The sequence below is a fragment of the Rubripirellula amarantea genome (genome assembly GCF_007859865.1).
GTDB lineage: Bacteria > Planctomycetota > Planctomycetia > Pirellulales > Pirellulaceae > Rubripirellula > Rubripirellula amarantea.
In genome coordinates, this window is record NZ_SJPI01000001.1 from 1153429 (window position 1) to 1211099 (window position 57671).

A 57671-nucleotide genomic window follows, 5' to 3' on the forward strand; every position below is an offset into this window, starting at 1 on the left:
CAGCACGAGTTTCATCCATCATGTGCCGACACCTTTGGGCAACGCATTGGCTTCGATCCGGATCACTTCAATTCGCCTTCTAACAAGCTGCCAGTTTCGGCTCCCGTGCCAACGTTCCATGTTGGGGCGTCGCCATCGCTTGCCCCAGCCACGATTCGTTGAAGGTTCGAGTCCACGGCAACACTCAAAAGGAACTTGTCCCCTGCGTTGAAGCTTCGCACTGTTCGACCGTTGGCCGAATCGCACAACCGGACCTCGCCGCTACCGCACGCTACGGCGAACTGGTTTGTCTTACCCACGAATTTGACGCTCGTCAGTTCATGGGGGAATCCTTCAATCTTGCGGGTCGTTTCGCCGCTGCCCGCATCCCAAACTCGAACGGTTTGATCCGCACTGGCCGATACAAGGGACCGTCCATCGTCGTGCCAATCAATCGCCAATACATGTCGAGTGTGTCCTTCCAAAACCCGAAGCGTCTTGCCCGTGGAGACTTCCGACAGGCCAATGGTTTCGTCAGCGGAGGCGGACGCGAGCACCCGCCCGTCCGGCGAGAACGCCAATCCCATCACGGTGTCCGAATGCGAGTGCATCTCTTGCTCTAGAATTTCACCGGTTTCGACATCAACCAGTTTGATTTCGCCGCTGCGACTTGACCGACCACCGCCGATCGCGAGCCGTCGACCATCGGGATGAAATTCCAGCGACGTCACACGATCTGCAATCACTTGAAGATTAACGCCACCTATCACTCGCTGCAGTTCCCACTTAGCGTCAACTCGCGATATCCGTGGTGAGGTGCGTGGTGAAGCGCAAATAACTTGACCACGTAAAAAACAAAGCTTCGATTTTGAGCTCGCCACTTTCAGATCAGCCGATGACGGAAGCACCATGGCATGCGAATCAGGATTCGCAACATCCATGATTCGAACGGCTCCATCGGCGTGCATGACTGCGATCTTGGTAGAATTGGGTACTCCGGCAAGGGAAGCCACAGCGCTAGCCGCAGCGTCGGATCGTGTCTGAAGCTCAGAAACTCGTTGCCTCAAAGCACGAGACCGAAGCGAGACGACTTGAACGCGCTTCTTTAGATTCTCGACTTGATCTTCTAGTCGCTGCTTTGCTGATTCCGCAGACGCGATTGCGGTTTTGAGCTGATCCACGACAGCGTGCTTCTGCTTTCGCAACTCGTTCGCTTTGCTTAGCTCCTGGTCTGCCGTCGGGAGCTCTTTAGACATTTCACTATCAAGTTCTTGGGTCGCCGTATCGAGTTGCTTGCTTAGCTCGGCTGCAGCAGCAGATTCCGACACCACCCGTTTTTCCAACCCAGCTAGCTCATCGGTTGCGTGCTGATGCGATATTTCTTGACGTTCCGCAGCTCGCTGGGCGGACTCAATTTCAAACACATCTTCCCCGCGTGCCGAAAGAGTCTGCAATAGTTTTCCATCGGTGGCATTCCAAACCTGAGTCTTGCCACTTCGTCCCCCCGTAATCCAGCGAGGTGGATCGGCCACCACAGCGATCGATTGAACGACCGATTCGGGGTTCGCAAGTGCAGTCACCTCACCGCTACTGAGTATGACGCGTTGCAGTCCACCGGATTGAGTTGCGACGATCAATGAAAGATCCGCCCGTTCATCGAACGCGATCGCAGTAACGTCTTTTAAATCCCCTATGGATGTCGCCGCGGCCTCGATCGCTACCGAGTTGTCAGCGTCGGAGATCACAATGTTGAATGTGCTGATTTCGCCAGAGTTATGAATGACAGCCAATTTGCCTCGGTTCTCGGATAAAGCGATTTTCCGAATGGATGACATTGTCTCCACGCTATCTGATACTGATCTTCCATTGGCATCACGAAGGTGAAGCCCACCGAGATAATCAACGATAAGAAGAACGGGCGTCTCTCGCGAATCACCGGATAGCCATTCAATCGCAGAAACCTCTTCATCACTCACTCGAAACTTGCATTGGCGTTCAGACTTTGCGAGATCCCATACCTCTATCTCACCATTAACATTGACCAGTGCGTGGTGCGACTGATCCTTCGAAACGGCAACCAAGCCAGCCGCGTGTTGTATTGGGGCAAGTGCCGCATCGCTCACTTGATAACTTGGCTGCCAAACACGAACCGTCCTGAACCCTCCGGTTGCAAGCCGATTGCCATCGGGAGAAAAGGCGACCGCTTGAATTAAATCCACATCTGCAACTGCGCCTTCTAAATCTGGATCACTCAATTGGGCGACTTCGCGTTGAGTCTGGGAGTCAACAAGCAACACGCGGTTTGCCTGTGCCATGGCGACAAAGCCAGTGCGTGCAATGTCGAGGCTCGCAATCGAACGCACAGTTTCCGGTATCGGTTGCCATTGGAATTGCATCTTGACTGCGGGTTGGCTCTCTTCTGCTGCGCCTTGGTTGATCCATCCTTTCAACAGTTGGATTTGACTACTTGTCAGCGCGACCGCCCCGACGGTGTTGTCCTCTGGCGGCATAAGCGAATCGTCTTGTCCGGTGACGCGTTCCAACAACAAGCTTGCCTCGGGGTCACCGGAAACAACGGCCGCACCGCTATCACCGCCTTTGATAATGTCCGCAACGGTTTCCAAGCTCAGCCCCCCATCGGCTTCCTGGTCGCGGTGGCATGCCAAGCAGTTCTGACGCAGGATGGGCATGACGTGGTCCCGAAACGAAATATGCTTCGTTGAATCCGACGTTTCCGAACTGACATCGTTGGCTGTGGCGATCAAGACGAAGACGCCACAAACCGGAAAAACCAAGAGAATACCGAGAAGAATCAGGCGTTGAATGCTCATGATGGTGGGCTCGCGGGCAGGCGGGGGCGGCAGTGCCAGCGTGACATCATAGCCCCAAAATCGCGATCTACGGCTGTTAACAAAACCTAAAGTTGGACTTGGCCGACGCGATACGTTACGCTTGGACACTCTGATGCAGAATCAGATTCCCGCCTTTGCCATCCCGGCAATCCCCTCCCTCCCCACTGCCCTTCCCTTCCCATGGTGTGTTTGGTGCGATCCTGTCGTGACCTTAGACGCGTGACGACATTCACGTTGGTCTGGCTAAGCAGTGCGGTTATCTGCACGGCCAACACCTCGGCCATGTCGCCGTCATCTGAAACTTCGATGCTGGAAACAACCGGCCCGGTCAGCTTTAAAAACGATGTCGTTCCGGTGTTGACCAAGCTTGGATGCAACACAGGCACCTGCCATGCGAAAGCCGGAGGAGGTCAGAACGGCTTCCAGTTATCACTTTTCGGTTTCGAACCTGACGAAGACTACGACCATTTGGTCTGGGAAGCTCGTGGGCGACGCGTCTCCCCTGCGGCTCCCGATCAAAGCTTGCTATTACTTAAAGCAAGCGGACACATGGCGCACGGTGGCGGAGTGCGCATGGCAGTCGATTCAGAACACTACCAAGTGTTGCGATCCTGGATTTCTCAAGGAGCACCTCGCGATCCCCCTGATGCACCCGAGCTCGTTTCGATTGAGGCTCATCCGGCCAGCGGTGTATTGGAACGCAACAGCGAAACGCAACTAACCGCAATCGCTCGATACTCAGACCAAACCCAACGAGACGTCACTTCGCTCGCTATCTACGAAACCAACGACCCGGCCCTCATCGAGTGTTCACCTGCGGGGTTGGTTCACGCCGAAGACATTCCTGGGAAGGCGTCCGTCATGGTTCGCTTCCAAGGAAAAATGGCGGTGTACTCTGCTGCAATACCAAGGGCGCAAGCGACAAGTGAGTTCCCGCCTTCGGATCACTTCATCGATCGTCTTGTCTTTAGAAACCTGGAAACACTTGGCATACCAGCCTCACCCATTTGTGACGACGACACATTCTTGCGTCGCGTTACCTTGGACATCGCAGGCCGCTTGCCGACGCTATCGCAACGACAGGCATTCCATGCGAACTCAAGCGATGATCGTCGAGCCGAGTTCATTGACGAACTACTTGAAAGCCCTGGATACGCCGATACATTCGCGAACAAATGGACATCGCTGCTGAAGAATCGACGCGATGAAGTAAGCGACATCAAATCGAACTTTGCTTTCCATGCATGGATTCGCGATAGCCTGCTCGCCAATCGCCCCTACGATGAAATCGTTCGTGAACTACTCGCTGCTACCGGGACCGTCGACGCAAACCCTGCGGTCGCCTGGTACAAGAGAGTGAAAGAACCCAACCAGCAAATCGAGGACGTAGCCCAGCTATTTCTTGGCGTGCGAGTGCAGTGCGCCCAATGCCATCATCATCCTTTTGAAAGGTGGAGCCAGGATGACTACTACGCATTGTCGGCGTTCTTCACTCAGATAGGACGGAAGCCCTCTGATGTCTATGGGGAAGATTTGATCTTTCACGATCGAGGAATCGCCCAAGCAAAGAACATTAAGTCTGGTCAGTTAATTCGACCATTGGCCTTGGGCGATAGCGTCGGACAAATTCCACCTGATGAAGACCCTCGATTGCGATTAGCAGACTGGATGGCTGACGCCGACAATCCATTTTTTGCCAAAGCCCTCGTCAATCGTTATTGGAAACACTTTGTGGGACGAGGCCTAGTCGAACCGGAAGACGATATTCGCGACACCAATCCACCTACCAACCCCGAACTTCTGGAAGCGTTAGAACAGCATTTTGTTGACAGTGGTTTTGACCTGAAGTCGTTAGTTCGAGCGATCACTACTTCAAAGACTTACCAACTCAGTTCACTGCCTACTTCAGACAACTTGGCAGACCGCCAAAATTACTCTTGGCATTACCCGCAACGATTGCAGGCCGAGGTAATGCTCGATGCAATCAACGATGTGACCGCCACTCGCACGGACTTTGCCAACCTTCCACTTGGCACTCGCGCGATCGCTCTTCCTGATAACAGCTACAACAAATCTTCGGAGTTCTTGCGGACATTCGGTCGTCCAGAAGCAACTAGTGTTTGTGAGTGCGAGCGAGTGCAATCCGCCAGCCTTGCCCAAAGCCTGCACTTTCTAAACGCCAACGAAATTCGTTCAAAGATCGGCGATCCGAACGGTCGCGCAGCTTCATTCGTGAAAGCTCATAACGCTGAACCACCGACACCAGCCGAGGATCAAGTTCGAGAACTTTACCGAATCGCATTTTCACGCGAGGTCAAGAATGAAGAACTAGCTACGGCCGTTACTTACCTTACCAATGCGAAGATCGATGCCGATGGAAAGCCAATCTCTGACGGCAATACGTATCGTGAGAATATGGAAGACTTGATCTGGGCGATCATCAACTCCAAAGAATTCTTATTCAATCATTAGGCGGAGGCTCAATCCCATGCGTCAGTCACGAAGATGTGGAGTAGCTTGTCTTGCTGCTGGTTTAATAGCTGCATACTTATCATCGCAATGCTTCGCTCAATCGGTCGGCTTGCCGGCTCCGCGTCTCTTGACAACGATGCCGATGGGAGGCGAAGCAGGGACCACCGTTGATGTCACCATCAGTGGTGAGTTGCTCGAAGACAGCACCGCTTTGCTGTTTTCGCATAGCGGAATCACAGCGGTCGCAAAAACCGATGCCGAAGGTGCCGTCATCGCGAACCAGTTTACGGTGACCATTTCCGAAGACTGCCCATTAGGCGTACATGATGCTCGTGTCCTAACACCTTATGGAGTGTCGACGGCACGTGCGTTCTCGGTAGGCCATTTGAAAGAGATCGTCCAAACTGAAACTTCGACGACTATCGATTCTGCGGTGGAATTACCAATCAACAGCGTTTGCAACGCCTATGCAAATGAACGCAACATTAACCACTATCGGATTCATGTCGAAAAAGGTCAACGGATCATCGTGGACTGCTCGTCAGCAGGAATTGATTCCAAGCTCACCCCAGTGCTTATCATCGCCGACTCGCAGGGAAATGACTTAGTGGCTCAGCGTCGAGGCGATTACATCGATTTCACCGCACCCACATCTGCGAACTATTTGGTCAAGGTACACGACCTTACGTTTCGAGGAGGTCCCTTCTTCTTTTTTCGGCTTCGAGTCGAGGAACTAGAGGAAGGCGGTTTGCCAGAAGCTACGCCTCGCACCCAAGCGGTAGGTGAATTTTCCTGGCCACCGGACGGTCTTGCAGAACAAGCATCTAGCCAAGAGGCAGAACCCAACGACAGTCTTACCCAACCGCAGCGAATTACGATCCCATGCGACATCTCTGGCAGCTTTTATCCAGCCGCCGACGTAGACCGATTTGAGTTCGTAGCTAAGAAAGGCCAAACATGGTGGGTCGAGGTCGCATCTGAACGACTGGGGCGTCCCACCAATGCGAGTGTGTTGGTCCAACGAGTCGTTGCCACTGAAGAAACTGCGGACTCACAAGTGGCCTTTGTGGACGTTGCTGAGCTAGCGGATATCGACAGCCCTATCAAGCGATCGTCAAATTTCTACACCTACGATGGGCCACCCTATAACGCGGGGTCATCGGATGTACTTGGGAAGTTCGAAGTTCCCGAGGATGGCACTTATCACTTGCAACTAGTGGATCTTTTTGGCGGGACTCGTAGTGACGAGCGAAACAAGTATCGACTCGTCATCCGGCAAGCTCAACCAGATTTTGCAGTCGTCACGTGGGCTATGCATATGGAACTTCGCAACGGCGACCGAAACGCGTTGTCTAAACCCGTTGCCTTGCGTCCGGGCACGACGATCCCGTTTGAAGTGATTGCGATTCGCCGTGACGGATTCGACGGACCAATAGACATTCGTCTCGACGATTTGCCAGACGGCGTTCGCGCGGACGGCCTGCGCATACCTGCAGGTCAATCTCGGGGACACTTGCTAATCACGGCAATGCCGGACGCCCCCGTCGGCAATACGGTGGCAACTTTTACCGGGGAAGCAGAAGTCGATGGCAGGAAGATCACACGCCAAGGACGAATCGCTTCACTTGCGTGGCCAATCAAAGACCATAGCTCCGAAGTTCCAAGCCCACGGTTGATGGCAGACATTCCCGTATCAGTTGGCGAAGCCGAAATTTCTCCTTTGGTGTTGGCACCCAAGTCCGACGACGTATTGGAGGTTAAGGCGGGTGAGAAAATCACCGTTCCGGTCGTTCATTTGCGAGCGGGAGAATTCTCCGGCGCAAGCATGCTTATGAAAACGATGGGGACTGGATTCGAATCCAACCCAACTTTTGACCTCACGATCGCCGACGATGTCACCAATGTTGAACTGGACCTCGCCAAGCTTAAGACGCCTCCCGGTGACTACGCCATTGCGTTCTACGGCGGCGCGGTAGCGAAGTACGCGTCCAAACAGACCCCAGACAAACCGGTCGACACGGTCGATCTTTTTGTTTCTCAACCGATCGCTATTCGAGTACTCGCGGGAGACCCTCAATGAACTCGCATACAAACTACCAAGGTCGTTCGATCCACTGCCCCGGCCCGGACCTCGGCTTAAGCCATCCTGATGCGAACTCGATAGTGGCGCATACATCCGCGCGCTACGCGAGAAGTGGTCGTCGCAGCTTCATGAAAATGGGCCTTGCCGGATGCGCCTCTCTTAGCTTGCCTGGGTTGTTGCGATTGCGAGCCAACGAACCAAACCAAACCAAGCGAAAGCGCGCGGTCATCATGGTTTGGAAACCCGGTGGATGCTCTCATCTTGACACCTATGATCCCAAACCAGATTCAGGATCAGAGTACCGTGGCCCGTTCGGCGTGATTCCGACGAAGGTCCCAGGCCTCAACTTCACCGAACTGCTGCCCAAACAGGCGGCGATCGCGGACAAGTTCACGATCTTGCGGAGCATGCATCAAACTGCTCCGGGACATCCAGCCGGCTCGATGCAATTGCTCTCAGGCGATCCGGACACGCGAGACAAACCCAAACCGAAGCTCCCCGATTGGATGTCAGTAGCCAACTACCTGCATTCACAAGACGGACCTCGCGACAATCCTTTGCCTCGCTATGTGGGAATCAACCCTCCGGTGCAATACAACGGTCCAGCCTATCTCGGCGATGCCTACGCCCCTTTTTCCGTCAACGGTGATCCCAACAATCCCCAGTTCGTTGTTCCCAACATCGGCTTGTCGGACGCTTCGCAGATCGATCGACTACGCCGCCGAGTGGACCTGCGAGCTGAACTTGACACGCTTTCGCGAGCCGTTGATCAAACCGGCGAGATGGGCGCGTTGGATGAATTTGAATCGCAGGCCATGACTCTACTGACCAATCCCAAAACGAAAGACGCATTTGACCTGACTCAAGAATCCGATGAGACGCGAGACCGTTACGGTCGCAACACATGGGGACAACAATTGTTAATGGCTCGTCGCTTGGCCGAAGCCGGAGTGGAAGTCCTGACAAGTAGCCTTCGAGGACCGCTTTGCGGACGCGTTCAAAATTGGGACGACCACGCAGTCAATCACCACATCTTTGACGCAATGCGATTTCGGGCCGCTGCTTATGACCAAGCCGTGTCGGCTTTGATCGAAGATATCTACGAACGAGGCTTGGATAAGGAAATCCTTGTGGTAGTGACCGGTGAATTCGGTCGCACTCCAAAGATCAACTATCAACCAAGCACGGGAGCAGGAAACGCGTCGGCGGCAGCGGGCACTAAACAACCCGGCCGTGAACATTGGCCTCGAGCATTCTCCAATCTATGGGCGGGTGGCGGTATTGAAACAGGACGTTTTATCGGAGCCACCGATAAGCGAGGTGAAGACGTGATTGAGCGCCATTGCGGCCCCGGGGATTTCCTGGCCACGATCTACCATCACTTGGGGATCGATTCGAGCAATGTCTTCATCAAGAATTTCAATGGTCGCCCTACCCCGATCGTTGACCACGGTCGCCCCATCAAAGAATTGATGGGCAGCGTTGGGTCCTAACCAGTGATTTCCCCACGCAACAATGAGTCGAAAAAGCTCGAGTAACGCGTGTTTCACGCAATAAAACTGAACTTTCGTCGCCGGCAAGGTTCTGCGTATCTTTTGGGGGGATCACTCGTCGGCAAAGAATTGCGCGGCACACCCATTGGTCAATAGCATTCCGAAAGTCAACCAAGCGTGAGCCATTGCGTTGAGATAACGCAACGACGCTTAAGAACCCCTTTGGGTGCCGTGTCACGGAGGACACAAAGATGATACATGAGTTTCCTCAACCAGATTCACAATCTCAATGTGAATTGTCAATCGTTGTACCAACGTACTGCGAGGCTGAGAACTTACCCAAGTTGTTTCAACGACTCGACCAAACTCTCAATGAGTCTGGTCTGCGAGCAGAAGTCGTGGTCGTGGACGACAACAGTGACGATGGAACCGAATTCGTCTGCATGCGATACGGAAAATCTCTTCCCATCCGTCTGTACGTTCGCAAGCACGACCGCGGGCTTTCCAGTGCCGTTGTGTTGGGAATGAAAAAATCCAAAGGCGAAACGATATGCGTGATGGACGCAGACCTGTCCCATCCGCCCGAACGGATTCCAGCACTGTATGAAGCTCTGACTCAGCAGAACGAGTGCACCGATTTTGTGATTGGAAGCCGCTACGTTGAAGGCGGCAGCACCACCGATGACTGGGGATTCTTGCGTTGGCTAAATTCTCGGCTGGCCACGCTTGCAGCTCGACCGTTTACCTCGGCTTCGGACCCCATGGCCGGATTCTTCGCAATGCATCGGAGAGACTTCATTCGATCGGAATCGCTGCTGAACCCCATAGGTTACAAAATCGGCTTGGAATTGATGGTGAAGTGCGATCTCAATCATGTGGTCGAGGTCCCCATTCGTTTCTCCAATCGCATTCATGGCGAGAGCAAGTTGACCTTACAAGAACAACTCAACTATGTGAAACATTTGGTTTGCTTGTTCCGGCATAAGTACCCATCACTCGGACGTCTGGCCTTCTTACCGAACCCGACTATTCAGACAGGTTCCGCGAGCAGCGAAGACATCTCGCCGAGTTATGACTCCACGGAAGGCGTGCATTCGCGTGATGCGGTTGCTGCCCCTGATCATCTCCAGTCGCGTCGTCACGCTGCATGAGGCCATGAAAGAAATGGAATCTCAAAGGATGAACGACCATGCCATTGAACCGCAAGCCCCTCCTCGAGTTCGCGTTTGGCTTGAAGCAACGTTTTGGATCTCCTTGATCCTGACACTCTGGATCCACGGAACCCGAATCAATCAACACGGCTTGCGAGGTGAAGAAGCGCGACGGGGATTGGTCGCCGCAGAAATGATTCGCACTGGCGATTGGATCGTTCCTCGACAGCAGGGCACGATCTTCCTTAGCCGTCCTCCGCTTCAAAACTGGATCATTGCCGGAACTAGCTTTATCACCGGAGACATCAATCGTTTGGCGATTCGACTGCCTAGCGTGATCGCATTGCTGATGACCGTTGGCTTGATCTACGCGTATTGCCGGCGTTGGATGGGGACTGGGCCTGCGATGTTGGCGTGCCTAGCGTACGCGACGATGGGACAGGTGCTCGAATTAGGTTACCTCGGCGAAACCGAGTCCATGTACACACTGGTGGTCGCCGGCTCGATCTTGATTTGGCACTGGGGTTGGACCGCGAACTGGTCACCCAAGGTTGTTTGGGCCGCTGGCTACTCGCTCGCCGCTGCCGGGATGTTGGCCAAGGGGTACCAAGCCCCGGTCTATTTCGTTGCTTCAGTCTTCTTGTACGTTGTTGCCATGGGACAATGGCGGAGCTTGTTCACCTGGGCGCACTTCGTTGGCATCCTCAGCTTCCTGGCGATTTGGAACGCTTGGAACGTACCGTACCTTTGGATGACTGGTCTTCAGAACACGATTGCGATGTATCACAACGACGTCGCAATTCGGTTTAACGACCAAACTTGGATGACTTGGGCGGAACACTTGATTCAGTTCCCACTCGAAGTATTCGTTTGCATGCTACCCTGGTCGCTTCTCTTACCGATCTTGTTGATGCCACGATTCTGGAAGGGTGCTGGACGATTCCGCGAACCGTTATCGCTTGCCATTGCAGCTATTGTGATCACGTTCCCCTCGGTTTGGTTCACTCCAGGCGCCCATGGACGATACTACATGCCGCTCTATCCGCTCCTTGCAATCCTGATTGCAATCGCGACAGAAAAAGTACTTCAGGACTCCGTTCTTCAAATCGACTTGCGTCACGAACGATGGAGTTCTCGCTTTTCGAACTGGCTATACACGGCAGCATGGCAGCGCTATCAAGTCGGGTTTGCGGTTGCGATGATTGTTGGTGCGGGGCTGATAGGGTTTGGATCAAAACTCACCGGCATCGACGCCATTGTGCCCGAAACGCTGCATCGACTTTTATTGGTGGCAATGCTGTCGGCGGTCGCCGTCACGCTGCTTCGGACCATGAAGACCGCTCAAGCCTCTCAATTTCGAGTGGCTGTCATTGCGACTGTGATTGGCGTTGGAGTAATCCACGTGGGCATCATTACTCGGCGAACACTTGTGGACACCAATGACACTCGAGCAGTGATCGCTGAAATCAAACAAAGCATCCCTGCCGACCAACCGTTAGTGAGTGTTGGGCTGGTGGACCACCTTTTCGCCCTTCACTACCGAGATGAGATACCGATTGTCGCAGATATAAAGCCTGCTGATGACCTTGATTGCGAAGTCACTTACGTCTGTTTTAATCCGAACCGTAAAATTGAGATTCCACACGGCGTTCGGCTCGAAACGATCAAAACTATCAATTGCAAACGCAGTAAGAAATCGAGTCGGGACCGTCAGGTCACAATTGCCAAGTGCGTTTGGGATGCCGAGTACATCGCAGAACTGCGGTCGCAACGAAACGGCGCAAGGGGCAGATCTTACTAACGCTCGCCGATGGATTTTGCCACGCTAGCGTTTTAGCCAAAAGTAGCTGGGTGATTCGCTGATCGGCAGTACGACCTTTTCACCTTCACGCGTGACCGTCACGGTATCAGGCGTCTCATCCGCCATTGGCATTTGCTCACCACGTTCGATTTGCCAACTGTCTAAATCCACTTCGACTTCGCTCTTTCGATCCACGCCCGTTGGTGACCAGGCCACCCAGACTGCTTGATTTGGATCCGTTTCGTGGGCGAATTCGTAGACGCAAGATTGATCAACCTGCCGCTGGACGACCCGCGAAAACCGGTAGTCGCCTAGTGTCTGAAGCAAATGCGAAACCGCGAAGTACGACGGTTTGGGTTGGTAGTGACGAGTCAATCCCGAAGCGTTGTGGAGCTTGGGAACATCTTCATCGTTAAAGAAATAGATGTAAGCGCGTTGCAAGTCGCGAGTTGCAAACAGAAAGTATGAGCGAACTAGCCATTGAGCTTGCTGCGTATCAGAACTGCCCTCCCACTGGGCAAACTCATCATCTTTGGTCGGCTTCTTGGTTGAACTGTCGTATCCGAACTCCGTCAACCAAACCTCTTTGTCGGGCGCCTTGTTATTTCGCCATTCGATTAAGCGATCAATATCGCGAATGAATCCTGGGAAGCGTTGGTCTTCGGGATACGATCGTTCCCACTTGGGCCAAGAGCTGATCATTGCGTAGGAATGAATGCTTAGCACGTCGTAAAGCTCATCAAGACCAAGAAAGCGATCGGCGGGTTTGTGGTAGTCTCCCCCCTCGTCCGCGTAGACATTACAAGTCGCGATCTTCATTTGGGGATCTGCTTTCCGCACTCCCTTGGCCATGCTGCGAAAGACTTCGATGTACGTGTCATGATCATAGTTCCCGGGCTCGTTTCCGATCTCGACAGTGGACACTAAGTTGCGTTTTGAAGACGGCCCAAAGTTCTTGGCGAACTCACTTCCATATCGTTCAGCGTCGGCCTGCAAGTTCTTCCAACGGTCTGGTGCAATTGACGAGAACATCAAGCATGCATCAATCTCGATGCCATGCTCTTTCCATGAACCGTAGACGGATTCCCAATTCACTCCATTTCGTGCAAATGGAAACTCGACTGGGTAAGCCGTATCGTCTCCGAGATCCCAATCGATCGGATGATAGTCGCGAACTAATCTCGCGACCGGTCGATATAGTTCCGGCTTGAAGTTGACCGTGTGCCCATTGATCCCCATGAAATCGCGAAACAACGGTTTCGCCGGCGGGACTCTCGACTCGGTAGCAGGCGTCGTTTGAGGCCTTGCATCTTGCCCCCAGGTAGACGTTGAAAGTCCGGTCGCAACCAGAAACATGAACAGGACAAACGACAACGATTGGTAGCGTCGAAACATAGGGTCACAAGCTTTCGAAGAGACTAGGCCAATGAAGAATCAACCTGTATTTATAACCACTTTGACCGGTGAGCAGTGAACGTCCTATTCGCTACCCCGAAAGGTTTGAACGATCATGCATTGGAACGATCATGCATTGGCGAAGCGAACGCGAAACGCTTCCAGATCCGTTGACGTGTCGATCCCCGCAGCATTCGATTCTACTCGGGTAACAACAATCCGCTTTCCCGCCTCGATCGCCCGTAGCTGCTCTAATTTCTCAGTTGTTTCTAACGGGCTAGGCGGCTGTGAACAAAACCAATCCAGGAACTCGCGTCGGTAGGCATACAAGCCGACATGATGCCAAAATATCGGTGGCTCAGCGTTCAGCAATTCATCGCTCACGCCATCGCGCGCGAACGGCACCGCCGCACGACTGAACGTGACCGCCCGACCGCCGGTGCCCATTACGATCTTTACTTGGTTGGGATCTGCTAGTGCATCAGCGTTTCGCAATGGAACTCCCACAGTTGCCATGTCGGCTTGCGAATCAGAAAGTAACAACTGGGCCACAGCATCAATTGTCGCCGGATCGATCTCGGGTTCATCGCCTTGAACATTCACAAAGACATCGACATCTGGCATTGCGGCAGCCACTTCAGCAATTCGGTCGGTTCCGCTGGCGCAGCTCTCGCTAGTCATGATCCACTTTCCGCCGAATTGTTCGACTTCGTCGGCAAGCCGTTGGTGATCCACAGCCACGACCACACCTTGAGCAACGCGACTTTGGGTTGCTTGCACGTAAGTATGGTGAAGGACTGATTTGCCACCAACTTTCTGCAGCAACTTCTCAGGCAAACGAGATGATGCAAGACGCGCGGGAATCACAATCAAAGCAGACATTGTTGTTTCTCTCTCCATATTGCTTTCATCATTCCTTACATCCAATGCGAACCTTCTTCTTCGGGGACCTCGTCAGCATCCAGGAATGCCAAATGATCCTTGTCGAAGAAGCGATCCAGCAAAAACCGAATTGGGACCAATAGAGCAATGAAAACCGGGAACAGAATCCGCAACGGTTGATAAGGTGCGACATTCACCAGGCAAAGTACCACTAGGCAAACAAACTGAATCATCGTGAAAAGATTGATCGTTCGCGTCGGCACCCGACGCGTGTAGTGATTGATGGGATACAACTTTGAATCCATCAATAAAAAACCGATGCGTTCGATGAACTGAATGCCACGAAGGGAAACGAATCCCATGAACAGGAAAATACCGTAAAGCGTAGCCATGGGAACGTATTCAAGCAGGGGCAACACTAGCAACGTTCCACCGATCAAAACATGGATCGCAATTCCCGTTACGCGGTTTTCTGCGACGTGAATGATTTCCTCTCGTCGCTGGCTCTTACTAACGACTTCTTGGAACGTTGACAACGCTCGCACGTGGGCCAGAGACCGCACCGTTGCCGCCACCATCCAAGGCCAACCAAATAGGCTTGAAAGTCCTATTAGCCCACCGACAACCGCCAAATCCAAATGATAGGCTTCGCCTTTGACAAGCTTATTCTCGTGGCTGTTGACCAACCTCGCCGTGATATTTTGTGACAAGAACACCAGCACGGTTGCAAGAGCTGCCGGTCCCGCGGCGGCAAACTTGATCCAAACCGGTACGCTCCAAAGATCAACCACCCACGAACTTCGTGATGCAGCATCTGCTGACCCACTTACCTTTAGTGTTTCAAGCGTGTCGATGCCTCCCAGCGACCAAGCCACATAGATCATCGCACAAAGAGCAATCGAAGGCCCAAAGTCTGCTAAGAACTCTCGAATCCACGGAAGCAGGTACTTACTGTTGCGAAATCCCGCCAGAGTCATGGCGATGTAGAACGTGCCGACTGCTAACACCAAAGCTAACAATGCTTTCTCGTGCGAACCGCCCTGCTCCACGTCGCTGGCATGAAATTCAACCAACAAAGCTTCAACTGCTTTGTAGATGAAAATTAACGACATCAATGCGGAAAAAATTTCATCGGTAAACCGCGTGAAGTACTTCATCAGGTTGCTAGCGCCGGTGACCGCCAACAAGACCGTCATCAAGGACGTCCACAATCCCACCCAACCATAGACGCCGAGGAACTGATCGGCGTAGCCCAAGTCCTTGCAAAGTTGAAACAGAATGATGGTGAAAATCAACAACGGTCCTATCCCGCCCAAAATGATCAGCGGGCTACCGGCGAATAAGGCGTAAAGCAGTCCACAAACCGAAGTCGCCAATAACATCTCGGGTGCGCCAATCGCACCGCCTGTTTCAAGCCCCATGAAGCCACCAAACGTGACCGCGGGCGCTAAACAGGCAAAGAACATGAACACGATTGAGGCAACTGACTTTGCTCGAAACCCTGATTTGAAATCATCAATGTAGTGAGGCAAACGACGTCGTATGTCCGCCATCAAGCCGGCGAAAAGTTTCGGCGGTGCCTGCAGCCCTTCGCTGACTTTGCGAGGTTTCGGCGCGGTGGCCAGAACATTTCGGTTGACGTGCCGTTCCATGGCATCGAGCACGTCTTGCTGAGTCTTTGCGTAGGTTGTTTCAAAGTGAAAAACGTTGTCCGACATCAGTCGAGCTATCGTGGACAACGAATCGAGATGCTGAGTCGTTTTCGATCGATCGCCGATCATCACAAACACGTACCGCGTTGCGATGCCATCGGGTGCGCCCAAATTGACGGCTCGCTTCAATCGAATGAAAACCATAGCCGGAGCTTCGATGGCATCATCGTAGAAGTGAGGAACCGCGCAGGCGTGACCGATCACGGTAGGAACCGCACGCTCTCGCTCTAGGATGCCGTCAACGACCGGATTGCGAAGTTTCTCGGTCAGCCGGCCTGTTTGGACGAGGAAGTCAACCGCCTGCGAGATAATTTCACGCATGTCTCCGGCTTCGAGGTTGAGTAAGCAGCTACCTTCGGCGATGGATTGAAAGAGAAATTTCACGACGAGAATTCAAAGCCGAATCGAGGAAGCAAACTCAAACAGTGCGGTCAGTGGGGCCCAGTATGACCCAGACAGAGACGCCTGTGCAGGTTGGCTTCGTCGGATGCTTCCCTCAGTGCTGTCTCGAATGTTGAATCGCTTTGATCAGATCAGCGATAGTCGCCCGCAATAGCTTGGTGTGGCCGAAATCAAACCCCAGTCCTTCTAATTTGTCCGTATTCATGGGGTTTCCAGCTTGTTTGGGATCTCCTTCGATCTCAGATTTCGACCCGGTGATCTCTTTCGCGATCGTCGCCACTTCATAATGACTGATGAAGCGATCACACGTATTGAACGTTTCGCCTTTCACATTTTGATCTGTTGTTGCGCATAACCACGCAGCCTTAGCAACGTCGTGAGCATGAACCATCTTGCCGCCCCCGGTCGGCTTGACCGTTTTGCCATCCACCACATCGCTGACCAATTCAAACCACTTTGATTTCGAAATGGGATCGGTGACCCCGTAGATAGATGTGGGACGCACGGTGCATGCGTCAAGCCTGCCTGACCATCCGTAGGCGTGAATCATGGATTCGACCGATGACTTATAGGCCCCATAGATGGACGCTGGCCAATGCGGATGCGTTTCGTCGAGTACTCGATCAGGTGCCACTCGTTCGTGAACCGCCCCCGATGAAATGAAGACGAATCGGTTCACTTCGTGCTGCGATGCCGCCTCTAACAGACGCATCGAGCCTGTCACATTCACATCGAAATACTCAATCGGGTCGCCTTCGGATCCGATGAACGAATCGCCATCACGAAAGACAGCAGCGTGAATCAAGACATCGGATCGACGAGCTAGTTCGTCACTCGCCTGTTGGTCCCCCAAACGTCCTCGAATCCAGGTGATGTCTGCGTTAGCTGCTTTGCCCTTGAGTTTCACAGTGTCGGGGTCACGTGACCAAGCCACGATGGAGTGCCCCTGGGCCGCAAACGTTTCGATCAGGTGATGTCCAAGAAATCCGGTTGCCCCGGTTATGCCAATATTCACTTCTCGTTTAGCTCCGTCGATGTTACCAATCACATCGTTGGTGTAGTGGACGCTGCAGGAAAGCCGAACTTTATCTTGTCGACAAACCATGTAGCTTTGCTTTTTCCTTGACCGACGCCAAGTCACCTTTCATGCCGCAGCCTAACCGAAGACAAGCGATCAAGGTGGCCACTGCGTCAATCGCAGGTGCGTCGGCGGCAGGCGCTGGCAAAAAAGCGTTGGCTGACTTATCTGCCATTCGATCACTTCCGGTCATTACCGGCCGCGCGGTTTCTTACCAGAGCGAGCACAAAAAGCGGGCAATCGCCGACTACGTTGCCAATATGAAACCGCTCGGTGGTTCGTTGTCACGCCATGGTCGGCATCTGCTTGACCCTCGAACGCATCAGTCCGCAAGTCGAACAGACGGCCGTTTCGATTTTGATATTTTGATCATCGGATCCGGCTACGGTGCCTCGATCTGCGCGGCTCGGTTGTCGATGGCGAAACACCCTACCACACGCCTTGCTGTGATCGAGCGAGGTCGAGAGTGGATTCCGGGAACATTCGGCGATACGTTCCGCAAGACCAGCGCCGAATCTCGCTTTCAAATGCTGGGTCCCAACAAAAACTCCGTCGACAATCCGGTGGGTTTGATCAATGCGATGCAAAACGACGAAGTCAACGTGCTTTCGGGCAACGGCCTCGGCGGGTCTTCGTTGATCAACGCAAGCGTAGCGATCCGTCCCGAAGCTGCTTGCTTTGATCAAACTCATTGGCCAACCGTGCTTCGCGACCCCGCAACGCTTGACTCGTACTATAACCGTGCCGCTTGGGAATTAGGTGCTGAGTACGAAGCCACCGATGCTAGCCCCAAAGCGACCTCGCAACGACTAGCGGCTAAGAACTTGGCTTGCCAAGGGGCTCGCTGTGAACCGGCCACCCTTGCGATCACTCGCGGCGCGAGAGGCGAATCGGTACTGAACCGCCAAGGACTTCGACAACGCGCTTGCATCGATTGCGGCGACTGTTGTGCAGGCTGTAACGTCGGTGCGAAAAACACTCTTGCGATGAACTACTTGCCGATGGCGAAGCGTCACGGCGCCGAGATCTACACGCACACGGAAGTGGAGCGTGTCGAAAAACTTGCCGAAGGTGGGTACCGAGTTCATTTCAAGAACTACCTACCGCAAAAGGGCTTGCTCGGACGCGACCATGGATTCAAGACGGTTTGCGGATCGGTCACCAGTCGTGTTGTGATCGTCGGTGCAGGAAGCATCGGTAGCAACGAGATATTGCTTCGCAGCCGCGGATGCGGAATGGAACTTTCTGAACGAGTAGGTCAACGCTGGACGATGAACGGCGATGCGTTGGGGTTCGTTCGCAAGAGCAAGTACCTGACCAACATTGCTGGATATAGCGCGTACGATCAACAGGGGTGCAGCGGAAACCCTTGCCCCGTCGGCCCCACCATTCAAACCAACTTGACGTTCCCCAATCGCCCTCGGCTAGCCGATCGGGTGTTAATCCAAGATGGTAGTGTCAGCCGTGCTTATGCCAATATCCTTGGTGGGCTGATGCGCGACATGGACTTTGATCAAACGTTAGTCATGCTGGGAATGGGGCATGATGGATCCGATGGGCGAATCGTGCTGCGTGAAGACGGTCTTGGTTCCGTGAAATGGCCGGGGATCAAAGACAGCCCGTATCGAAAATTGATTCGCAGTGAGTTCAAGAAAGTCGCCGAAGCACACGGTGGTCAGTACAAGTACTTGAAGCTCTTTGGCGACAACTTCATCACCGTTCACCCACTCGGTGGTTGCGCGATGTCAGATGATCCCACGCAAGGGGTCGTGGATGATTGTGGACGCGTGTTCGATGCGCAAGTGGTTGAATCATTCCAGCACCGAAATGGAAGAGTCCAATGGGCCGCTCATGTCCACGCCGGGCTGTATGTTGCTGACGGCTCAGTCATTCCGACTTCCATCGGCTGCAATCCGCTGTTAACGATTTCCGCTCTTTCAGAACGCATTGCTGATGGAATTGTTAGCGAACCGAATCTCGCGGATCTCTTTCGCTAGTTCAACAAGCTGTTAGAGATCGACCAAGATAGACTCGACGAGATTTGCCGCCGACATTTCATCTTCGTCACCATCGCTCGATGAACTGTCGTCAAAGAGTCGCCCGGCGGTTGTACCTTTGTTGAGTTCGTGCTTAAGTTCCCGGTTGGCTTTCCGCAATTCCAAGACTTCTTCTCGGATCAAGTTGAATCGGCTCGCCAAGTCAGTCCAAGTGTCACCTTCACGAAACTTCAATGGTCTTTCGCTTTTATTGTCGATCAGACGTTGCATTTCGCGACGCAAGCTAAACACGGGACCAGCAAAGCGATTGGTGACCTTCAGCATGTCGTAGATCACCAGCGGTGCCAGCAGGATCAAACCCGGCGCCCAGTAGATTGCCTCGTCCAAACAAAGGGTCAAAGAGTCTGAGATTGACCGATCGGGATCGGACATGCATGTCGCAAACACCGCGATGACAACGAAGTAGATTGTGCAAGCGGTACTGTAGAGAGCGGCTCGGCGAACCAGCACACCTTGCACTTGTGGATCCACAAACAATTGCTGCCGGACAAATCCTGCTTTGGAGGCGTTTGGTTGAGCAGAGTTGGACATGAATTCGAATCCCCCGTTTGTTCAATTGTCGCGGATCCGCGCGTCGCGACGGTGCCGCTAATTCGAGAAAGCGTTTGCGATGGCGTCCGATGATTTGTCAAAGCTCTCTTTGGTAGCGAGCGATAGTGTCAGGACCGAGCCGATGACCGCCAACAAAATGAGTGCCATCATCACCGCATATTCAACCGATGTCGTGCCATCTTCCTCGGAAAGAAGGGCTTGGATCGGCAGGATGAATGCTTTTTTTAACATGGTGATTTGGCCAACGAGCTACCAAGGATCAGAACGCAGAGAGAAAGGTGGCAACGCCGGCAGGTCACCATGAACTCGCTTATCAAAAGCTAGGGCGCGATTGTCTTCAATGAGCCTTGTTGGCAACCCTGTTCGGTAAAGATTGGGGATCAGAGTGTGAATTTGCGGGTTTTAACCGTTGTAACGGACCTTCCGAGCGAACCTTCGCCTGCTAATCTATGTAGTCACAGGTGGCCCCATTTGCGGCCGCCGTTGTGAATGCACGTCCACCGGCAGATTCCTCCATTCATCCCCCTTATTGGTTGCCCCGTTAGTATGCTCGGACCAATCTTTCTTCGCGAAGCAGCGGTGGTCCCCAAACGCCCCAAAACTTACCTGGGACGTGGCATCTACGTGTTGGCGATGTTCATGCTATTGTGCACTGGCTATCTCGTGCTCGATGGCTCACGAACCCTTTCCACAAGTTCAGATTCTGCCCGATTTGGCGGCTGGATGTTCACGCTGCTTGCCCCGCTTCAATTGCTGGTCCTAACGAGTCTTGCGGCAGTGGGTTCGGCCAGTAGCGTTGCCCAGGAAAAAGACCGCCGAACATTGATCCTGTTGTTGCTCACGCGGTTAACCGGCTTCGAAATTGTCGGCGGAAAATTGGCCGCGACGCTCCTTGCGCCACTGGCAATGCTCGCGTGTGGCTTACCCCTGTTTCTTTGCCTGCCGTTCCTTGGTGGCGTGTCACCTTCCCAAGTCTTCGGTGTTTTTGCAGTGACAGCCGCATCGATCTTGCTTGCCGGGACGGTGGGAACAGTGGTTGGCATGTGGCGAGAAAAGACGTTCCAAGCAATTGCGTTAACTGTTTTGTTTCTGTTGATGTACGTTGGCTTGGGGGAACTGATCGTCGACAATATTGCGGGCATGCCCGAAGTCGTTCAGCTTTCACTTAGTCCACTGCGAGCGCTTGCCGCAGCGGCATCACCGATGGCCGCTTTGTCGCCAGTCACAGCGGCTGGCATCACTTCGTTTGTGATCGTGACGTTGGTGGTTTCGATTGCTTTACTAATACTGGGCGTTTTCAAAGTTCGAGTGTGGAACCCATCTCGCGAAGTTCGCTTCAAGGCTCCCGAGCCAGAATCCTCTGCGGAACTGGAAACCGAACGTGAGGTTGCGAGTTGGAAGGTTCGGGAACCGCGACGGGTTTGGAATAATCCCATCTTGTGGCGAGAGATTAGAACCTGGGCCTACGGTCGCAAAGTGATCTTCATTCGCGTTGCCTTCGCGTGCCTATTTGCGTTGATTGCCGGAGTCATCTTCACCCAGATCCAAAGTGGTGATGCTCTCGAACGAGCAGGTCGAATTGGGCGGGCGATTCCATCGGTGACGATTCCCTTGACGGTATTGGGAGTCATCAGTTTGGTGCTTGTGAACGCATTGGCGGTCAATGCGGTCACCGGCGAACGAGATGGATTGGCGTTGGACCTACTGTTAGTCACTGACTTAAGTCCGGCGGAGTTCGTTTTTGGGAAGCTCTTGGGCGTGCTTTATGTAGCCAAAGAAATGATTGTGTTACCACTGTTACTGGTCGTTTATCTTGCAATTTCCGATGTGGTCACAGTCGAGAATGCGTGTTACCTAATCTTGGGCGGCATGCTGCTGTACTTCTTCGTTGCAATGTTAGGCGTTCATTCGGGGCTAAATCATGTGGCGGGTCGAACAGCGACATTAGCCAGCCTTGGTACAGTGTTCTTCTTGTGCGTCGGGATTGCGATTTGCATGACGATCATGGTCAGCTTTCGCGGAGCCTTCCAATTGCAACTAGCGCCTTTCCTGGTCATGATCCTTGGTGGTGGAGCTGCTTTGTTCGCATCACTGGGTTGGCGAAACCCATCGTCAGCGATTTTTCTCGCTTCGTTTAGTTTGCCGCTCGTAACTTTCTACGCCATCACGCAGTTTCTATTGCAAACCGATCACTTGTATGTCTTTTTTGCGATTACCGTCGGCTATGTCTTCACCACGGCGGCAATGATGATCCCTGCGTTAAGCGAGTTCGACGTCTCACTTGAACGCGACCGCGGTGCCGCCGGAGACAGCGCTTAAACCAGCGTTTGAAGGAATGCTAAGTCTGCTTGCCCAAGCTTGGCCGTTGATGCTGGCTATGGGTCTGCTTATTTTGCTCAGCGCTTTTTTTAGCGGCAGCGAAGCGGCACTATTTTCGCTCAGCACACGTGACCGCAAGTTGCTTTCTCGAGGTGGTCTGGGCGGACGTGTAGCCACGGCCCTGCTGGCTAATCCCGAACGATTGCTCTCGGCGATTCTGTTCTGGAATCTGCTGATCAATATGACCTACTTTGCAATCGCTGCAATCTTAGGCTCACGGCTTGAAATGGATCCCAACGCGGGCCGTTCCGAAGCAATCGCATTCACCGCAGTTAGCCTGCTGACGATCATCTTTTTCAGCGAGATGCTACCGAAGAGTTTTGCTGTATTGGTACCGGTGCGATTGTCAATGTTGATCGCTGTTCCTCTCGACATTGCCGTTCGCATTGTAGGTCCCGCCATTCCCTTGGTTACCCGAGCCAATGCCGCCGTGTCGCGTTTGATCTGGCCGTCGTTTGCGCCGGAGCCCGACATTGACCTCGCCGATATTGAGCGAGCAATTGAACTGGGAACCGACGATGCGGCACTCTTGCAACGCGAACGTATGGCGCTACGAAGTCTCGTGCAGATCGCCGAAACTCGCGTAAGCGAATGGATGCGTCCGCGAAGCAAACTATGGCTCACCGGCGAACCGGTTCAACGCCGTATCGTGCTAGAAGGTGGAATTCAAAACACGTACTTGATGGTCCTGGATTCCAATCGAGAAATGATCATCAAGGCCATCGGACTACGAACGCTGCGTCCAAGCCAAATGGATGACATGGGCGAAGCCGCAGAGCCGGTGATTTATGTGCCATGGTCAGCGATGGTTTCCCAGGTACTCGACCGACTTAACGAAGACGATCGAACCGTCGCCGTTGTCGTAAACGAGTTTGGCGAATTGATGGGGGCGATCACCATCGATGACATCCTCGAACGAGTACTAGCACCTCGCAAACAAGATGAGTTGATCGGCGAAGCTACGATTCAAGAGCTAGGTGACCACCGCTACCGCGTATGGGGTCTCGTCAGCATTCGGCAACTCGCCAAGCATCTCGGTGTTGATGTCGACGGAGAAGGCGTCACAACCGTCGCGGGATATATCGGTCGTCAAAACGAACGGTTCGCGAGACCGGGCGATTCGGCGCTGATGCTGCCCTACACACTTACCGTCACGGAACAATCCGAAGAGAGCGTGTGGATTGAAGTGCGACGCCATGATGACATCCCGGAAGTGGAGACGACATCGTGATCACCGCGCTGATTTTATTTGTGATCGGGATGATGCTCAGTGCCTTTTTCAGTGGCAGTGAGACCGGGATGTATCGTGTGTCGCGAACACGGTTGGTGCTCGATGGGCTCAGTGGATCGCGAGCGGCACAAGGTGTGATTTGGTTGCTCAATCACCCGGAAATTTTCGTCGCCACGGCTTTGGTCGGAAACAACCTGGCCAACTATGTCACTTCGTTGTCGATCGTGATGGGGGTTGCGGCGGTCTTTGGCGAAGAATCCAGTGCTGAACTGCTTGGCACCGTCCTTATGACACCGTTTGTATTCGTGCTTGGCGAATTGCTGCCCAAGTATCTTTTCTATCATGCACCCTATTTGCTAATCAATCGAACACGCCCGTTCCTTTTAGCGGCGGCGGTTGTCTTTGCACCCGTCTCGCTGTTGCTAGGTTTATTGGGCCGAGTCTTACAACGGTTTACCGGTCAAACTCCTTTTCGCCTTCGACTAGCGATGGCGCGAGGAGAATTGGATCAAGTTTTGCGTGATGGACACGAGGCAGGAATCCTAGCAGCGGGTCAACGATCCCTTGCCCAACAACTCTTTGAAGTGGGAAACCAAAGCGCGGTATCCTTCGGAGTCCCGGCTGATCGATTGGCCACCGTGGATGCACCGATTGATGTGGATGAAGCGAGACACCAAGCTCGACGACGAAATCATCCTATCGTCTTGGTCCGACGATCACGAAGGATCGTCGGAGCGATATGGTACGCCGATCTTTGCGTACGAGATCCGGTGATTGAGATCAAGCCGGTGATACGTGGTCGAACCACCGATCGACACCTGCAGATTCTACTGCGGCTATACGATACCGGCAGTGACGTAGCGGTGCTGTTTGATGAAGCGGGCGAAGTGCGTTGCGTGGTCACGCGAAGACAATTGCTACAACCGTTGATCAAGTAGCTCTTGAGTAGCCTAGGCTTTGGATCACTTCGATCATTTCATCGCAGGTCAGGTAGCGTCGGTGGTGCTTGACCTTGTATTGGTCGATCGCCAGCGCCAATTCCCGACCGTCCTCGGACAAGCCAAAGTGAGAATTGCCAAACTGACGTCGCTCGGATGAACCTGGCTTCACGACTTCGGTGCTTCTTCGATCGACAAATGACTCAGCCTGTGTTGCCACCGAACCAACCACAAACGACGAACCAGAAGATTGCGAACCGGATGCGAGAGCGTCAGTGGTTGAAGGGTTGGATGGCAACATAGAGATAGCTTTCACGTTTGTCAGAGTTTCCCGCGCGGTGAGTTCCATGCAAACCTACCTCCCAAAGAATTGCGAGGTCGGGAAAAATTCGATCGCAACTGACCAAAATGGCAAAACATCACTACGTCTCTACTGATTTCGCCCCCCAAAAGCGTCCGAATGTATCGAATGAAGGGACTGCAGCAGCTAGAAAAGCCAGTTGCTAGGAAAGCGGGTAGCTACCGAAGTTGATCGATCGGCTGCCCGAGACGCTGAGTATCGCGAGCGATACGTTCTTGTTCAGCTCGAAACCCGTCCATCCAACCGTTCGCGTGAGCCGCTTCGGGGTCAATGGTCATCGCCATGCTAAGCGCCAGGTTCGCTTCATGCAGGTTGCCTTGCTGCATCTCTAGCGTTGCCAATTCCAAATGCGAGTAAGGGTCCTGGGGGTCTTTCTTTGTGGCACGGACAAGGCATCGCCGAGCCTCTTCGGGACGTTCCAATTGTCGCATCGCGATCCCTTGCAAAACGTCAGCGCGAGCGGGCGTCTTTTCAACCCCGACGTTGTCTTGCAAACGGTCCAGCGTGGCCAACAAGCGGTCGAACCTTTGTTGGCTTCCGTATATTTCGGCAGCTTGCAATTGGACCTGGGGAAAATCCGGCTGGAGTGCGAGCGCGCGATGATAGGCCGCCAGCGCTTCGGCTTCATTGCCAGCCGCCCGTAAACAATCACCTCGAAGTCGCCATGCATCTGCGGAATTGCGAGTTGCCCTTAGCGCGATTTGGCTTTGCTGGTCGGCATCCGACATACGGCCGAGGTTCAAATACATTTCACCGAGCCGACCGACAAACTTAGGATCGCCGGCGCTAAGCCGAACGGCTTGTTCCATTTGGTTGACAGCCAGTTCCTTCTCGCCACGATTCCAATAGGCTTCGGCAAGTCCCCAGTGGGCTCGGTCATCCGTTTTGGAAACATCCAAAGCGTCCGAGAACAGTGTTTCGGCGATGTCCCACTTGCCATCGTGCATCGCCTGAAACCCTTGGCCGGAAAGCCTTCGAGCGGCAATGGATTGTCGACTTTCGCCAAACCGACGAATCGCTCGACAACCGCAGCTGCTTAGCGCAATCAACGATACCAAGAGAAGGACGGCGCGCAACGACGAGACTTTCATTGAAAAGGAATCCTAGGAACGCCAGGATTAGCAGAAAACGGGGTGCCACGACAAGTTGAAGTCGGGCGGCAGGGAGCTGGCCAGACCGAAACCGGCCGATTTCCGACAGCTAAGCCTTCCTACCGAGTTGCGGGTCGCCTCACCTCGACGGTTCCGGTGGCAATCAATACCCTGGTCTGTCTTCGACACGATTGTTCGACAGACGATGAGCGTGAAAAATTCCTTTCCTCGCGAACGCTCGTGGTGGCTGAACTCCCTGTTCAAGACGACTCGGGGCCAGTCGAGGATGATTGGATCGGTCAGGTCGCAGCTTGTTGACAGCGACCACGACGTGAAGATCATGAACGTAGCAGTTCTTGTCGAAAACCTGTTCTCAGATACTCCTAAACTCCACGGCTCTCGCTTTCCCTACCGCTGCACATGCCCGCCATTTACGAATCTCTCGGACTGAAATTCCTTTACCCTGATAACTGGGTGCTGGCTGAACGAGCGCCCGAAGATGGAATAGATGGCGTGACCTTCGATCTGCCAAAGGGTGGTTTCTTTAGTATCGATCGAACCCGACGACCGGACGCGTCCGAGAGTCCCAGCCTAAGTGAGGACGAGTTGATCGAGAAGATCGAAAAGGCAATTGCGGACGACTACGGCGAGGTAGAACGGCAAGAGGTGAGCACCGAACTTCTTGGTGAAAACACTCGCCAAGTGGAATTCAGCTTCTATTATCTGGATCTGATGATTCAATCGCGATTGGTGTTCGCGACGATCAACAACAATCGCTTTGCTATTCAGTTTCAAGCCGAGAGCCGCGATTTCGATGAAAACGAACTCGTGTTCGCAGCCATCATCAAGCAGTTACAAGAAGCTCAGGACTAGATTCGCAAGTCGGACAATTTACGGTCGTCCACGCGACGGTACTACACTAAGTCTTGTTTGCGTTTCTTGCGGCGTCCCTTAGTGCATTCACGGCATATACCTTGAATGATCATTCGGTGTCCCGTCACTCGGAACCCCATCTCGCTGGCGACCTTATCTCGCATTTCAACGAGCAGATCGCTTTGGAACTCGAACAACTGCTTACACTTGGTGCAATACAGGTGATCATGTTGAGGGTAACCATAATCAAGTTCGTAAACCGTCCGGCCATCAAGCTGAAAGCTCTTTAGCAGGCCCGCATCTACGAATTCTCGAAGCGTCCGATAGACAGTCGCCGAACTGACGTAGTTCTTTTCCCCGCGCCGGGGCAAGCGATCAATCAACTCGTCGGCGTCAAAATGCTCGTGCTCATCGAACACCGCATCGATCAAAAACTTGCGCTGACTTGTTTGCCGAAGCCCGCGTGTTTGAAGGTACTCCTCGAACCGCTCTTGGGGAGAGAGCGAAACATCGAGCGGTTGCAAAGATTCTGGCGACGTAGACACAAACAGCGATTTCTAACAGCGAGTCAAACAGGGATCCAAGACCTCGTCGCCTCCAAACGGCGACGTGGCCTTACCCCTAGCATACTGGAGGCCACCGCAGTTCCCAAACGAATCAGTACGGATCGGAATCAAGCGAGGCAAAGCTTCCATTAGACAGCCCGAAAGTTGGGGCCGTTCGCCTTGGATACTATCCAAGTTGGTCAAGCAAGCTATCCAGAGCGGCGTCTAATTTCTCGGTCGTTTCGTAGCTGCCATCGGCGATTTCACGCCGAATTTGGGCGACTTTATCAATGCGGATCTCGCCCCCACCTGCAATGGCCGAGCTTTGGTCGAGACGGTTCGATGCCGACAAATCGAGTTGGTCGGCTTGAGGAGCACGTGGCTTGGCAGCGGTTTGAGCCGCATTCTGTACGCGATTGGTCGGGCTTGCGGCGCCGGTGGCTTGAGTCGTGGAAACCCGGAAAGGTCCGTAAATTTGCATCGTGGAATTGCTCCCTTGTGGGACTGGAACGTTCAACCACTATCTTTGGGGCCCGATCCTAGGCATCCGAAAATATTGGCAGAATGTGAATAAGCGCTATGTGAGGTCGATCAGCCACCCGACAAATCATCCCGATTTGTAAGTTGGTATTAATCGTTTCCGCGTATGACCTCAGCGCCGCGATCCTTGTCCCAGGATGCAATCCATCAGCGAATAGAGACTTTCGTGCGCAAAGCGGGCGGAAACATTTGTTTCATCGTCCATCGCGTTGGCAAACCTAAGCTGTAATCGCAAAAACAGACTGTATTCTGGGAGGTTTGGTTCTGGGACTCTCGGATCTAGGCGGACATTATCAAAAGCGGGAAACTCTTGCCAATGGCAATGGTCCACCTACCTTGAGCAAATCTTGGCAAATTCTAGAGGATTTCTAATTGCCTCTTGCATGCAAAGCGTCGTGTTAGGTCTTCGTTTTGGCACGCCAACGATCCGCGATCACGGTATCAATGAGCAACTGACACACATGGTAAGCCAGCATCGGCACGACGCTAAAGCCGCAATCAATCGCGATTTCCAATCCCACCATCAGCGTTTTCTGACTGCCTGAGATTCCACAGGCGATCTGCTGACCACGACTGACACCGAGTATTCGCGAACTCCCTAAGGCGATCACTAACGCAAGCGTGTGAATCACGCTGGCAAGAAGCACAACGGCAATGAATCCGCCGATTGAAATTCCGCTGACGCGAGAACCCGCCGCAATCGCGCTTTGGGCTGACCCAAAGACGACCATCACCAACACACCAACTTGACCCAGCCAAGCGAGTTTCACCTTATGGCGATCCGCCCACGACGCCCAACCGGTTGCCCTCATGACCTGGGCTATCACTAGCGGAGCGACAATCAATCCGCCCAGTTTGCCAATTTGCGATCCTGGCGACGGCAGGCTGTCCGAAGCGTCCATGCCCGAAGACAAAACGCTTAATCCCACAGGAATCACCGCCACACAGGCCAAGTTCGTCACCACCGTCGTGAGCATCGCGATGGAATCATCTCCCCCGGCTTTGCGAGTCCATACGGAAGCCGACGCAAGCGTACAAGGCACTAATGATGCGATGAACAGGCCGCGAAAAAGGTCGACGGGCAACAGCCACATCGTCGGCAAAGTCAGCAGCGGCACCAACAACACGCTTGAGGTGATCGCCACCAATGCCGCCCGCGGCTTTCCTACGCTCTGACGAATCGAATCCGCTCGCAGGGTTACGCCCATCGCCCACATGACAGCAAAGACCACAAACTCCCGTAAATACGGGACATTGGCGACTTGATCAACCGGGCCGGCCAGTCCATAGCCGCCCATAAAACACGCAGCCAGCGTGATCAAGAACCAGTGTTTGCGAAGTTTTGCCCACATCGTGCATTTTGCTCGAAAGACCTATCGGTGAATTCCTGCCTGAATCTATGATCGGACCGACCTCATTGGGAACCCGTGCTAGCCATCAGACGCTAGCACCCCGTCAACAACCGGTCGCCGGAGAAATCCACGCATGCATGAACGAACGCAGCGAAGCCTAGCCCGGCTTGTGTTCGTTGCCTGCTGCGCACTTCCCACCCTTCTAACCCTGGCCTGTATCGCCGCGACGTGGACTCCGTGGTACGACCGGCGATGCCGCACCGCAATCGAAGCTCGATTGTCCAACGAAACGGGGTTACAGGTTGCGATCGAAGACTTCACGATCCTTTCACCCTACGCAACTCAACTTGACCGCGTCCGGCTGAGTGAACCTGAAACCGGTGCCGAAGTTGCCACTGTTGCCAGTGTTCATTGGTCAGAAGAAAACGGTCAAACCGTGATCGTGCTTCAACAGCCTGAACTGCAAGCCTCGACGCTACGTTGGTCTTGGCGACTGATTCACGATCGCTTTCTATGTCGACCCGAACGGCAAAAAACGGTCACTCGCTTTGCCGCCAATGACCTGACGATTCATTCAAAGCAAGAACCGATTACGCTGCGTGATGTGCAAGCGTGGATTGAGCCACAGAGCGACGTGAATTCTTCGGGTGACGCGATCGAGTCCATCCAGGCGACGATTGCATGCGTAACCGCAAGCGACCCATCCGCGACTCCGATCCGTGTTTCCATTCGTCGCGAACTCGCTGGCAAGATTCCTGAAACGCTTTGGTCGCTGCAAACCGGTGACACTGCCCTACCCTGCTCTTTTCTCGCCGAGTACTTTTCGTCTCAATGGAGCAATCTGGGTAATAACGCCACTTTCACCGGGACCTTGGCTGTTCGCTTGCAAGAAGGTCATTGGGCGGTGGATGCCAATGGAAGACTCGGTCAGTTGGCTCTCGATCGAATCTTTGAACGACAAACACATCGTCTATCCGGAACAGCAACCCTGCACTTGGATCGCTGCCGAATTGAGCCTGCACGCGAGTTGGTTGACATCTCGGGTGCGGTTGAAGCGGCCGACGGCGTGATTGGCCGTTCTCTACTTTACGCAGCCAAGAACCATTTGGATTTTGCCATCGCAATGCCTGAGGGTGACGAAGATATTCTGTACGATCGCTTAGCAATGCAGTTTAACCTGCACGGTCCGGACCTTCGCATTCATGGCATGTGTCGGCAAGAACTGGGCTTCGAACGAATGCCCGTCGATGTTGCGATGCGAATCAAAGACATGCCGCTAGCACTATCCTCACCGGACAAACTACCCGCCGTACGCCTGATGGCTTTGCTGGCACCATCGCATAGCGAACTGGTTCCGTTGGCCGATCAAAATCGCCATCTGCTACCGCTGATCATACCGCCGCGACACGCTTCACCGGCAACGATGCAAAACGCATCGCCGCCGAGAATCCGTTCTGCCCGTCGCTACGAAGGCAACGGCCCGCTGACCGGCCAGCCTCGCTAGTCGCCGATCACGCCGAGGGGCTTAGCTTTGCGATGGAGCCATGGGTGTAGAGCGTGACGATTGAAACAGGCCTACAAGCATGTCGATGACGATCACGATTAGCTGAGAAGCCACAAACACGCTGAGCCACCACATCACACCCGTAGTGAAACCGTAGCTGTGCAAACCGATACCAAGTTCATTGGTCCCGAACCAGGACCATGCGGTAACGATGTTGCCGACGATGGCTAGCCGGGCAAACCCTCGGCCTTTGACCATGCCGTCCCAACGAGCATGCAAGAGCAACGCGTTCCAAATCACAATCAACAGAGCGCCGTTTTCTTTGGGGTCCCATCCCCAAAATCGACCCCAACTATCATCAGCCCACAAGCCGCCCAAGACTGTTCCGATAAAGCTGAATAAGATTCCAAAGCAAGCCGCACCATAGCAACAGCGATAGATATCACGCAGCGACTTTTCGTCTTTTCCTATCCATCCCGAAATCAGATAACCAATTCCGAACGCACCCGCTACCAACGTCGCCACGTATCCCAGCGTGACGCTAATGACGTGCGTTGCTAACCAGAACTGAGTATCCAGTACCGCTTGCAGCACGGGCATCGTGTCCCCTTTGTTCAAGCCATAGGCGACCAACAGGGTCATCACACCTGAAGCGGCCGATAACAGATTACCGATTCCGTACTTAAAGATCCGCTCGATCACCATACCGAACAACACCGAAGCCCAACCGATAAACACAGCGGAAGAATACAGATTGATCACTGGGGCTCGGCCCGTGATCGTGATCCGGCACAAGATCGCAACCGTATGAATCATCAACGCCAACGCGAGCGTTCCCCACACTGCTTCTCGAAGCGCCGGTTTGTCATAGAACAGGTACAGCAACCCCATCACAAGAGCACACAGGTAAATCACCGTTGCCACACCGGTCGGCCAATTGTTTTGCATCCAACGTTCAAGTGACACTAGTCCCGGCTTGTATCCCGGGATCTCTCGCTCCTTTATCGCGGACAAGTGTTGGTCGACCGCTTCATTGAATGCAGCGTAATCCTTGCCAGCGTACGCCTTGATCATGTCGCCAAAGGATTCAACACCGATTGGCCCATTCGGCTCGGCGTCCAAGTCCGCCGACATGGCCAGTTCACTGTAGTGGCCGAAGAATGCCGGCGAGAATGTACTCCACGTGGGCTGGCCAACCGATGACGCGATCTCTTTTTCGGTCGGCACCACAATGGCAGGAGTTTCCATCCGAGCGAGCGAGTCCATGCGGCGTTCAAGTTCGCGGATCATCAGCATTTGACGCGTTTGTTCATCCGCATCAGGAATCACTTCTTTGATCTTCTCTAAAGGAATATCGTCAGGCACCGGCAATTGAAAGGATGCCGAAGCTACGTAGAACTGCTGCAATCGCCGATTGAGTTCAAGGACCTTTTTCTCCTTAAACGACAAGTCTCCCGATTCTTTCTCACGGGCGGCAGCGACGACTCGATCCATGTGAGACGACTTCGAGATGATCTCATCGAGCGAATACAACTTGCTCTTTCGTCGGTTCAGATCTAGTTCGCTGCGAACTTCCTCGGCATCAATTCGGAACATTCGCAACTCGCGTAGTTCTGGTTTATCGATCGCCGATTCCATCAACCACTGCATCGCTGACAAACTGCGCTTCGATTGTGAACGCGACTTGATTCCCAGCGGCGCTTCATCCAGCGGTACCGATTCTTTATTGCTCATCGATTTGAGTGTTTGACGAGCGTAGGCATCCAGGGGCATCACACGCCCACCAAACTGAACCGGAATTTTCCCTGCCGCATAGAAGTCAAAACTTTCCGTACGCGTCTCGGGCCGTCGAGCGGACATCACCGCCGACCACGGCACTAACATGTAGGTCGCGAGGGCGGAAAAACCAAGCACCGTTAAGACCACGGGCATACGGGATCGCTTGGGGACTTCGAACCCAGCTAGATCCGCTTGTTCCTTTTTCGTTTCGCGTTCACGCCGACGAACGAACCGAGTGAGTGTCCCTAAGAAGTGCACCAACATCCCTAACCCCGTGATGCTGCAGGCCACATAGGGAATCAACCACCCCGAGTTTTGAACCACCTGAATCCCGGTCTGCTCTTTTCCGTTGGGAAGAGTGTTGTAGTTGGACTGGTAAAATGTTTCGCCACGATAACGCAGTGGATTGTTCATCCACACGCGTTCGTTCAGATCGTCGCCTTCATCTTCATTGATGATCCGAATGTAGGAAGAAAAGTCCCGTGGAGTGCTCGTACCGCTATAGGTGACCTGCTTCACATCTTCAAGTTGAACCCAGTACGGCTTTACTTCCCGGTGGAAACGCAATCCGATCTCGTACATTTCGCCGTCAATTTCAAATTCGTCAAACAAGTCCTTGACCTGCTTGTCCGGCATTAACATCTCTTGCTCGGACAACAACTGACTGACCAAGTGAACGCCCAGCGAAGACTTGGAATCCTTATCGAGCAACTCGACGTAAGCAGAAACAAGGTTCGATTTGCTATCGGCACCGCCAAACTTATCGCGGCCCGTTGCCATTACCTTTAATCCATTACCCGCGGTCGCCAAGTTTTGGTCGTTCACATCGGCAAAGGTCGAGTTGTCGTAGTACTCTAAGACGCGGATATCGACCGGAAGCGAAGGGTCACTGATCAAAGTGTCGGGAACCTGATCGCCGGGCTGCTTGCTACCCACAGCCAAGTTGGCTGACTGCAATCGACTACCCGGCACAGCGGTGACGCGTTTTTCATCACCGACGGTTTGAATGAAGGTTAGCTCAATTTCGTTGAGGTTAACCAGCGTGTTGGTCGATTGCCCCTCGACCAAATTGAGCCGTTGTTCGAGTTGGCGGTCGCCGAACACGAACTGACCAAGCATCAAGAGACCAACGCCCAAGTGCAGCAGCACATTCCCGCCTTGCTTTTCGAACACAAGTAAGCACCCAACCATCAACACGAGCCCAGCACCAAGACCTTTGGCCAGTTGCCAAACGATACGTAGACCCGGGTCGCCGATTCGAAAGTCGGTCAGAAGTGCGTAGCCAACAAAAGCGATCAACGACGCCGAACCAACAAACGCGACATTGCGAAGCGTTGGCTGAGTTAGCTTACTGGCACCGTAGAACCCGCTCATACCGAGCAACGCCGTGCCCGCGAGTGTCAGTGCCCAAAGTGGTTGATAGCCAATTCCTGGCTCGCCCTGTAACCCATCGGCACTGTTCCCCGCCCACACGATCAAAGCCGCCGTTGCGATCCCCAATGCAATGAAGGCAATCCCACTAATAAGCTTTCCGCCTCGCGAATGAACCTTGAATCGGGTCGCTTTGGCAGCCACCAAGTTCAACATCAACATCAATCCGATCAGCGTCCCACCGGGAAACGGAATCACCAATGAGAGCGGTTCCTCGTGTGGAAAGAACGATTTGGGGAAGAAGTCATCCACATGCATCGGAGCGATCCACGACAGGAAGTATCGCTGCTTCACCTCCAGCATGTTCATCTCGTCTTGGGCAAGCGTTCCCACCAAGACGATGACGAGCGAACAAGCAAACAAAACGACGGTCAGCTTAAGCGAACCGAGCAGACGCAGAGCATCCCAAAACACACCTACATCCGTGCGACGCGAACCCGCATCGGGATAATCGAGAATGTCAGAATCAATATCTTTTGAGATCGTTGCCATGGCACGAAACGTCTATGAAAGGTTGGTTTAGAGGTTGAACTTCAACGAAGCTAAGAAATCGGCGATCTTGCTGGACTGTTCTTCAACAGTCGATCGCGGCCCGGTCATCTTGATAAACAGACTCATTCCGCCTTCGAGCGGAATGATCGTCGCGTCAATCGCGGTGGCGTCCGCATCGGCGCCGGCGCTTTCAGTGTCCATGTCAGATTCAGCATCAGCGTCGGCATCAGTGTCAGTGTCAGTGTCTGCATTGGTATCAGCGTCTTCGACTTCGACTTCGACTTCAGCATCGGCATCGCCTTCGCCTTCGCCTTCAGCATCGGCGCCATTGTCGCCTTCAGCATCGGCACTGTCCGCTACCGCATCTTCACCGCCGGAACTGTCTTCGGCTGTTAGAAAGAACCGTTGTCCTTCGCGTCCATCAACAGTAACCAGTTGAGCCGACTGAATCGCTTTATCTACGACTTCATCCGGGGCAACACTTCCTCGAACCTGCCCAATCCACCTTGCCACGTTCCCTCGCAAGTCTCCTCCGGCGGGGATGACTGTGATTTCGGCAGGTGATTCCTCTGGGCCCACATTGAACGCGGCCATTCGCATGCTACTCATACGTCCATCTCGCCAGCCTTCGGGACGTTCAAACTTCACCCGGGGATCGGGCTCACTTGGTGCGTCGGCAGCATCGGGTTGGGCCAACATCGGTGGGACTGAAGCCGGCATTTGAGAACGGCTAGCCGCACCGCCAGCAAACGGTGCGTTCATCGACGAACCCATCGCTGAACCCATCATCGAAGATGAACTCGCCGAAGCATCACCTACGATATCAAGCCAAACCGAATCGCCGTCCGCTGTTTCGACTTCCAGTGCCGCTGCCGAAGCCCATTTATCTTGGCTCGGTGGCAATCCAAGTTGTCCTCGCCAACGGTTCACGTTCATCGCTACGAACGCATCCCAATCCGCTTGACGGCCCAACTTTGAAACGCTGATGTCGAGCTGCTTGCTTGGCGTTTCCACATTGATCGATGCGTACCGAAATTGAGACTCACCGCCGCTGAGTTTCCAGCCCTCGGGCAACTGTGACAATTCGGGAGCATCGTCGTCCCATTGAATCGTCTCGATGAACTTACGAAAGTCTTCGGCTACCAATTCAATGGCTTCTTCCGGACCAGTTACCTTAAAGAACCAGACATCGGATCCATGCGGCACCATGCCGGCAAGCATCCGCTGACTCGCTTCACGCAACTCCGCCGGTGCGCGGGTGGGAATCGTGTAAGTAGTGATTGGTTCAGTGCGTTCACAACCGGTTGCGAAGACAAGTCCGCTAACAATTAGCAGGAACCAAAAGGTATTCCGAGGGTGCGTCGACATATCGACCTAGAGGGGGCGAGCCAGCAAAGGAGGGAATTGGCAAGGGCTCCGTTGAGAGCCGATCCTTCAGCCATCCATTGACGCAGGCGACGTCAATGTTTTTCCGTTTCTCTTAGTCTAACGCCCCAGGCGATCGACTCGTACCCGACATTCTTAAATCGGGGCGACAGATTGACGCTTCACTAGCCACAACCAAGGCAACCATGGGTCAACCAGTCGCTTCGGCCGCAAACATCTGGCGAAAACCTAAGCGGCAAGATAACCAGCCGCTGAAAAAACGAGGTCGGGATGGCAACCTTGCCGCTACCCCAACACGGACGTCCCAAAAGCAAAAACTGCGGGAATACGCAGACTATTCGATCAGGCTGATCAGTGAATCCGTCAATGCACTCACTGGTGCCGACGTTTCGCTATAAGTCCACATGTTGCGAACCAGATCAGTCATCAGCATGCCACCGAGAGCCATCACGCAAAGGACCAACATCAACGATACGCACTGAAGCATGCTGAAGGGGATCTCGTAGGCTGAAACGGCCGCACCGGATGCAGAAGCCATCGAGGATCCGTCCAAGGCAATCGCTTCGCCGTCATCTTCGATGGCCACGGCTTCGTCGCCGTCGCCGAATCCGCCAAAACCGTCTCCGGCATCGCCGAACGCATTATCCGCGTCGAGCCCGGGCGCGTCCCCGAATACGTCTCCACCAAAGGGATCTGCTTCGACTGCACCGACATCTTCAAACTCAACCGCTTCACCAATCGCCTCGGCGGAATCTTCCACTTCGATGACCTGGGAACCGCTCTCGATGTCCGCATCAAGCCCAACTCCTGAAGGCGACAATTGGAATTCTTCATCGGCTTGGAAGTCAACCATCGAACCGCTTCCGCCGCCAACACCACTGCCGCTGCTGCCGCCATCCGAAAGTTCTGCACCAAGATCCAATGCCGAGATACTGCTGCCGGCTAAGTCCAAAGGTTCACTTTCAAGCGACAAGCCGCTGTCCGACGGGCTCATCAAGTTGATGCCGCTGTCACCTGCAACCGAGATATCGCTTCCCGCACTGCTGATTACCAAGTCATCGTCGTCATCGGCAATGACCAAATCGTCATCGTCGGCCAACGCATCATCGATGTCGCCCAAGGCCGAATCGCCAAGCATGTCGACTCCCATGCTGCTGCCCAACCCAGAGCTGTTGGACACGCCCGACGAACCGAGCAGGTCTTCGCTGTCACCGCTGATCAATCCGCTGCCCTGCTGTTCCGCACTCAGCAAATCGAGTTCACTCAGAACGTCGGCGCCTCGTGATCCGCCAAGGACGTCCGGCGCCGAGTCTTCCGAATCCAGTCCAAGATCGCTCATCAATTCTAAGCTGCTAGCGCCCGCCGATTTGACGGTACCGATGTCACTGCCAATGACATCCATGGCACTATCATCGTCGTCCTCGCCAATTAGCTCTTCGCCGCTGTCATCGTCTGGCTCAGATCCCGAAAAGCTCAAATCGCTATCAGTGTTGAGTTTGATTTCATCGTCGCCGATTCCTAGCAAGCTGCCACTATCGCTCGATGAGAGGCTGCCAACGTCCGATAGAATACCCGAATCGTTGGAAGCCACCGAATCCAAACTGATATCGCTCTCGGGCGCTAGAACATCGGGATGCGACTCTGATATTTCTTTGAGTTCTGCATCGGTAACTGGGCCGGTGCTACCTGCGTTAGGTTCGATCGCGAGATCGAGTTGTGCTGAATCGTGCAGGATAGCCGGATCGTTAAGCTGCAAGTCGGCCGAGTCGATTTCAAGAAGATCAACGCCGCTGCTTTCCTTCAACAGGTCAGTATCACTGGCAACAATTGCAACGTCGCTTCCGTCACCTTCAGAAGCGACCAAATTGACATCGCTGCCGCTCACACCTAACAACCCTGACTCGCTGCCAATCCCAAGATCGCTACCATCATCGGACAATGCGTGATCGCCGCCGATAATGCTGCTGCTAAGCATCAGGTCGTCATCTTCAACCAAGATTCCGCTGCCGCCTGAAAGTGCGTCACCTAATTCATCTTGCAGACGATCGATCTCGTTCTCTGGAAACTTCCAGCTCGCGCCATCACGAAAACCTCGGATCTGACCTTGGCTACGCAGTTCCACCAACTTCTCTGTGGGAACACCGAGCTTCTTTGCTGCTTCTTCAAGGGATAAGTAGTTTGCCATGCGTGGTGAGGCTCCGCGTATGTCGCTTGATCAACCAACCAACGTCAAACGACGTTCGATCGGACCAAGCTCATGAATGAGTATTTTGGGTGACCCAGCCAAAGAAAGAAGACTGTTCAGCACGACGCAACATCGGCGCCACCACAACCCATTCACCCCTACCGCCCCAATGTGACGCGTCTGGGAGGCGGTAAAGCTAGCGTCCACCCAGTTGGCGAATCTCGTTCGGCAACGGGGCAGTGGCATTGAGTTGCAGCGAAAAGTCGGCCTCGATCGGTCGACTGCTGACCAGCCGGATTTTCCCCGACCTATCAATATGATACACGGCCATCCACGCTTTGCTGGTATCAACCAGCGTAATTGTCTGAGTTCCCCCGCCGTCAGAATGGGAAAATCCGATCATGTCACCCGCAGCACCTACCTTTGGACCAGAACCACCCGAAAGAGCGGGTTGAGTCGCAGCGATTGCGGCTGCTGAGGCGGAGTTTTCGGGTTCTGATGGTTGACTTTGTACCGGTTGGCCAAACGCGACCGGTGAACTGGTGTTCGGGATCGCCGGGGGTTCTTGCGCCCAGTTCGCTTGGTCACCCATTCCGATACTTGCCAACATTGCGACCACGGCAACGATCGGAAACCACGATCGAAGCAAGAAACGACGGGGCGGGAAACTCATGGCTGGCTGCCTAACTGAAAAGAAGACCTATCAAACACGTAGACCGCAACTTATCCGCGATCAATTCCAGCCAACAAGATGAATCCGCGGACATCACAAGCAAATCAGCAACCTCGGTTGCCGACGAGGGACGCTAAAACGCTCGGTTTTTCGGCTCACGCGAACTCCATGTCAAACCTTGCGGATTGGATAAAGTCTGGCGAACGTAACGGTCGAAATAGAGGAAAGGAGGACCGTCTTTCGGTCTGATCACGCCGACATTCCGGCGAGAACACCCTCTCGATGAAATCATTGTGATGAACGAAGCAAACGTCATTCAGGCAGCCGAGCAGCAAGATTCGGCCGGGCACAGTCAATCTGCCCAGGGTTACCGAATGGGGAATCCCGCGTTCGCGTTCGGCATTGGCTTGGTCATGGCTAGCGGTGTCTATGCCGCGATCTATGCGTTTTCCTCGTTCGGCGCTACTGAATCTCTTGTGGCGCCACTTCGGCGGTACTTCTTGGGACACCCCGTCGCGGTTGCTGCGACCATTCTATTCTGCTTTGCCTTGGGAACTTTGATCGCCAAGTCTTGGGCCGTGATGGTTCAAAACAATTTTCTTAATCGCATCGCCGACGATCATCTGCTGCCGTCGCTGAGCGATGCATCAAGTCCCGCGAAGCAATGGCTTGCCCAAAACGACGCTGGCCATGTCGCTAAACAATGGCAGGCTAGTCTTTCATCACTTTCCCAAGCCACTCGCCAATCGCAGTTGGTTCGACGACTCGACGAGGTTCTCTCACGACAATCTCAACGTGGATCATCAAAACAACTCCCCGATGACTTACGAGAACTATCAAGCCGCGATGCAGACGCCGCTCATGATTCGCTTGGCATGGTTCGGATCATTGTTTGGGCCATTCCCATGTTGGGATTCCTTGGAACTGTGATCGGGATCACGCAAACGTTGGGCGGTCTCGATTTCACGAACGGTTCGGCCGCGGTAGACAATCTTAAGAGTGGTTTGTACGTCGCCTTTGATACGACAGCGGTTGGTTTGGTGTTATCGGTCGTCGCGATCTTCATTCAGTTCCCCGTCGAGCGAGCCGAGCAGCAGATGCTCGATACCATCGACGCTCGGATCGGCAGACTGGTTTCGGCGAATCTGCCCAGCGATGAAGCATCCGACAATCAAACCGCATTGATCGCGGACCTTTGTCGAGGCGTTCAGGCTGCGGTTGCAGAGTCGCTTGAAAACCAAGCGGAACTCTGGAAGAACACCATCGAGTCGGCGCAAAACCAATGGCAGTCGGTTCATGATCACAACAATGACAAGATTGTCGAAGCGTTCAAAGTCAGTCTCGTCCCTGCACTCGTCCAACATTCCGAAGTGCTATCGAAGTCACAGGATCGTTTCGACTCACTGGCCATGATTGAACAGTCGCTCGATAAGAACCTGCAAATGCTCGCGCGCACTACTGCGGCAATCGAACAAAACCAAGACCACAGGTTCCAACTTCGTTCGGAAACGGACCAGTCGATGGCAGATGCGGTTCGCACACTCGCTCGAGCCGTGGATGTCTTAACCCGACATATGGCCAAGCAAGAAGTTTCCACTCATGGCACTTCGCATTCCAAGCTAAACGTGGAAAGCGTGTCTTCGACGAACACGAATCAACCTTCACTTAGGCGGGCAGCATGAGCGGGGGACGTCGCGCGACTCTCTCGCCATCCCTGTTCCCGTTTCTAGCGGTGCTCATTTGCACGCTCGGAACGTTGATTTTGCTGCTGGCGTTGGTCGCCCAGAACGCAAGTGAACACGCGGTTGCCGAGGCGACGCAGAAAGCGAAAGCAACCAGCAACGTCGCCGATGACGAGGCTGCAGCACAGCACGCTGGTCTTCGCGCCCAGGTCGTGGATTCCATGGTTGAGGAAGAACAGTTTCGTGTTGAGAAACTGGTATCGTTTCGCAAGCAACAAACCGCGGATATTGAAGAACGACGTGACCGAATTGCTCACGTGGAAGCTCACATGCAGAAGCTTCGCGAGCAACTAGCTCGGCTCAGCAGCGAAGTCGAACGAGCGTTATCGTCCGATGATGTCAAGCTGAGCGAGAATCGCCTCGAAAGCCTCCAACGTGAACTGGCTGATGAGTCAGAGCTACTTGAAAAGTTGAAGGCCGAATCGGGAACCCAGAAGCCGCGTGTCGTGATTGTGCCTCACAAAGGACCCAACGGAACCGATCGCCGACCTATCTATTTGGAATGCACAGAACAGGGCATGGTCGTGTGGCCCGAACAAATTCAGATTAGCGTCGATCAACTCGAACGTAGTCAGCCCGGAGCCAATCCTGTTGAAGCCGCGCTTCGCGTGGTTCGCAATCACGCCATGCAAGTCTATGGCGATGCCGCACCGCCCTACCCTTTGCTGGTTGTCCGTCCCGATGGAATCGAAACCTACGCGGCCGCTCGTGGTGCGATGAAGGATTACGACGATCAATTTGGTTACGAACTGGTCCCTGCCGACGTTCAACTCGCTATGCCGAGTCCAGATCCCAACCTTCGGCAAAGCATGCAGCAGGCTGTGACGCAGTCAATTGAAAAACAGGTTCAACTAGCTTCAATCGCTCGCAGCAATAATGTTCGCCAGTCGAGTCGATTGCCCGTCCTTTCGGCTGCCTCGCTTGATCGCCAAGGTCGCACCGGTGGTTATCGCGAAGTGACGCGAGATGATGCACGTTATGGATTTGCCGGCGGCAATGATGCCACCAACGCTGCCCGCGCCTACGCAACTCAGCAAAACCGCTACTCAAGCCCCTCCTCAACGACGTCCAACGCTATGGGATCGGGATACAGTGCGGAAGTCTCTGGGGCATCCAGTGGCATTGATCCTGCTCAAGAACAAAAGTGGGCCAACGACATGCGTGACGCAGCCGCTGAACTTCGCGGTCGCGGTAGTAGCCTGGACGAAAGCCTTGGTGGTCTTGGCGATCAGCCGATGACTGGCGCTTTAGGTGGCCACGGTGACGACGATGCTTCGACTGAAGATAGGCAAACAACGTCGAAGGACGATTTCAATAACGCGGGCTATACCATGCCTGATTCTTCGCTTCGTGGTCCTTCGCTTGCCGCTTCGGATTTCAAATCACAAGACGGCACTTTCCATGAACTTCCCGATGGGCAATTGGAGGATCAGGAAGGTTCCTCTTCGGCGTCACACGCCGGCGGAAGTGAAGCCCAGGGGTCGGCTAAGTCGATGCCAAACCAGCCGGTGAACTCGCAAGGGAGTGGCTCTGGATCGCCACAAATGAAGGGACAAATGGCTGGTCAGCAAAACGCGAAGGCCGATAGGCAACCGCCGCCGCAAAGTTCGTACAGCCAAACGCCAGCATCGCAACTGGCTCAACCAGGTCAGAAAGAATGGGCCCTGCCGCGGAATGTCGCTGGCATGAATGGCAGTTCGATTGTGCGAACAATGAAAGCCCAGTCGCACGAAGATCGCTTCGTCCTACTAGGAACCAACCGGGGCGAACCAACGGAAGTCTTCGGCGTGTTCAACAATGATCCGCGCCGAGCCATTCTAGAAATGGCGACCGCAGTTCGCGATCGTGTTGATCGTTGGGGCGTGGCGTTGCCCGGGGGAAGATGGCAACCGCAACTTGAAGTCGAAGTCCTGCCCGGCGGCGAAACCCGTTTCACGCAGTTGCAACGTCTGATGCAAGACAGCGGTGTGGATGTCGTTGCCAAGCTAAGTGACGCTAACCTCAAACCTTAAGCCGAGCGGCAAGAACATGGCCAAGGGTCGAAAAAAAAGATCAGCGATTGAACTCGGACACGATGCCTTCTTGGACATCGTCGCAAACCTCGTTGGCATTCTAATCATTCTTGTCGTCGTCCTCGGCGCTCAGTCAACCGCCGTTATCGAGCAAGTCACTGAGGACGAAGACGCAACCGTGGTGAATCTCACCAACGAAGAATTTGCCACTGACCAACAGCTAGAAGTGTTGGCGGGCGTGACCATGCGAGCCGCCGCGGCGCAAGCGGATTCCAATCGACTCGAACGATTGGTCACTCAGTACGATGCAGAACTCGAGGCGCGAATGGAACAGCGAGGCATGTTGATGGACTTGCTTTCCGAAGCCCAAGCCGCCTGGCAAGCCAAACAACGTGACCTTGACCAGGACAAACTAGCAGCCGCCAAGCTGCAAACCGAACTAGAAATTACCGAGCAGCAACTAGCGCAGATTCGGGGTGAGCGAGAGCGAATCGAAGGCGAACCCGCGCCCGTGGTCGCCGTTGCACATTTGCCGACTCCCATGGCCAAGACCGTCTTTGGTGAAGAAATTCACTTGCGTCTTAAAGACAACCGTTTGTCAGTCGTTCCCCTAGAACGTTTGCTTGAAGAAATCAAAGACGACCTTCAACGCGCCATGAACGGATCTCGAAACGGCGAAATTGACGGAGCCGTTGGCCCCGTCCGCGGATATGTCGCACGGTACGCAATGGACAAAAGCCAGGGACTGATTTCGCGAGGAGGCACGGCTCAGATGGCAACGCGAGTCCAATTGGTAGGACTCATGCTCGAACCAATGAGCGAACCTTATGGACAAGAAATTGAGAAAGTGTTCGCGGGAAAGAGCGAACTCGACATTGAGCTTGCCGGTCGTGATCCCAATACAACCACCATCACAGTCTGGGTTTATCCCGACAGCTTCGCATCTTTTCGGCGACTCAAGGAAGTGCTTTACACTCGCGGCTTCGCCACCGCTGCTCGGCCTTTGCCCCAGAACGCAAAGATCACCGGCAGCGCCAACGGATCACGATCCGACGCGCAGTAGCCGACTTGGTAAAGCAGGTACAAGACGCCGCTGTATCGGATCAAAATCAAAACAACCCTTAGGCGTCGTCGTTAACCCTTCTTCGACTTCGTGATTTGTTCCTTGGCCCAGGCAGCGGCGCCAAGCACACCAGCGTCGTCGCCCAACTTAGCGGCCACCACGTCGAACCGATCCTTGTAAACGCTCATCACGCTTTTCTGTGCCGTTTTCTTGACGGTGCTGACGATCAAGTCCTCCATCGCCTCCACGAGTCCACCACCCAGGATGATCTTGTCAGGTGCCAAGATGTGGACAATGTTCATGACTGCCATACCGATCGCTTCCGCAGCTTCTTCAACAAGTTTGCGAACCACCTTGTCGCCATTCTCGATCGAATCGGCAATCGCACCGCTCCGGATCTCAACGACATCAGTGCCTGTCTTCTTGAAAAGATACGGCGCGTCGCCGCGAATCGCAGCCTTGGCTGCTTCCGCGGCAATCGTCAATCGACTGGCCTCGGATTCAACGGTCCCCGGAATCGCGAATCCACTACCTCGCGTGCTGCTGGCGATCTTGGTGTGCCCGATCTCCATGCAACTGATGCCGGCCCCCTGAAGGATCTTCCCTTCGTAAACGCATCCGCCACCGACGCCCGTTCCCGGGAAAATACCCACGGCGCATCGTGACCCTTTGGCGGCACCGAATTGATACTCACCAAACACGCCTGCATCGACGTCATTGAGAACGACGGTAGGACACTTGAAGTGCTTGGTAAGCAAACTGCCGATTTGGACATCATCCCAGCCTAAGTTGGGCGTGCTCAGAATGTCGCCCTTCACCAGATCGATCGGACCGGGACAACCAATTCCAATGCCAGCGATATCGCCCACGTCGAGTTCGTTCTCGTCGAGCAAGCGAGTGATCGTCGAGATAATACGATGAGACCCGCTGTCGCTTCCCTCGCGCCCCCTTGTCTTTCGGCGGCGGCGGCCAAGTTCTTTCCAGTCATCGTCGTAAGCGATGGTAAGCATCTTCGTGCCACCAAGATCAAACCCGATCCAGAACTTCTTTCCGGAGTTTTTCTTGCTCACGACCGAGGAGCTAGTTTTTTTATCATCCGTTTTCTTATCTTCAGGCAGCTTTTCTTCGTCGGGCATCTCAGACTCCTAGGCACCAGTGAATCCATCAGGTCGGCAAAATCACAGCGAAACACCGTGTTCGTTTACGATTTAAGCAGACTCAAACCGGTTGAAATCATCAACCCGGGCACAATTACGACATTTTCTTCTTAAACGCGAAATAATCGGGCCCACTGGCGCATCTTCTATCCAGGTACCGACACCCCCAACCTTTGTCAGAGCAGCCAACATCGCCGAATACTCCAGCAAGCCCAAAAGTGATGGGTAACCTCACGACTTCGAACTCAGCTGAATCGAACAAAACCGAATTGGCCAGCGAGCAAGAATCGTGCTGGGAGGAAACACTTGCCTTGACGCTGCCCGGACTGCGAGCGTTCCTGCGTTCCCGAAAGCTTCAAGAATCCGACATTGACGACTGCCTGCAAAGTGTTGCCATGAAAGCCATCGTCTCGGGCGAGCAAATTCCTCCGATCGCTAGGCGAGCTTGGTTGTTTCGAGTCGCGTCCAACGAAGCCGCCAAGTTCTGGAGAACCCAAGCAACCTCTCGAGTCTCGAACAATGAGGAGGTCGATCGCGGCATGGCAACCGACGTACCCATCGAACCATTGATTCAACAGGAAACGCTTGCGGAACTGAAAGCCAAACTGCTGACGCTACCAAAGACAACTCAAACTATCATTCAGATGAAACTGCACCAAGACATGACGTTTCAACAGATCGCGGATCATTTAGACATCCCCATTGGGACCGCTTTAACTCGGATGCGAAGAGGTCTGGCAAGGCTTAGAGAACACATGAACGTAGAAAACAATGACCCGAGCAAGTCGACATGAAACGAACATCCTTAACTAAATTTGATGACGATAAACTTGCCGACGAAGACCTTTGCCTCGCGTACTTGCTTGGCGACCTGGACGCTGTTCAACAAGGACAATTCGAACATCGTCTGGCGTCTGATTCGCGACTAGCCGAAGTGTTGCTGATGCAATCCGACTTGATTGTGCAGCTTTCGACCGAAGCAGAACCCGCTCCGCTCGTGCAGAAAGCCGAACCCCAAACGACTTGGGTTGCTTGGGTTTCGATTGCCATTGCCGTTGGTTTGGGCGGAATCATCGTTGGCATATGGCCCAAAGGTTCATCAATTGGCACGCCCCAACAATCCGGCGATACCATCGCGTCCACCACACCAAGCAACGCCTTCACTGCAACAAGCCCCGACCAACTCGATCACAATGTTATCGACAACTCGGAAACGTCACTCATTGCCGTCGCGTGGGCGAACGATCTTAGCTTCGACAATGCGAGTGACACCGCGACTGGTGTTTTGGACGAAATGGAATTCGACGACTCAGACTTGATTGCCGACGATGCTACCGAAGACTTCAACGAAGCCCCAAACGATGACCTAGACCAAGACGACGTGGATTGGATCTTCGTGGGTCTTACATCGATAGAATTCGACGCCGATGGAGAACTAAACCATGACGAAGGTTAGTCAAAAGATTATCCGAGTTGGTGCAATGGTCACCGTGCTGGCAACAATCGCGGCGCCCCATACGCTCGCCAACGAGCGAGTTGCTCAAACCGTCACGGCGGATCGCGACAGCGAAGAAAAGACGGGCGAGTCACCGACCGTTCGCAAATCAACAAGCGGGGCAGAAGCTTCGCGTAAGAATGTCGTTTTGGACGCCACGACCGAAGCGTCGGCATTGCAACTTGTCGATTCGCACCTGCCCGAACTTCGTCCGATCCTAGAAAACCTACGTCGCGTTCAACCAAAGGCCTATCGCAAAGCGGTCATTGGATTAGCGAGGTCATCGCGTCGCCTCGAAGCACTTCGACAACGTGATGAACCCACCTTTGATGTTGAACTGCAAGAGTTGAAACTGCGAACGCAAGTCGATCTGTTGACTGCGAAACTGAAGGTCCGAGACAGTGACAAGGATCGCAGCGAACTGCAGACCGCCGTTACGAACCTTCAATCTGTTCAAGTTCAGCGATTGCAACTAGAAGTTGAATTCCTAAAGCAACGTGTCGCGAACGCGAAACAAACTCTCGAAACGGCTCAAGAACGTTTGAAGTCAAAGCAATCGGACGCCTCAAAGCAAATCGAAAAAGCCATCGAAGCATCCCTTCGTAAAGCTGGCCGACTCGATGCTGGCAGAAAACGCAATAGCAAGGAAACGGTAGCCAACGATGAATAGTTCAATCCCCATGATCCGCGTGTCGCGTTGGATCAGCATTGCAATGTTGATGACTTGCAGCACCCTCGTACTAAGCGAATTCGCATGGAACGTCGCAGCGATCAATGCAGGCGAGCTTAAGTCCGCTGACGGTTCTGCCGGTACGTCGGAAGCCGATCGTGCTCAGCCCTTTGCCCCGCTTAGTGATCGATTCGCGGACGGGTCAACGGAAGAGATCCCTGATTTCCAAAAGCACATCACACCTCTTTTGGGGCGACTGGGTTGCAACGGCCGTGCCTGTCATGGATCGTTCCAAGGTCGTGGGGGCTTTGCGCTCTCACTGTTCGGGTACGACTTCCAAGCGGACCATTCGGCCTTGATGGAAGAATCAAGCGGGCGGGTTGATGTTGATGATCCCGATGAAAGCTTGATCCTATCCAAGCCGCTTGATGCGGATTCCCATGAAGGAGGAAAACGCTTTGACGAGGGGAGTTGGCAACATCATGTGCTTCGCCGTTGGATTGAATCTGGAGCCACGCTTGATGCGGGTAAGCCAAAAGCATTGGATGCTTTGGATGTGTATCCCAGTGAGATCATCTTTGCAAACTCTGATGGAACAGCCCAACTAAAGGTGATCGCCAAGTGGCAGGATGGCACCCGTGAGGACGTGACTGAACTTTGCCGCTTTCAAACCAACGATGATTCAATCGCAATCATCGACGAAGACGGACAAGTAGCCGCAGGAATGTACGGCGACACACACGTGGTCGTCTTTTATGACAACTCCGTCGTTCCGATCCCCGTTCTTCGCCCCCGGTCTGATCATGGATCAGCGACTGCGTACGTGGATTCCACTTCCATCAATTCTTCGGATCACATGATCGACAAACTCGTCGATCAGAAACTACGCAAGCTCGCCATCGTTCCCTCAGGCACCTGTAGCGACGCTGATTTCATACGGCGGGCTAGCCTTGATGTGTGTGGAACGCTTCCGACCACGCAACGAGTCCGCGAATTTCTAAACGATTCGTCACCGGACAAACGGGAACGATTGATTGACGAACTTCTTGATTCTCCCGCCTACGCTGCGTGGTGGGCTACACGATTGTCGGATTGGACAGGAAATAGCGAACCGCAAATGCGCAACCTGCTGCCGATTCCTGAAGTCGCCAGCAAACTTTGGTACGAATGGTTGCGCAAACGAGTTGCCGACAACATGCCCTACGACAAAATTGTCGAAGGCATCGTCATGGCCAGCAGTCGTGAACCCGGTGAAGACTACGAAACATATTGCGCCAACATGAGCGACGCATGTCGAGAAGGTGGCGAGAAACAGTTTGCCCAACGATCGAGCATGCCGCTTTATTGGGGACGTCAAAACTTCCAGAAAAACGAGGACCGGGCGATCGGTTTTGGTTACTCATTCTTAGGCGTTCGCATCGAGTGCGCTCAATGTCACAAGCATCCCTTCGACAGTTGGTCGAAACAAGATTTCGATCAGTTTGCCAAGCTGTTCAGTCCGATTCGAATGAACCGGGGCGCGGTGGCTCCTGATTCGCTCGCTGCTCGCAATAAGATGCTCCAAAAACTTAGCGGAAGCGATTCGCTGGAGAAGAAAAAGATTGGAATGCTGCTGCAAGGAGCCGGAAAGCTGATCAAACAAGGCGAAGTGGCACCTTTTGGTGAACTGGTCGTCAACGAACGCAAGCCGATTCGAGCCAACGTCGACAACGACCCAAAGTCGAACACCAACAATAAGAAGTCGAAGAAGCAGGCTAAGAAGAGACCCCAGCGGCGTGTCCCCAGTGGCATTATCCTCGGAGAGGAAGTCGGCATCACGTTGGACAAGGACCCACGCGAAGAGTTGATGCAGTGGTTACGGGCCGAAGACAATCCTTACTTTGCCAAAGCGATCGTGAACCGCGTATGGGCCAACTATTTCGGTATCGGAATCGTCAATCCCGTGGATGATTTGAACCTTGCCAATCCACCGAGCAACGCCGATTTACTGAACGAATTGGCGGAGCAATTCATCGAACAGGATTTCGATTTGAAGTGGCTGCATCGAACGATCACGACGAGTCAAACCTATGCCCGGTCTTCTGAACCCAATGAAACTAATAGCAGTGACCAATCCAATTTTTCGCGGCACATACCGCACCGCTTACCCGCCGAAGTACTGGCCGATTGCGTGACGCTGGCCACGGCATCGGATTCCGTGGGCACACAGTTCCGGAGTGAACTGAAATCGTTAGCGATTGCAAACGGAAAGGCTCAAGGCCGCAATCGGCGAGACTACGCGATGCAAGTGTTCGGACAATCGACCCGCGCATCGAATTGCGATTGCGATCGCAGTGACTCACCCAGCCTTTTGCAGTCAGTTTATCTGCGGAACGACATCGACATTCATCGCGGCATATCTGCGACCGATGGTTGGGTAAACCAAGCGTGTCGTGATTTAGGCGAAGCAGGTCCCACAGCCATTGCCATGAACAATGTGTCGACGAAGGTGACGCAGGGTGAAAAATCTCGAGTCCGTATGATTGAGATTGCCAAAAGGTATGCGACGCTCGACAAGCCAGCCAACCAATCCGCTCGAAAACAAATGCGGCGAACTTACGACAAAATCGCCAAGCGAATGATGTCGTTCAACTTTGCGGCGCCCAAACTCGACGAACTAGCTAAAGATCCCGAATCTTGGACGATGCTAACCACGATTGCGGGCACCCCCGTTGGTCCCAATAGCTTAGACGCGACTGACGAACGAGAAAAAGCGAATGAATCAGCCAAAGTGATGTCGCTTGATGACATTGTGGATGATGCCTACCTACGTTCCCTTTCGCGTTTTCCAGATGAAGAAGAGCGTCAGATTAGCATCGCGTTTATCGAGGAATCTGACTCGCTGGCCAGCGGACTCAGTTCGCTTATCTGGGCATTGGTCAACACCAAAGAATTCGTGCTGACTCATTGAACCAGCACGCTGACCTGTGACGACATGGGATCGCCACTCCAAGTATCTAGTAACGTTTTCCAATCGTTTTCTCAATTCTGATCGAACTGTTATGCACCGAACCTGTGATGGCATGCGCCGACGAGATTTGCTTCGCGCCGGCGTGATTGCGACCGGTACCCTGCCCTTCGCGGGTCTGCCCTCGGGAAACCTGGGACTCGATGGATTTCTGCGGATGGCGGATGCGGGCGAGCTGAAATCGGCACGCGCCGACCGAGCGATCTTCATCGAACTTCCCGGCGGTCCATCGCACATGGATACGTTTGACTTAAAGCCCAACGCACCAGCCGAAGTGCGAGGCAAGTTCAATCCGATCAAGACCAATGTGCCAGGCATCGAGATTTGCGAACACTTACCCAAACTTGCCGCGGTGGCGGACAAGTTTGCGATCTTGCGGGGAGTTTCCCATACGTTGGCCGCTCACCAGCTGGGCCAGGAATACGTTAACACAGGTAGCCGCCCCGTTCCTTCGCTCGAGTACCCCAGCTTCGGGAGCGTGATGGGGAAGGAACGACCGACCGATCCGGACCTGCCGAATCAAGTTGCGATTCCGCGAGCCGCTCAGGGTGCTGGATTTCTTGGCATTGCCCATGCTCCCTTGGAAACGAACGCGACGCCCGTCGCGGGAAAACGCTTTGCCGTTCGAGGACTTTCGCTAGTGGGCGGCATCACGGTCGATGAGGTCCGACGTCGACAATCGTTGCTGAACAAACTTGACCGGCGATTTGCCAATGTGCAAAGCAACGATGCTTTGCTCGAAGGTCTCGACCAGTTTGGCATGCGAGCTTACGACATGATCACATCGGCGCGAGCACGTGAGGCGTTTGACATCAGCCGCGAACCAGAGAGCTTTGCCAAACCGTTTGGTGACTCAGCTTTCGGCCAAAGCTGCTTGCTGGCACTTCGACTTGTCGAATCCGGAGTCCGACTTGCGAGCGTGCAGTATGGCGGTTGGGACACTCACACGGATAACTTTACTCGGCTCCAAGAACGATTGCCTGCCTTTGACGAAGGTCTTAGTGCTTTATTCGCCGGACTTGAAATGCGAGGCCTACTGGAATCCACCGCTGTTTACGTCACCGGCGAGTTCGGTCGAACGCCTAAGATCAACGATCGATCTACCGAAGGCGGACGAGACCATTATCCTCGTTGCATGTTCATGTTGATGGCTGGCGGTGGTGTCCGCGGTGGCCAAGTGATTGGTGAGAGCGATGACACCGCGGCGGGACCTCGTCACGAGGCCATCAAACCTGATGACGTCGCAGCTAGCTTCTACGCCAATTTAGGTATCGATCCCAAGTCCGAGTACCAAACTAGCACCGGTCGCCCGATCACGTTGGTCCGCGACGGCGAAGTGATCCCTGAGTTATTCGCTTAGCCTCGCGATTGAATTTGCGACTAGGGAAATCAGATCGCTGACTTCACACAAAGTCAGCGAGGTCGCCGCCATGCTTTTCGAAATCGAAAAGGTCGTGCAACTTACAACGCACGGTCAGCATCGTTGCGAGGATATTGCGTTTTCAAGAACAAGTGTGTGCTTTAGCAAGTTATGACCGGCGCTACTAGCGAATAGAGTTTTTCGCGAAGGTGTTGAACCGTGCAGAGGAGCCCCAAACTCGCTAACTATGACAGGCGCAGAAATCATGCTTTGAAAGGACTCGCTCGACTGCACGCGCAAAAAAGAAGGGCCATGGTGAAGCCCTCCCTGCCTCACCATGGCCCGTCAATGCTGGAATGATGGCACCGATCATTCCACCCTCCCAATCCATGGGTACCACTGTTTTCGGCATGGACCCGCTTGGCGCTGAAACAGAATTGCTGGGAGGGTGTTTTTTTCGTGGAAAACTCGAGTTTGCCGGCCCTAACGACCGCATCCGCAGCCACAGTTTGCCTGATCGTCACATCCTGCCTGGCCGCAGGGCTGTGCAGGCAAGATCTCGCCGCACCCACCGCCGCCCAAACAGCTCTTACGGTCTTTCTTAATGTGGCAGTCACAGGTTCCGTGGATGTGTTTGTGGTGGCTACCACACTCTTGAGAGTAACCGTCCCACACGTTGGTGTAGCAGCGATTGCTGCGGAAGTACTCACGGAGCGAGGACTGAGGAAGATTCACTTCACGACGCGGCATGCAAACCTTCGGTTCTTCCTCATGATGCCGTTTGCTCAAACAGGACTGGTGTCCACCACATCCACAATCACAACCGTCGGGAGGCAGCACGACACAGGATTCGCAGGCCGGTTTGCGAAGGCGTTTTCGAACCGGTTCGTACGAATCGCATCCGCCATCACAGGCACCGTCGCATCCACTATTGCACGCGGCGTGGATCTTCATAAAGCCGACGGAATTCGCTGAAACGGAATCTGAGGCTTCGGCGAGTTCTTGTTGTGCCAAGTTTGCATCAAAGTGATTGGGAACTTGCAACGATTGATCCGAATGAGCAACCGGGGCCTTCAGCGTCACATACGACGGTGCTTGATCGTCGGGCAGGGTGAAGCCTTGTTGAGCTTGATGCAATGGTGCTGGCTTGAGTTGTTCGCCGACTCCCATGGTGGCAACGCCTAAGCGTGTGGCCTTAAGACCGTGGGCCGGTGGTTGGCTAAATGACAAGTCGCGAAGAAGTGTTTGCAGATCGTCGGCTGATGCTGTTGTGAAACTCAGCAGAAACGCAAAAGCAGTGAGCGTGATTGTTGAACGCATGATAGTGACATCCATGAAGGAGGGACGGGCAGTTTCATTCATCGTTCCCGATACTCGTCTCGCCAGTTCCATGCTGAGGAAAGAATCCCCTAGTAGCGCTAACTGAGAAATGAGTTGATCGCTGGCAAAACCCCGGATGATGAGGTGTTTGCGTTGTCAGTCGCGTTGAGTTTCCTCGTGCGTCTGGCAAGCCACACCGCCACAGGTGGTCGGGTTCGCCGTGCGATCACGGTCGATGAACCGTTGAAAGATTGCCGCGCCTGTCAATAGCTGCAACTGAATGTTGCTCAAAGAAGCCAAAACTCTAGCGCAGAAGCAAACACAATCGCAATGAACGGCAATCTACCACGCAAGCATTACAGTCGCCGCCAATCGTTAAGGTCACCCGCGCAGGCAACCTCAGCCGATCACATCGAGCAATGCCTGCCGGACTTCTGACTGCCGATCAGAATTCGTAATTCGTGAACCGTCGGATTCACTGACATAAAAAACGTCGGCGACCTGGTCGAGGTGAGTGTCAATCTTCGCAAACGATAAAACCAATCGCAGCTTGGTTAGCGTCGCGGCGATCCTCGATAACAATCCCACTTCGTCGTACGCAAAGATCGAGATGATGGTGTAGCGCTCGATCGTGTCGTTATCAAAAACAACCTTCTTGGGTAGCAGGTTGACACTTTCAGGCTCTGCTATGTCCGCGGCCTTCCACGTCTTACGGTGCGGTGGCAGCGGCAGATCCGGAGAATCAATAAGGCTACGGAGGCGTTCGCAAACTTGATCGGCGCGACGTTGGTCGAAGACCGGGGCCGTCGCGGGGTCGTTCGGGACGAGCGGTTTCATAGCATTAGGGTCGGTCGCCCAGAAGTGGTCCCAAGCGTAGTCGTCAACCGTTTCGATCTGAGCTCGCAGAATGCTCAAACCGCTGGTGGACAACGCGCCTGTCGCTCTCGAAAACGTTCCGATGGACAGGCTGTCTTCCTGGCGGATCACGGTGTAACGAGTGGCGTTGATCGCCGGATCGTACTTCGCGGTGCAAATGGTTCCGCTTTCGCCGCTGAGCTTTTGCTTGGCGACAAGGATGATCTCTTCGGCTAACGACTCAGGGTCGCCTCGCGTGATTAACGAGAATGGCAATCGACTAAGCAAGTTCTCGGCAGCTTCAGTTTCCTCACTCGAAGATGCATTCTTTTTGCCGAGTTCAAAGATTGATTCACGAATACGCGTCCGGTTTCGTTCGACCTCTGGATCGTCGGGGCTTCCCGGCAGGTCACCAGAGTCGAAATAGCGACGCGTGCGACGATACAAGTCCTCGATCAAATTCACTTTCCAATCCGTCGCCACTCCCGGACCAACCGCTTTTAGATCGGCGTAGGTGTGAACGACCAATAACTCAAGGCGTCTGATCGATCCGACTTCTGCGGCAAAAGACAACACGATTTGCGGATCACTTAAGTCGTGGCGAAACGCAACAACGTTCACGGCCAAGTGTTTAAGCACCAACCATTCGAGCGTTTCGGCGGTGGAACTATCGAGGTTCAATCGTTCGGCGGTTCGCCGAGCGATTTCGGCTCCGACGATGCAGTGATCTTCTTCGTATCCTTTGCCGATGTCATGAATCAACAGCGCCAAGTGCAGCAAGCGTTTGTCTTCAATTCGGCGGTAGCGTCGCCCCATGCCACCTTCGCTGTTTTCCAAGTCCGTGGCCGCTTCCACGGCTAAGAAACTGTGGGCATCAACGGTGTACTTGTGATAGGCATTGAACTGCAACAGCCCTCGCATCCGAGCAAACTCGGGAATGATTTGCTCGATCAAGCGCAGCTCATGCAATCGCCGAAGCAAACTGGCCAATCGGCCGGGACGACTTAGCAATGACAAAAACGCTTCGATGGATTCCGAATCCGGTTGACTCGGTTCCCGATCTCGCATGGCTAGTCGAATTGCCAACCACGTCTTGTGTTGAATTCGTCGGCGGTGTTGGTTAGCAAAACTCATCAAACGAAGCACGTCAGGCAAATTAGACGCAAACGACTCGAGCGAATCATTGCGAACCCAAATACTGGTGGGTCCCATCAAGATCTTGTCGTCAATCTTGCGAGAGAAAACTCGCTCGACGATTCGCGAGAGCAACGGTTGGCTTCGCGCGTCTTCAACAAAGTAGGCTGCCGAGTAACGGACTTCACGAGTCTTTTCAAAGTAGTCCTGCATGAACTGCTCTACCGGCAGCACGCCTTCGGTTCCCTCGTATCCCCATTCGGCAGCAATTTCCATTTGCGTTGCACGGTCGAGAACATCCTGACTTTTCCCCGATCGAAAATGCAACTCATGACGCAACCGCAACATGAACCCATAGGCGTTTCGCAATAACCGAAAGTCATCTTCGGGCAGGGCGCCAAGTTTCAAAAGTCGATCAAGGTCCGTTTCACCAAACCTGGCAAACCCAATCCAACGAATCAATTGAATGTCACGCAGGGCACCACGCGAGCGTTTGACGTTGGGTCGAAGCAAGTAGTTGGTTTCACCCCATTTCTCGCGTTCTTCCTGTCGCGCGGCGACGATGTTCTTTACCAAGCGGCGGCTGCGACGAATCGAACCATGCCGATAATGGTCGAAGAACTTTTTGTAGAGCTGCAGACTACCGGCCAAGAACCTAGACTCGGCCAGCGACGAAAAAACAACCGCGTCGCTCCAGGACAACGAACACGCTTCGCTTGGTGTTCGGATAGAAAGGCCGGGATCGATACCGATGTCCGACAAGTCACGAGTCAAATTCCCCGCAAGCTTAGTGGCCAAGCCTTCGCTGTCTCGCATGCTCAGCAGCATCAGGTCGGCATCGGAATAAGGCGCGAGGTCTCGCCGCCCGAATCCACCGTGGGCAATCAGCGAAACTCCGCTGAGCCGGTCATCGTCGCCGTGTTCGGCGACGGCTTCATTCCAGACTTCCAAAACGACCTCATCGTAGAGGTCGGCCAGTTGCGTGGACACCTGCATGCCAAGGGTGCCCTGGCGATGCAACGCATATGCTTTCTCACGCCCTTCTTCGAGAAGATGACGACATCGTAGAACGAAGGGACGCATTCCTGAGCGCTGGCGTTACAGCGCGTCCTCGCCACGTTCGCCGGTGCGAATGCGGATCGAATCTTCGAGATTGGTCACGAAAATCTTTCCGTCACCAATTTGGCCGGTCTGTGCCGTTTGCAAAATGGTGTCGATCACCGTCTGCAAATTGTCATTGGTGCAGATCACTTCGATTTTCACCTTAGGCACAAAATCAATCGCGTATTCAGTCCCTCGGTAGATTTCGGTGTGTCCTTTTTGACGCCCGAAACCCCGGACCTCGCTCACCGTCATCCCGTGGATTCCCTGATCGGTCAGGGCATTCTTGACGTCCTCCAGTTTGAAGTGGCGGACAATGGCTTCGACTTTTTTCACAGCTCCGAACCTCATGCAGCTTTGGCTCAATGACACGCGAACATTTTCGCTTCATCACGCAAGCATTGTACATCCGCAGAGACTGATAACCAGCGGGCTTTCTTGCTCGGCAACAGCTTTCTGTTTTTCCGGCCCTTGTCGGACAACTGACACTACCGCTCGTTTTCGAGGCAAAGAGGGTCCCATCCGACGACTGAGGATCGGTTTCGCTACTTTTCCTTCGTAGTTTCGGGTCGAATCCATGGAACGTCCGCAATTCCAGCCTGGTGGTTCACCACCCGAGTCAGGACGAACAGAAAATCGCTGAGCCGATTCAAATAGATGATCAATTCTTCCGAAATATTTGTTTCGTGATGGCGAACCAGCGTCACCACACGACGTTCGGCTCTTCGGCAGATTCCACGGGCTAGGTGCAAAGTCGCCGATGCCGGGTGCCCCATTGGTAAAATGAAATTCTTCAACGGTGCAATGGATTGCTCGTGTTGGTCAATCCATGATTCCAATACTGCGATGTGCGATTCGTCGATGATCCGCATCTGATGTGCGTCGGGGTCAGGTGTAGCAAGTTCAGCTCCGATTGAAAACAATTCGTGCTGAATCGTGTCCAGTTGCTTATCGATCTCTTCGGCGACGCCCATCGCCCGAGCCATACCAATAGCCGCATTGAGTTCATCGACCGTTCCGTAGGATTCGATTCGATCATCGTCCTTGGAAACTCGAGGGCCACCGAATAGTCCGGTACTGCCAGTATCACCGGTGCGTGTATAAATTTTCATCGTCAGGTTTGATGCCTTGTGATCATGCTTTGAAAAATTGACCTCCACCGCAACGACAATGACGCGGCATGACAGTTTCGGCGGTGGGCAAGAGAATCATGCCGGGCAACGCTGCCAAAACGAGGCGGTACTACCCGAACCAAGCGACATTTTCAGAAATCGCGAAGACGACCCTTCGGCGGGCATTCCGCAAACGATCCATCACGGACGTCTCTTACCTACAAATCGAATTTAACCATGAATGATCATCAGGTGCGAGCGGCGGGCTTCATTGTGATGTGCAAGATTGATGGCAATCCCCACGTCTTGCTGATGCGACACGCCAAACGCTGGGACTTCCCCAAAGGGCACTGCGATGGCGACGAGTCGTTCGAAGAAGCGGCCTTTCGAGAACTCGAGGAAGAAACGGGAATCTCTCGAGAGATCATCGAGATGGACCCGGACTTCCATTTTGATCTTCAGTACGAAGTCACGTACAAGCGGCACGGCAAACAGCGTTTCCAAAAGCTCGTTCGGTACTACCTAGGCTACCTGGATCATGAACCCGAGATCGAAGTCACCGAGCACGAAGGGTTTCAGTGGCTGCCATGGGCGCCGCCTCACCAAATTCAAACGCAAACGATCGACGCAGCGCTAGCCGCCGTCGCAATGCATTTGTCGCAGTGAAACCCAGGTCGGATCTTCGAAGCGTTTAGTAGGCCGCATTGACCACTCTTACTCGGATACGCGAGACCGCATCCATGAATGGCACAAACACCTTGTTTTGACTCGATTCGTCCAGCGCGGAAGTGGTCAAGATAATGCGGTCGCATGCTCCCATGTCGCCGTCATCGACGTCCAGGTGAATCCACTGGTCATCGACAAATGCTAGAACCCAAGAGTGATACACCATTCGAGACGGCGAGCCTTGTTGGTAGCGCAATCCGATCGCCAACCTAGCGGGAATATCCTTCGCACGCAGCATCGCCATTAAC

42 protein-coding genes (1 of these 42 running past the window's edge) are annotated in these 57671 nt (G+C 53.7%); 20 read left to right on the top strand and 22 right to left on the bottom strand.

Annotated features, from left to right (window positions below; genetic code table 11):
* Nucleotides 1-62 precede the first annotated feature (62 nt).
* Complete coding sequence (locus Pla22_RS04145) at nt 63-2810, bottom strand: WD40 domain-containing protein (protein WP_146513488.1); 2748 nt, start codon at nt 2808-2810, stop codon at nt 63-65.
* Nucleotides 2811-3113: 303 nt separating this feature from the next.
* Here Pla22_RS04145 and Pla22_RS04150 point away from each other — a divergent pair, with 303 nt between their 5' ends.
* From Pla22_RS04150 to Pla22_RS04170, 5 genes are all read left to right on the top strand, one after another.
* Complete coding sequence (locus Pla22_RS04150; protein ID WP_207310291.1) at nt 3114-5303, top strand: DUF1549 and DUF1553 domain-containing protein; 2190 nt, start codon at nt 3114-3116, stop codon at nt 5301-5303.
* Nucleotides 5304-5319: 16 nt separating this feature from the next.
* On the top strand, nt 5320-7383 hold the full coding sequence (locus Pla22_RS04155; protein WP_146513490.1) for a serine protease: 2064 nt from the start codon (nt 5320-5322) through the stop codon (nt 7381-7383).
* Nucleotides 7380-8879 carry a DUF1501 domain-containing protein gene (locus Pla22_RS04160; protein WP_242631784.1) on the top strand — a complete coding sequence of 500 codons (1500 nt, stop codon included), beginning with the start codon at nt 7380-7382 and terminating at the stop codon, nt 8877-8879. The genes Pla22_RS04155 and Pla22_RS04160 overlap by 4 nt, the downstream gene beginning before the upstream one ends.
* 251 nt (nt 8880-9130) lie before the next feature.
* Entirely contained in the window at nt 9131-10030 is a 900-nt protein-coding gene (locus tag Pla22_RS04165; RefSeq protein ID WP_146513491.1) for a polyprenol monophosphomannose synthase, read from the top strand.
* Complete coding sequence (locus Pla22_RS04170) at nt 9951-11831, top strand: ArnT family glycosyltransferase (protein WP_146513492.1); 1881 nt, start codon at nt 9951-9953, stop codon at nt 11829-11831. Before Pla22_RS04165 ends, Pla22_RS04170 begins: the two co-directional genes overlap by 80 nt.
* Nucleotides 11832-11855: 24 nt before the next feature.
* Here Pla22_RS04170 and Pla22_RS04175 read toward each other — a convergent pair whose 3' ends face one another.
* The 4 genes from Pla22_RS04175 to Pla22_RS04190 all read right to left on the bottom strand — a co-directional run bounded on the left by Pla22_RS04175 (nt 11856) and on the right by Pla22_RS04190 (nt 17327).
* Nucleotides 11856-13226, bottom strand: coding sequence for a glycoside hydrolase 5 family protein (locus Pla22_RS04175; protein ID WP_146513493.1), 1371 nt, complete (start codon nt 13224-13226; stop codon nt 11856-11858).
* A gap of 129 nt (nt 13227-13355) precedes the next feature.
* Complete coding sequence (kdsB, locus tag Pla22_RS04180; protein ID WP_146513494.1) at nt 13356-14108, bottom strand: 3-deoxy-manno-octulosonate cytidylyltransferase; 753 nt, start codon at nt 14106-14108, stop codon at nt 13356-13358.
* A gap of 35 nt (nt 14109-14143) precedes the next feature.
* On the bottom strand, nt 14144-16204 hold the full coding sequence (locus Pla22_RS04185) for a PTS sugar transporter subunit IIA (RefSeq protein WP_146513495.1): 2061 nt from the start codon (nt 16202-16204) through the stop codon (nt 14144-14146).
* A gap of 112 nt (nt 16205-16316) precedes the next feature.
* On the bottom strand, nt 16317-17327 hold the full coding sequence (locus Pla22_RS04190; protein WP_146513496.1) for an NAD-dependent epimerase/dehydratase family protein: 1011 nt from the start codon (nt 17325-17327) through the stop codon (nt 16317-16319).
* Between the two features lie 41 nt (nt 17328-17368).
* Here Pla22_RS04190 and Pla22_RS04195 point away from each other — a divergent pair, with 41 nt between their 5' ends.
* Entirely contained in the window at nt 17369-19297 is a 1929-nt protein-coding gene (locus Pla22_RS04195) for a GMC family oxidoreductase N-terminal domain-containing protein (RefSeq protein ID WP_146513497.1), read from the top strand.
* Nucleotides 19298-19309: 12 nt separating this feature from the next.
* Here Pla22_RS04195 and Pla22_RS04200 read toward each other — a convergent pair whose 3' ends face one another.
* Together Pla22_RS04200 and Pla22_RS04205 are read right to left on the bottom strand one after the other, a co-directional pair.
* On the bottom strand, nt 19310-19888 hold the full coding sequence (locus Pla22_RS04200) for a hypothetical protein (protein ID WP_146513498.1): 579 nt from the start codon (nt 19886-19888) through the stop codon (nt 19310-19312).
* A 57-nt stretch (nt 19889-19945) separates the two neighbouring features.
* On the bottom strand, nt 19946-20140 hold the full coding sequence (locus Pla22_RS04205; protein WP_146513499.1) for a Flp family type IVb pilin: 195 nt from the start codon (nt 20138-20140) through the stop codon (nt 19946-19948).
* A gap of 315 nt (nt 20141-20455) precedes the next feature.
* Between Pla22_RS04205 and Pla22_RS04210 the strand changes: the two genes are divergently transcribed.
* Genes Pla22_RS04210 through Pla22_RS04220 form a run of 3 tightly spaced genes read left to right on the top strand, consistent with a single transcriptional unit; the run spans nt 20456 to nt 24457 of the window.
* Nucleotides 20456-22228, top strand: a complete 1773-nt coding sequence (locus Pla22_RS04210; protein WP_146513500.1) for a hypothetical protein — start codon at nt 20456-20458, stop codon at nt 22226-22228.
* Nucleotides 22206-23519: a CNNM domain-containing protein gene (locus Pla22_RS04215; protein ID WP_315854138.1), complete on the top strand. Its 1314-nt coding sequence runs from the start codon at nt 22206-22208 to the stop codon at nt 23517-23519. Before Pla22_RS04210 ends, Pla22_RS04215 begins: the two co-directional genes overlap by 23 nt.
* Nucleotides 23516-24457 carry a CNNM domain-containing protein gene (locus Pla22_RS04220; protein WP_146513501.1) on the top strand — a complete coding sequence of 314 codons (942 nt, stop codon included), beginning with the start codon at nt 23516-23518 and terminating at the stop codon, nt 24455-24457. The genes Pla22_RS04215 and Pla22_RS04220 overlap by 4 nt, the downstream gene beginning before the upstream one ends.
* Here Pla22_RS04220 and Pla22_RS04225 read toward each other — a convergent pair.
* Both Pla22_RS04225 and Pla22_RS04230 read right to left on the bottom strand, forming a co-directional pair.
* Nucleotides 24450-24773: a hypothetical protein gene (locus tag Pla22_RS04225; RefSeq protein WP_165440508.1), complete on the bottom strand. Its 324-nt coding sequence runs from the start codon at nt 24771-24773 to the stop codon at nt 24450-24452. The two genes, Pla22_RS04220 and Pla22_RS04225, sit on opposite strands and share 8 nt — an antisense overlap.
* A gap of 203 nt (nt 24774-24976) precedes the next feature.
* Nucleotides 24977-25909 (bottom strand): tetratricopeptide repeat protein, encoded by a 933-nt coding sequence (locus Pla22_RS04230; RefSeq protein WP_146513503.1) that lies wholly within the window; start codon nt 25907-25909, stop codon nt 24977-24979.
* 420 nt (nt 25910-26329) lie between these two features.
* Here Pla22_RS04230 and Pla22_RS04235 point away from each other — a divergent pair, with 420 nt between their 5' ends.
* Nucleotides 26330-26782: a hypothetical protein gene (locus Pla22_RS04235; RefSeq protein ID WP_146513504.1), complete on the top strand. Its 453-nt coding sequence runs from the start codon at nt 26330-26332 to the stop codon at nt 26780-26782.
* Nucleotides 26783-26823: 41 nt separating this feature from the next.
* Here Pla22_RS04235 and Pla22_RS04240 read toward each other — a convergent pair whose 3' ends face one another.
* The 3 genes from Pla22_RS04240 to Pla22_RS04250 all read right to left on the bottom strand — a co-directional run bounded on the left by Pla22_RS04240 (nt 26824) and on the right by Pla22_RS04250 (nt 29219).
* Nucleotides 26824-27327, bottom strand: a complete 504-nt coding sequence (locus tag Pla22_RS04240; RefSeq protein WP_146513505.1) for a Fur family transcriptional regulator — start codon at nt 27325-27327, stop codon at nt 26824-26826.
* 187 nt (nt 27328-27514) lie between these two features.
* Complete coding sequence (locus Pla22_RS04245; protein WP_146513506.1) at nt 27515-27808, bottom strand: flagellar biosynthesis anti-sigma factor FlgM; 294 nt, start codon at nt 27806-27808, stop codon at nt 27515-27517.
* 457 nt (nt 27809-28265) lie between these two features.
* Nucleotides 28266-29219 carry a bile acid:sodium symporter gene (locus tag Pla22_RS04250; protein ID WP_146513507.1) on the bottom strand — a complete coding sequence of 318 codons (954 nt, stop codon included), beginning with the start codon at nt 29217-29219 and terminating at the stop codon, nt 28266-28268.
* Between the two features lie 133 nt (nt 29220-29352).
* Here Pla22_RS04250 and Pla22_RS04255 point away from each other — a divergent pair, with 133 nt between their 5' ends.
* The gene (locus Pla22_RS04255) at nt 29353-30723 is read left to right on the top strand and encodes an AsmA family protein (RefSeq protein WP_146513508.1); all 1371 of its coding nucleotides are present in this window, start codon (nt 29353-29355) and stop codon (nt 30721-30723) included.
* Nucleotides 30724-30744: 21 nt separating this feature from the next.
* Here Pla22_RS04255 and ccsA read toward each other — a convergent pair whose 3' ends face one another.
* The 4 genes from ccsA to Pla22_RS04275 form a co-directional block, all read right to left on the bottom strand.
* Entirely contained in the window at nt 30745-34425 is a 3681-nt protein-coding gene (ccsA, locus tag Pla22_RS04260) for a cytochrome c biogenesis protein (protein ID WP_146513509.1), read from the bottom strand.
* 27 nt (nt 34426-34452) lie between these two features.
* Nucleotides 34453-35793: a hypothetical protein gene (locus tag Pla22_RS04265; protein ID WP_146513510.1), complete on the bottom strand. Its 1341-nt coding sequence runs from the start codon at nt 35791-35793 to the stop codon at nt 34453-34455.
* Between the two features lie 352 nt (nt 35794-36145).
* On the bottom strand, nt 36146-37996 hold the full coding sequence (locus Pla22_RS04270; RefSeq protein WP_146513511.1) for a helix-turn-helix domain-containing protein: 1851 nt from the start codon (nt 37994-37996) through the stop codon (nt 36146-36148).
* A 196-nt stretch (nt 37997-38192) separates the two neighbouring features.
* Nucleotides 38193-38669, bottom strand: coding sequence for a hypothetical protein (locus Pla22_RS04275; RefSeq protein WP_146513512.1), 477 nt, complete (start codon nt 38667-38669; stop codon nt 38193-38195).
* Nucleotides 38670-38965: 296 nt separating this feature from the next.
* On the opposite strand from Pla22_RS04275, the gene Pla22_RS04280 reads away from it, so the two are divergent.
* Genes Pla22_RS04280 through Pla22_RS04290 form a run of 3 tightly spaced genes read left to right on the top strand, consistent with a single transcriptional unit; the run spans nt 38966 to nt 43486 of the window.
* Complete coding sequence (locus Pla22_RS04280; RefSeq protein ID WP_146513513.1) at nt 38966-40351, top strand: MotA/TolQ/ExbB proton channel family protein; 1386 nt, start codon at nt 38966-38968, stop codon at nt 40349-40351.
* A complete protein-coding gene (locus tag Pla22_RS04285; RefSeq protein ID WP_146513514.1) occupies nt 40348-42423 on the top strand; it encodes a hypothetical protein in 2076 nt (691 codons plus the stop codon). Before Pla22_RS04280 ends, Pla22_RS04285 begins: the two co-directional genes overlap by 4 nt.
* The gene (locus Pla22_RS04290) at nt 42401-43486 is read left to right on the top strand and encodes a hypothetical protein (protein ID WP_242631785.1); all 1086 of its coding nucleotides are present in this window, start codon (nt 42401-42403) and stop codon (nt 43484-43486) included. Before Pla22_RS04285 ends, Pla22_RS04290 begins: the two co-directional genes overlap by 23 nt.
* Nucleotides 43487-43557: 71 nt before the next feature.
* Here Pla22_RS04290 and Pla22_RS04295 read toward each other — a convergent pair whose 3' ends face one another.
* The gene (locus Pla22_RS04295) at nt 43558-44622 is read right to left on the bottom strand and encodes an ROK family protein (RefSeq protein WP_146513515.1); all 1065 of its coding nucleotides are present in this window, start codon (nt 44620-44622) and stop codon (nt 43558-43560) included.
* Between the two features lie 242 nt (nt 44623-44864).
* On the opposite strand from Pla22_RS04295, the gene Pla22_RS04300 reads away from it, so the two are divergent.
* The 5 genes from Pla22_RS04300 to Pla22_RS04320 all read left to right on the top strand — a co-directional run bounded on the left by Pla22_RS04300 (nt 44865) and on the right by Pla22_RS04320 (nt 51175).
* Nucleotides 44865-45437, top strand: coding sequence for an RNA polymerase sigma factor (locus Pla22_RS04300; RefSeq protein WP_146513516.1), 573 nt, complete (start codon nt 44865-44867; stop codon nt 45435-45437).
* A complete protein-coding gene (locus Pla22_RS04305; RefSeq protein WP_146513517.1) occupies nt 45434-46099 on the top strand; it encodes an anti-sigma factor family protein in 666 nt (221 codons plus the stop codon). Before Pla22_RS04300 ends, Pla22_RS04305 begins: the two co-directional genes overlap by 4 nt.
* Nucleotides 46086-46808 (top strand): hypothetical protein, encoded by a 723-nt coding sequence (locus Pla22_RS04310; protein ID WP_146513518.1) that lies wholly within the window; start codon nt 46086-46088, stop codon nt 46806-46808. Before Pla22_RS04305 ends, Pla22_RS04310 begins: the two co-directional genes overlap by 14 nt.
* Nucleotides 46801-49758 (top strand): DUF1549 and DUF1553 domain-containing protein, encoded by a 2958-nt coding sequence (locus tag Pla22_RS04315; RefSeq protein ID WP_242631786.1) that lies wholly within the window; start codon nt 46801-46803, stop codon nt 49756-49758. The genes Pla22_RS04310 and Pla22_RS04315 overlap by 8 nt, the downstream gene beginning before the upstream one ends.
* Before the next feature lie 214 nt (nt 49759-49972).
* Entirely contained in the window at nt 49973-51175 is a 1203-nt protein-coding gene (locus Pla22_RS04320) for a DUF1501 domain-containing protein (RefSeq protein WP_390620255.1), read from the top strand.
* A 483-nt stretch (nt 51176-51658) separates the two neighbouring features.
* On the opposite strand, the gene Pla22_RS04325 is transcribed toward Pla22_RS04320, so the two are convergent.
* The 4 genes from Pla22_RS04325 to Pla22_RS04345 form a co-directional block, all read right to left on the bottom strand.
* Nucleotides 51659-52495, bottom strand: coding sequence for a hypothetical protein (locus tag Pla22_RS04325; protein WP_146513520.1), 837 nt, complete (start codon nt 52493-52495; stop codon nt 51659-51661).
* A gap of 399 nt (nt 52496-52894) precedes the next feature.
* A complete protein-coding gene (gene glnD, locus Pla22_RS04335) occupies nt 52895-55567 on the bottom strand; it encodes a [protein-PII] uridylyltransferase (RefSeq protein WP_146513521.1) in 2673 nt (890 codons plus the stop codon).
* A 15-nt stretch (nt 55568-55582) separates the two neighbouring features.
* A complete protein-coding gene (locus Pla22_RS04340; protein WP_146513522.1) occupies nt 55583-55921 on the bottom strand; it encodes a P-II family nitrogen regulator in 339 nt (112 codons plus the stop codon).
* Nucleotides 55922-56130: 209 nt separating this feature from the next.
* Nucleotides 56131-56697 (bottom strand): cob(I)yrinic acid a,c-diamide adenosyltransferase, encoded by a 567-nt coding sequence (locus tag Pla22_RS04345; protein WP_146513523.1) that lies wholly within the window; start codon nt 56695-56697, stop codon nt 56131-56133.
* 237 nt (nt 56698-56934) lie between these two features.
* On the opposite strand from Pla22_RS04345, the gene Pla22_RS04350 reads away from it, so the two are divergent.
* Nucleotides 56935-57363 carry a bis(5'-nucleosyl)-tetraphosphatase gene (locus Pla22_RS04350; RefSeq protein WP_146513524.1) on the top strand — a complete coding sequence of 143 codons (429 nt, stop codon included), beginning with the start codon at nt 56935-56937 and terminating at the stop codon, nt 57361-57363.
* A 25-nt stretch (nt 57364-57388) separates the two neighbouring features.
* Here the strand turns inward: Pla22_RS04350 and Pla22_RS04355 are convergent, their stop codons facing one another.
* A protein-coding gene (locus Pla22_RS04355; protein ID WP_165440509.1) for a transglutaminase-like domain-containing protein crosses the window boundary here: on the bottom strand, nt 57389-57671 show its 3' end. The gene runs 1433 nt beyond the window's last position; 283 of the gene's 1716 nt are visible here — the last part of the coding sequence; the start codon falls outside the window, past its right edge; it ends in the stop codon at nt 57389-57391.

Coding starts and splice junctions, on each gene's coding strand:
- Pla22_RS04195 (WP_146513497.1), top strand. CDS start 17,369: ATGCCGCAGCCTAACCGAAGACAAGCGATCAAGGTGGCCACTGCGTCA.
- ccsA (WP_146513509.1), bottom strand. CDS start 34,425: ATGGCAACGATCTCAAAAGATATTGATTCTGACATTCTCGATTATCCC.
- Pla22_RS04345 (WP_146513523.1), bottom strand. CDS start 56,697: ATGAAAATTTATACACGCACCGGTGATACTGGCAGTACCGGACTATTC.
- Pla22_RS04190 (WP_146513496.1), bottom strand. CDS start 17,327: ATGGTTTGTCGACAAGATAAAGTTCGGCTTTCCTGCAGCGTCCACTAC.
- Pla22_RS04155 (WP_146513490.1), top strand. CDS start 5,320: ATGCGTCAGTCACGAAGATGTGGAGTAGCTTGTCTTGCTGCTGGTTTA.
- Pla22_RS04210 (WP_146513500.1), top strand. CDS start 20,456: ATGCTCGGACCAATCTTTCTTCGCGAAGCAGCGGTGGTCCCCAAACGC.
- Pla22_RS04250 (WP_146513507.1), bottom strand. CDS start 29,219: ATGTGGGCAAAACTTCGCAAACACTGGTTCTTGATCACGCTGGCTGCG.
- Pla22_RS04320 (WP_390620255.1), top strand. CDS start 49,973: ATGGCGGATGCGGGCGAGCTGAAATCGGCACGCGCCGACCGAGCGATC.
- Pla22_RS04305 (WP_146513517.1), top strand. CDS start 45,434: ATGAAACGAACATCCTTAACTAAATTTGATGACGATAAACTTGCCGAC.
- Pla22_RS04300 (WP_146513516.1), top strand. CDS start 44,865: ATGGGTAACCTCACGACTTCGAACTCAGCTGAATCGAACAAAACCGAA.
- Pla22_RS04150 (WP_207310291.1), top strand. CDS start 3,114: ATGTCGCCGTCATCTGAAACTTCGATGCTGGAAACAACCGGCCCGGTC.
- Pla22_RS04200 (WP_146513498.1), bottom strand. CDS start 19,888: ATGTCCAACTCTGCTCAACCAAACGCCTCCAAAGCAGGATTTGTCCGG.
- Pla22_RS04275 (WP_146513512.1), bottom strand. CDS start 38,669: ATGAGTTTCCCGCCCCGTCGTTTCTTGCTTCGATCGTGGTTTCCGATC.
- Pla22_RS04230 (WP_146513503.1), bottom strand. CDS start 25,909: ATGAAAGTCTCGTCGTTGCGCGCCGTCCTTCTCTTGGTATCGTTGATT.
- Pla22_RS04265 (WP_146513510.1), bottom strand. CDS start 35,793: ATGTCGACGCACCCTCGGAATACCTTTTGGTTCCTGCTAATTGTTAGC.
- Pla22_RS04315 (WP_242631786.1), top strand. CDS start 46,801: ATGAATAGTTCAATCCCCATGATCCGCGTGTCGCGTTGGATCAGCATT.
- Pla22_RS04170 (WP_146513492.1), top strand. CDS start 9,951: ATGACTCCACGGAAGGCGTGCATTCGCGTGATGCGGTTGCTGCCCCTG.
- Pla22_RS04205 (WP_146513499.1), bottom strand. CDS start 20,140: ATGTTAAAAAAAGCATTCATCCTGCCGATCCAAGCCCTTCTTTCCGAG.
- Pla22_RS04255 (WP_146513508.1), top strand. CDS start 29,353: ATGCATGAACGAACGCAGCGAAGCCTAGCCCGGCTTGTGTTCGTTGCC.
- Pla22_RS04175 (WP_146513493.1), bottom strand. CDS start 13,226: ATGTTTCGACGCTACCAATCGTTGTCGTTTGTCCTGTTCATGTTTCTG.
- Pla22_RS04310 (WP_146513518.1), top strand. CDS start 46,086: ATGACGAAGGTTAGTCAAAAGATTATCCGAGTTGGTGCAATGGTCACC.
- kdsB (WP_146513494.1), bottom strand. CDS start 14,108: ATGTCTGCTTTGATTGTGATTCCCGCGCGTCTTGCATCATCTCGTTTG.
- Pla22_RS04295 (WP_146513515.1), bottom strand. CDS start 44,622: ATGCCCGACGAAGAAAAGCTGCCTGAAGATAAGAAAACGGATGATAAA.
- Pla22_RS04245 (WP_146513506.1), bottom strand. CDS start 27,808: ATGCAAATTTACGGACCTTTCCGGGTTTCCACGACTCAAGCCACCGGC.
- glnD (WP_146513521.1), bottom strand. CDS start 55,567: ATGCGTCCCTTCGTTCTACGATGTCGTCATCTTCTCGAAGAAGGGCGT.
- Pla22_RS04235 (WP_146513504.1), top strand. CDS start 26,330: ATGCCCGCCATTTACGAATCTCTCGGACTGAAATTCCTTTACCCTGAT.
- Pla22_RS04145 (WP_146513488.1), bottom strand. CDS start 2,810: ATGAGCATTCAACGCCTGATTCTTCTCGGTATTCTCTTGGTTTTTCCG.
- Pla22_RS04280 (WP_146513513.1), top strand. CDS start 38,966: ATGAACGAAGCAAACGTCATTCAGGCAGCCGAGCAGCAAGATTCGGCC.
- Pla22_RS04160 (WP_242631784.1), top strand. CDS start 7,380: ATGAACTCGCATACAAACTACCAAGGTCGTTCGATCCACTGCCCCGGC.
- Pla22_RS04270 (WP_146513511.1), bottom strand. CDS start 37,996: ATGGCAAACTACTTATCCCTTGAAGAAGCAGCAAAGAAGCTCGGTGTT.
- Pla22_RS04325 (WP_146513520.1), bottom strand. CDS start 52,495: ATGCGTTCAACAATCACGCTCACTGCTTTTGCGTTTCTGCTGAGTTTC.
- Pla22_RS04165 (WP_146513491.1), top strand. CDS start 9,131: ATGATACATGAGTTTCCTCAACCAGATTCACAATCTCAATGTGAATTG.
- Pla22_RS04350 (WP_146513524.1), top strand. CDS start 56,935: ATGAATGATCATCAGGTGCGAGCGGCGGGCTTCATTGTGATGTGCAAG.
- Pla22_RS04285 (WP_146513514.1), top strand. CDS start 40,348: ATGAGCGGGGGACGTCGCGCGACTCTCTCGCCATCCCTGTTCCCGTTT.